The organism is Williamsia sp. z71 (assembly GCF_059553375.1).
In genome coordinates this window covers 1-57,671 of the sequence record NZ_JCANWX010000007.1, presented here as the reverse complement: position 1 = coordinate 57,671, position 57,671 = coordinate 1, and the positions used below count along the sequence as shown (strand labels likewise).

48 protein-coding genes and 1 tRNA gene (1 of these 49 running past the window's edge) are annotated in these 57,671 nt (G+C 65.1%); 36 read left to right on the top strand and 13 right to left on the bottom strand.

Annotated features, from left to right (window positions below):
• The 3 genes from AC51GR_RS17590 to AC51GR_RS17580 all read left to right on the top strand — a co-directional run.
• Positions 1–420 carry the 3' portion of a MarC family protein gene (locus AC51GR_RS17590; RefSeq protein WP_496325945.1) on the top strand. It extends 201 nt beyond the left edge of the window, so 420 of the gene's 621 nt are visible here — the last part of the coding sequence; its start codon lies beyond the left edge, outside the window; the stop codon is at positions 418–420.
• Positions 421–508: 88 nt separating this feature from the next.
• Positions 509–1,702: an NAD(P)-dependent malic enzyme gene (locus AC51GR_RS17585; RefSeq protein WP_496325944.1), complete on the top strand. Its 1,194-nt coding sequence runs from the start codon at positions 509–511 to the stop codon at positions 1,700–1,702.
• 8 nt (positions 1,703–1,710) lie between these two features.
• Positions 1,711–2,577: a glycine betaine ABC transporter substrate-binding protein gene (locus AC51GR_RS17580; protein ID WP_496325943.1), complete on the top strand. Its 867-nt coding sequence runs from the start codon at positions 1,711–1,713 to the stop codon at positions 2,575–2,577.
• A 7-nt stretch (positions 2,578–2,584) separates the two neighbouring features.
• On the opposite strand, the gene AC51GR_RS17575 is transcribed toward AC51GR_RS17580, so the two are convergent.
• From AC51GR_RS17575 to AC51GR_RS17565, 3 genes are read right to left on the bottom strand one after another with little or no spacing between them, the layout of a single operon-like run.
• Entirely contained in the window at positions 2,585–3,517 is a 933-nt protein-coding gene (locus tag AC51GR_RS17575) for an alpha/beta hydrolase (protein ID WP_496325942.1), read from the bottom strand.
• Positions 3,514–4,374, bottom strand: coding sequence for an SDR family NAD(P)-dependent oxidoreductase (locus AC51GR_RS17570; RefSeq protein ID WP_496325941.1), 861 nt, complete (start codon positions 4,372–4,374; stop codon positions 3,514–3,516). The genes AC51GR_RS17575 and AC51GR_RS17570 overlap by 4 nt, the downstream gene beginning before the upstream one ends.
• Positions 4,371–5,897 carry a flavin-containing monooxygenase gene (locus AC51GR_RS17565; RefSeq protein ID WP_496325940.1) on the bottom strand — a complete coding sequence of 509 codons (1,527 nt, stop codon included), beginning with the start codon at positions 5,895–5,897 and terminating at the stop codon, positions 4,371–4,373. Before AC51GR_RS17565 ends, AC51GR_RS17570 begins: the two co-directional genes overlap by 4 nt.
• 82 nt (positions 5,898–5,979) lie before the next feature.
• On the opposite strand from AC51GR_RS17565, the gene AC51GR_RS17560 reads away from it, so the two are divergent.
• Positions 5,980–6,594, top strand: a complete 615-nt coding sequence (locus tag AC51GR_RS17560; protein ID WP_496325939.1) for a TetR/AcrR family transcriptional regulator — start codon at positions 5,980–5,982, stop codon at positions 6,592–6,594.
• Positions 6,595–6,689: 95 nt separating this feature from the next.
• Here AC51GR_RS17560 and AC51GR_RS17555 read toward each other — a convergent pair whose 3' ends face one another.
• The 4 genes from AC51GR_RS17555 to AC51GR_RS17540 form a co-directional block, all read right to left on the bottom strand.
• The gene (locus AC51GR_RS17555; protein ID WP_496325938.1) at positions 6,690–10,505 is read right to left on the bottom strand and encodes a multifunctional oxoglutarate decarboxylase/oxoglutarate dehydrogenase thiamine pyrophosphate-binding subunit/dihydrolipoyllysine-residue succinyltransferase subunit; all 3,816 of its coding nucleotides are present in this window, start codon (positions 10,503–10,505) and stop codon (positions 6,690–6,692) included.
• Between the two features lie 104 nt (positions 10,506–10,609).
• On the bottom strand, positions 10,610–14,491 hold the full coding sequence (locus tag AC51GR_RS17550; RefSeq protein ID WP_496325937.1) for an ABC transporter ATP-binding protein: 3,882 nt from the start codon (positions 14,489–14,491) through the stop codon (positions 10,610–10,612).
• The gene (locus AC51GR_RS17545; protein WP_496325936.1) at positions 14,488–15,288 is read right to left on the bottom strand and encodes a hypothetical protein; all 801 of its coding nucleotides are present in this window, start codon (positions 15,286–15,288) and stop codon (positions 14,488–14,490) included. Before AC51GR_RS17545 ends, AC51GR_RS17550 begins: the two co-directional genes overlap by 4 nt.
• A gap of 4 nt (positions 15,289–15,292) precedes the next feature.
• Positions 15,293–16,375: a glutathione S-transferase family protein gene (locus AC51GR_RS17540; RefSeq protein ID WP_496325935.1), complete on the bottom strand. Its 1,083-nt coding sequence runs from the start codon at positions 16,373–16,375 to the stop codon at positions 15,293–15,295.
• 104 nt (positions 16,376–16,479) lie between these two features.
• On the opposite strand from AC51GR_RS17540, the gene AC51GR_RS17535 reads away from it, so the two are divergent.
• Genes AC51GR_RS17535 through AC51GR_RS17525 form a run of 3 tightly spaced genes read left to right on the top strand, consistent with a single transcriptional unit; the run spans position 16,480 to position 19,377 of the window.
• On the top strand, positions 16,480–17,157 hold the full coding sequence (locus AC51GR_RS17535; RefSeq protein ID WP_496325934.1) for a PadR family transcriptional regulator: 678 nt from the start codon (positions 16,480–16,482) through the stop codon (positions 17,155–17,157).
• A complete protein-coding gene (locus AC51GR_RS17530) occupies positions 17,150–18,700 on the top strand; it encodes a DHA2 family efflux MFS transporter permease subunit (protein ID WP_496325933.1) in 1,551 nt (516 codons plus the stop codon). Before AC51GR_RS17535 ends, AC51GR_RS17530 begins: the two co-directional genes overlap by 8 nt.
• Before the next feature lie 32 nt (positions 18,701–18,732).
• Entirely contained in the window at positions 18,733–19,377 is a 645-nt protein-coding gene (locus AC51GR_RS17525) for a TetR/AcrR family transcriptional regulator (RefSeq protein ID WP_496325932.1), read from the top strand.
• A gap of 1 nt (position 19,378) precedes the next feature.
• Here the strand turns inward: AC51GR_RS17525 and AC51GR_RS17520 are convergent, their stop codons facing one another.
• Positions 19,379–20,965: a molybdopterin-dependent oxidoreductase gene (locus AC51GR_RS17520; RefSeq protein WP_496325931.1), complete on the bottom strand. Its 1,587-nt coding sequence runs from the start codon at positions 20,963–20,965 to the stop codon at positions 19,379–19,381.
• A 146-nt stretch (positions 20,966–21,111) separates the two neighbouring features.
• Between AC51GR_RS17520 and AC51GR_RS17515 the strand changes: the two genes are divergently transcribed.
• The 7 genes from AC51GR_RS17515 to AC51GR_RS17485 all read left to right on the top strand — a co-directional run bounded on the left by AC51GR_RS17515 (position 21,112) and on the right by AC51GR_RS17485 (position 29,245).
• Positions 21,112–22,422 carry a DUF7937 domain-containing protein gene (locus tag AC51GR_RS17515; RefSeq protein WP_496325930.1) on the top strand — a complete coding sequence of 437 codons (1,311 nt, stop codon included), beginning with the start codon at positions 21,112–21,114 and terminating at the stop codon, positions 22,420–22,422.
• The gene (locus AC51GR_RS17510; protein WP_496325929.1) at positions 22,419–24,017 is read left to right on the top strand and encodes a hypothetical protein; all 1,599 of its coding nucleotides are present in this window, start codon (positions 22,419–22,421) and stop codon (positions 24,015–24,017) included. Before AC51GR_RS17515 ends, AC51GR_RS17510 begins: the two co-directional genes overlap by 4 nt.
• Positions 24,018–24,114: 97 nt before the next feature.
• Complete coding sequence (locus AC51GR_RS17505; RefSeq protein WP_496325928.1) at positions 24,115–25,326, top strand: metallophosphoesterase family protein; 1,212 nt, start codon at positions 24,115–24,117, stop codon at positions 25,324–25,326.
• A complete protein-coding gene (locus AC51GR_RS17500) occupies positions 25,323–27,938 on the top strand; it encodes an ATP-binding protein (RefSeq protein ID WP_496325927.1) in 2,616 nt (871 codons plus the stop codon). The genes AC51GR_RS17505 and AC51GR_RS17500 overlap by 4 nt, the downstream gene beginning before the upstream one ends.
• A 66-nt stretch (positions 27,939–28,004) precedes the next feature.
• Positions 28,005–28,077: transfer RNA gene (locus AC51GR_RS17495), tRNA-Arg, on the top strand.
• A gap of 246 nt (positions 28,078–28,323) precedes the next feature.
• The gene (locus tag AC51GR_RS17490; RefSeq protein WP_496325926.1) at positions 28,324–28,806 is read left to right on the top strand and encodes a MarR family winged helix-turn-helix transcriptional regulator; all 483 of its coding nucleotides are present in this window, start codon (positions 28,324–28,326) and stop codon (positions 28,804–28,806) included.
• A 28-nt stretch (positions 28,807–28,834) separates the two neighbouring features.
• Complete coding sequence (locus tag AC51GR_RS17485) at positions 28,835–29,245, top strand: DUF5313 family protein (RefSeq protein WP_496325925.1); 411 nt, start codon at positions 28,835–28,837, stop codon at positions 29,243–29,245.
• Positions 29,246–29,330: 85 nt separating this feature from the next.
• Here the strand turns inward: AC51GR_RS17485 and AC51GR_RS17480 are convergent, their stop codons facing one another.
• On the bottom strand, positions 29,331–30,104 hold the full coding sequence (locus tag AC51GR_RS17480) for a DUF305 domain-containing protein (RefSeq protein WP_496325924.1): 774 nt from the start codon (positions 30,102–30,104) through the stop codon (positions 29,331–29,333).
• On the bottom strand, positions 30,104–30,967 hold the full coding sequence (locus AC51GR_RS17475) for a thioredoxin-like domain-containing protein (protein ID WP_496325923.1): 864 nt from the start codon (positions 30,965–30,967) through the stop codon (positions 30,104–30,106). The genes AC51GR_RS17480 and AC51GR_RS17475 overlap by 1 nt, the downstream gene beginning before the upstream one ends.
• Positions 30,968–31,160: 193 nt before the next feature.
• Between AC51GR_RS17475 and argS the strand changes: the two genes are divergently transcribed.
• The 6 genes from argS (at position 31,161) to rho (ending at position 40,101) form a co-directional block, all read left to right on the top strand.
• Positions 31,161–32,813 carry an arginine--tRNA ligase gene (gene argS, locus AC51GR_RS17470; protein ID WP_496325922.1) on the top strand — a complete coding sequence of 551 codons (1,653 nt, stop codon included), beginning with the start codon at positions 31,161–31,163 and terminating at the stop codon, positions 32,811–32,813.
• Positions 32,810–34,234 carry a diaminopimelate decarboxylase gene (lysA, locus tag AC51GR_RS17465; RefSeq protein WP_496325921.1) on the top strand — a complete coding sequence of 475 codons (1,425 nt, stop codon included), beginning with the start codon at positions 32,810–32,812 and terminating at the stop codon, positions 34,232–34,234. The genes argS and lysA overlap by 4 nt, the downstream gene beginning before the upstream one ends.
• Positions 34,231–35,541, top strand: coding sequence for a homoserine dehydrogenase (locus AC51GR_RS17460; protein WP_496325920.1), 1,311 nt, complete (start codon positions 34,231–34,233; stop codon positions 35,539–35,541). Before lysA ends, AC51GR_RS17460 begins: the two co-directional genes overlap by 4 nt.
• Complete coding sequence (thrC, locus tag AC51GR_RS17455; protein ID WP_496325919.1) at positions 35,534–36,613, top strand: threonine synthase; 1,080 nt, start codon at positions 35,534–35,536, stop codon at positions 36,611–36,613. The genes AC51GR_RS17460 and thrC overlap by 8 nt, the downstream gene beginning before the upstream one ends.
• 54 nt (positions 36,614–36,667) lie before the next feature.
• Entirely contained in the window at positions 36,668–37,627 is a 960-nt protein-coding gene (gene thrB / locus AC51GR_RS17450) for a homoserine kinase (protein WP_496325918.1), read from the top strand.
• Positions 37,628–37,935: 308 nt separating this feature from the next.
• On the top strand, positions 37,936–40,101 hold the full coding sequence (gene rho / locus AC51GR_RS17445) for a transcription termination factor Rho (protein WP_496325917.1): 2,166 nt from the start codon (positions 37,936–37,938) through the stop codon (positions 40,099–40,101).
• 63 nt (positions 40,102–40,164) lie between these two features.
• On the opposite strand, the gene AC51GR_RS17440 is transcribed toward rho, so the two are convergent.
• On the bottom strand, positions 40,165–40,875 hold the full coding sequence (locus AC51GR_RS17440) for a thioredoxin-like domain-containing protein (RefSeq protein ID WP_496325916.1): 711 nt from the start codon (positions 40,873–40,875) through the stop codon (positions 40,165–40,167).
• Between the two features lie 91 nt (positions 40,876–40,966).
• Positions 40,967–41,695: a thioredoxin-like domain-containing protein gene (locus AC51GR_RS17435; RefSeq protein WP_496325915.1), complete on the bottom strand. Its 729-nt coding sequence runs from the start codon at positions 41,693–41,695 to the stop codon at positions 40,967–40,969.
• Positions 41,696–41,898: 203 nt separating this feature from the next.
• Between AC51GR_RS17435 and rpmE the strand changes: the two genes are divergently transcribed.
• From rpmE to AC51GR_RS17360, 15 genes are all read left to right on the top strand, one after another.
• Positions 41,899–42,135 (top strand): 50S ribosomal protein L31, encoded by a 237-nt coding sequence (gene rpmE, locus AC51GR_RS17430; protein WP_482138683.1) that lies wholly within the window; start codon positions 41,899–41,901, stop codon positions 42,133–42,135.
• 129 nt (positions 42,136–42,264) lie between these two features.
• Positions 42,265–43,341, top strand: coding sequence for a peptide chain release factor 1 (gene prfA / locus AC51GR_RS17425; protein WP_496325914.1), 1,077 nt, complete (start codon positions 42,265–42,267; stop codon positions 43,339–43,341).
• Entirely contained in the window at positions 43,338–44,186 is an 849-nt protein-coding gene (prmC, locus tag AC51GR_RS17420; protein WP_496325913.1) for a peptide chain release factor N(5)-glutamine methyltransferase, read from the top strand. The genes prfA and prmC overlap by 4 nt, the downstream gene beginning before the upstream one ends.
• A 32-nt stretch (positions 44,187–44,218) precedes the next feature.
• Complete coding sequence (locus AC51GR_RS17415; RefSeq protein ID WP_496325912.1) at positions 44,219–44,872, top strand: L-threonylcarbamoyladenylate synthase; 654 nt, start codon at positions 44,219–44,221, stop codon at positions 44,870–44,872.
• A gap of 33 nt (positions 44,873–44,905) precedes the next feature.
• Complete coding sequence (locus tag AC51GR_RS17410; protein WP_496325911.1) at positions 44,906–46,123, top strand: glycosyltransferase family 4 protein; 1,218 nt, start codon at positions 44,906–44,908, stop codon at positions 46,121–46,123.
• Between the two features lie 20 nt (positions 46,124–46,143).
• Positions 46,144–46,614: a Cg1360 family ATP-synthase-associated protein gene (locus tag AC51GR_RS17405; RefSeq protein WP_496325910.1), complete on the top strand. Its 471-nt coding sequence runs from the start codon at positions 46,144–46,146 to the stop codon at positions 46,612–46,614.
• 232 nt (positions 46,615–46,846) lie between these two features.
• On the top strand, positions 46,847–47,701 hold the full coding sequence (gene atpB, locus AC51GR_RS17400; RefSeq protein WP_496325909.1) for a F0F1 ATP synthase subunit A: 855 nt from the start codon (positions 46,847–46,849) through the stop codon (positions 47,699–47,701).
• A 93-nt stretch (positions 47,702–47,794) separates the two neighbouring features.
• Positions 47,795–48,031: an ATP synthase F0 subunit C gene (locus AC51GR_RS17395; protein WP_496325908.1), complete on the top strand. Its 237-nt coding sequence runs from the start codon at positions 47,795–47,797 to the stop codon at positions 48,029–48,031.
• Positions 48,032–48,035: 4 nt separating this feature from the next.
• On the top strand, positions 48,036–48,587 hold the full coding sequence (locus AC51GR_RS17390; RefSeq protein ID WP_496325907.1) for a F0F1 ATP synthase subunit B: 552 nt from the start codon (positions 48,036–48,038) through the stop codon (positions 48,585–48,587).
• 5 nt (positions 48,588–48,592) lie between these two features.
• A complete protein-coding gene (locus AC51GR_RS17385) occupies positions 48,593–49,417 on the top strand; it encodes a F0F1 ATP synthase subunit delta (protein ID WP_496325906.1) in 825 nt (274 codons plus the stop codon).
• Between the two features lie 72 nt (positions 49,418–49,489).
• Positions 49,490–51,118: a F0F1 ATP synthase subunit alpha gene (atpA, locus tag AC51GR_RS17380; RefSeq protein WP_496325905.1), complete on the top strand. Its 1,629-nt coding sequence runs from the start codon at positions 49,490–49,492 to the stop codon at positions 51,116–51,118.
• Between the two features lie 59 nt (positions 51,119–51,177).
• On the top strand, positions 51,178–52,095 hold the full coding sequence (locus AC51GR_RS17375) for a F0F1 ATP synthase subunit gamma (protein ID WP_496325904.1): 918 nt from the start codon (positions 51,178–51,180) through the stop codon (positions 52,093–52,095).
• Positions 52,096–52,182: 87 nt separating this feature from the next.
• The gene (atpD, locus tag AC51GR_RS17370) at positions 52,183–53,631 is read left to right on the top strand and encodes a F0F1 ATP synthase subunit beta (protein ID WP_496325903.1); all 1,449 of its coding nucleotides are present in this window, start codon (positions 52,183–52,185) and stop codon (positions 53,629–53,631) included.
• 9 nt (positions 53,632–53,640) lie between these two features.
• Positions 53,641–54,027: a F0F1 ATP synthase subunit epsilon gene (locus AC51GR_RS17365; RefSeq protein ID WP_496325902.1), complete on the top strand. Its 387-nt coding sequence runs from the start codon at positions 53,641–53,643 to the stop codon at positions 54,025–54,027.
• Positions 54,028–54,157: 130 nt separating this feature from the next.
• On the top strand, positions 54,158–54,589 hold the full coding sequence (locus AC51GR_RS17360) for a DUF2550 domain-containing protein (RefSeq protein WP_496325901.1): 432 nt from the start codon (positions 54,158–54,160) through the stop codon (positions 54,587–54,589).
• Positions 54,590–54,683: 94 nt separating this feature from the next.
• Here AC51GR_RS17360 and AC51GR_RS17355 read toward each other — a convergent pair whose 3' ends face one another.
• Positions 54,684–55,316: a cob(I)yrinic acid a,c-diamide adenosyltransferase gene (locus AC51GR_RS17355; RefSeq protein ID WP_496325900.1), complete on the bottom strand. Its 633-nt coding sequence runs from the start codon at positions 55,314–55,316 to the stop codon at positions 54,684–54,686.
• A gap of 365 nt (positions 55,317–55,681) precedes the next feature.
• On the opposite strand from AC51GR_RS17355, the gene murA reads away from it, so the two are divergent.
• A complete protein-coding gene (gene murA / locus AC51GR_RS17350; RefSeq protein ID WP_496325899.1) occupies positions 55,682–56,956 on the top strand; it encodes a UDP-N-acetylglucosamine 1-carboxyvinyltransferase in 1,275 nt (424 codons plus the stop codon).
• Positions 56,957–57,671: the final 715 nt, after the last annotated feature.

Below are 57,671 nucleotides of genomic sequence, written 5' to 3'. Positions count from 1 at the left end.
TACCTGCACATCGGAATCCCCGCGTTGCAGGGCGCCGGGGGACTGCTGTTGCTCCTGGTGGCGCTGCAGTTGCTGACCGGCCTGGGCAACGCCGGAAATCCGCAGTCGGTCTCCGACGATGTGAACGTGGCCCTGGTACCGCTGGGGACCCCGCTGCTCGCCGGCCCGGGCGCCATCGCGGCGGTCATCGTCAACGTGAGTCAGGCCGACGGTGAGACCGCGGCATACCTCGCCATCGGTGCGGCGATCATCACCGTCCACATCGTGCTGGTCGCGGCACTGCGCTTCTCGACGGTCCTGATCAAGCTGCTCGGTATCGGCGGGATCACCCTGATGGCCAAGATCGCGGGTCTGTTGCTCGCCGCGATCGCGGTCCAGTTGATCGCCGATTCCGTGCGCGGCTTCATCGTCGCAGGCTAGTGAGGCGAACCGGCCCAAATGTTGCCTGATGCTCACGATCCGGAGGTCCGCAGGTGTGAGCCCGGTCATCTGAAGTAGCGTTGTCGCCGTGACCGAGCCCCGGGGCGTCGAATCGCCCGTAAATGATGACAGTGCAGCAACAACGATCACCCGCGAGGAGATCTTTGCCGGCCATGAAGGCGGCAAATTGTCGACGAACATCACCGCGCCGCTCAACACCAAGCGGGCGTTGTCCATTGCGTATACGCCCGGCGTCGCCGAGGTGTCCCGTGCGATTGCGGCCGACCCCGAGCTGGCCCGCCGCTACACCTGGACCAATCGTCTGGTGGCGGTCGTCAGCGACGGCAGTGCAGTGCTCGGACTCGGTGACATCGGTCCGGCGGCGTCGTTGCCGGTGATGGAGGGCAAGTCTGCGCTGTTCAAGAACTTTGCCGGCCTCGACTCGATCCCGCTGGTCCTGAGCACGAAGGATCCCGATGAGATCGTCGAAACCCTGGTTCGGTTGCGGCATTCATTCGGTGCGGTGAACCTCGAGGACATCTCCGCGCCCCGCTGCTTCGAGATCGAGAAGCGGGTGATCGAGGCTCTCGACTGCCCGGTGATGCACGACGATCAGCACGGCACCGCGATTGTGGTGCTGGCCGCACTCAAGGCGGCGACCAACCTGCTGGGCAAGACCCGTGCCTCCCTCAAGGTCGTGATCTCCGGTGCCGGTGCGGCGGGGGTTGCCTGCACCAACATCCTGCTGGCCGTGGGCATCACCGACGTCACCGTGATCGACAGCAAGGGCATCGTGCACTCGGGACGCACCGACCTCAATGATGTGAAGGCAGAGCTGGCCTCACGTACCAATCCGGACCGGCGCACCGGAACGTTGTCGGATGCGTTGGTCGGTGCCGACGTCTTCGTGGGCGTCAGCGCGGGCAAGGTGCCCGAGGAGGCGTTGGCGACCATGAACTCCGATGCCATCATCTTTGCGTTGTCGAACCCGGACCCCGAGGTCCATCCCGAGATCGCCGCGAAGTATGCGGCGGTGGTGGCCACCGGTCGGAGCGACTTCCCCAACCAGATCAACAACGTGCTGGCTTTCCCCGGCGTGTTCCGGGGTGCGCTGGACGCCGGCGCCCGCCGGATCACCGAGGCGATGAAACTCGCTGCGGCCGACGCGATCGTCGAGGTGCTCGGTGACGATCTGTCGGCGCAGATGATCGTGCCGAGCCCGCTGGATCCACGGGTTGCGCCGGCCGTCGCCGCCGCAGTTGCCCGGGTCGTCGCTGAGTGAACGGCTTCATGACCCGCGGCGCTCGACGGATACTGCCGGCGTTGGTGCTGGCCGGTTCGCTGATCCTGGTGGGATGCTCAGAACCTGGTCCGGCGGCGCAGCCGCTGGTCACCGGATCGGCCCCGGACACGCCGAGTCGCGTGGTGACCGCCATCTACGCCGGTGCGTTGCGGAACGCGGGTGCTGACGTCTCCGACGACCATCCGGTGGGCGACTACGCGGAATTGCTGGCCGGGATGGACGAGCGTTCGGTCGATCTGATGCCGGCCTGGTCGGGGGAGTTGCTCGCCCAGCTCGATCCCGGCGCTGCCGGTCGCAGCACCGAGGACGTCTACAACGAGTTGAATCAGGCGTTACCGCAAGGTGTTTCGGTGGGTGACGCGACGTCGGTGCAGGACAAGACGCTCGTGTACATCTCGTCGGAACTGGCCACGGCCACCGACGTCGACGAACTGTCCGATTGCGCTGCGCTACCGGCCGGGTTGCCGCTGGTCACCGTTGTCGAGCCCGACCCGATCACCCTGAGCGAGTTGGGTAGTGCCGGTTGCGCATTCGCACCGCCGGTGGTGCTCGATGTCGACGAGGCGATCGCCGAGGTCGCGGCCGGCCGGGCCGCAGGCCTGTTCTCGGCGCTCGGTGTGGTCGGGGACGATTCCGGGCTGCAGGCCCTGGCCGATACCGACGACGCCTTGCGCGCGGCGGACCTGGTTCCGGTCTTCCGGACCGCCGCCCTGGACCGAGACCTGTTCCGGGCGATGAACAAGGTCGCCGGAGAGCTGACCACCGCCGACCTGACGACGATGTCGGAGCAGGTCGACGGGGGTGCAGATGTGTCGGCGGTGGCCGGTCGCTGGCTGGCCGAACACAGCAGTTGATCGACGGTTACGTTTCGACGCCCGCGCCGCTCCGGGTCAGGTGGCTGCCCAGGTAGTCGCCGAGTTCGTCGACGGCTGCCGCGGCGGCGGGCATCAGGGGTGCGGCCACGTGCGCAACGTGCCACAGCGGACCCAGGTCGCTCAGCGTGACCTCGACGCCGGCGGCCCCGAGGCGGGTGGCGAAGTCGGTGACCTGCTGCAGCAACATCTCGGGTCGGCCGACCTGGATCAGCGTCGGCGGTAGCCCGGTCAGGTCGCCGCGCCCGGGTGCGTACCTCGGATCGTCGGGATTGCCGTCACCGAGGTACATCTGCGCGCTCTGGTCGGCCCAGGCGGCATTGACCACGATGTCGGTGCCGTTGTCGCCCTGCCGGGCGGCGGGATCGACCCACGGTGAGATCAGTCCCAGCGCCGCCGGTCGCAGGCCGTGCTCGTCGATCAGCACTCGAGCGGTTGCCACGGTCAACCCGCCGCCTGCCGAGTCACCGGCGATGGCGATGGATTCGGGTCCGTATCCGCGCGCCACCAAATCGCGAAATGCCGCCACCGCGTCGTCGACGGCCGCCGGACACGGATGTTCCGGTGCCAGACGGTAATCGAGGACGTAGACCTCGGCCCGGGTGGCCGCCGCCAGACTGGTGGTCAAACCGCGATGGGACTTCGGTGAACCGGTGACGTAGGCACCGCCGTGCAGGTAGAGGATCGCCTGCGCATGCTGGGTCGGTCCGACGGTGATCCGTTCGGTGGGCAGGCCACCGAGCACGATCTTGCGGATCACCTGATCCGGCAACGGCGGAACCAGCCGCGCGCCGGCGTCGAGCAGTCGCCGCTGTACCGCCGGCGCCAAGCGCGCATTCAAGGCCAACCGGAAAGCGGGCTTGAGCAGGCGCTCGCTGGCCGGGATCGACAGGGTCAGTGCAGTTCTCGGTAGGGCGATCACAGTACTGCCGACGGATCGTGCGGCACCTTCTGCGGCTTCGGCGCAACACGGCCTGCGAACTTCGAGATCACCACTTCGTAGAGCGAACCACCGGCGCGGACCAGGACATCGACGACCTTGGCATCGGCGCCGACCAGCACCCGGGGGCGGTTCTTCTCGATTGCGGCGATGATGATCTCGGCGGCGCGCGGGGAGGTCGTCCGGGCCAGCTTCTTGTCGAAGAGCTCGGCGGCACCGCGCTGATCGTGGCCTTCGGACACCGTCGAGTTGCGTGCGATGGCGGTCTTGATGCCGCCGGGGTGCACGCAGGTGACCTGGACCGGATGTCCGGCGATCCGCATCTCCTGGTACAGCGATTCGGTGAACCCGCGCACCGCGAACTTGGCCGCGTTGTAAGCACTTTGGCCGGGCATGGCCAGGATCCCGAACAGTGACGACGTGTTGACGATGTGGCCGTCACCGGACGCGATGAGGTGGGGGAGGAAGGCCTTGGTCCCGTTGACCACACCCCAGAAATCGATGTCCATCACACGTTCGTACTGCTTGAACTCGGTGATCTCGACTTCACCGTGATGGGCGATCCCGGCGTTGTTGATGACCAGGTTGACCTTGCCGAAATGCGCCGCGACGGTGTCGGCGTACTCGAGGACGGCTTCCCGTTCGGCAACATTGAGCAGCTGTGAATGAACCTGCGCTCCTTGTGCTTTGAGGAGTCGTTCGGTCTCGTCGAGCCCGGTGGGGTTGACGTCACTGATCGCCACGAGCGCGCCCTTGGCTGCCAATTGCAGTGCCAGGTCGCGTCCCATGCCGGATCCGGCCCCGGTCACCACGGCAACCTTGCCCTTGAAATCCTTCATGATGTCACCGTTTCTGTTGCGGGGCGGGCGGATTCGGCCGCTGTGCGGGCGGGCACACCGGCAGGGGCACTCGAGGTGTCGTATGCGGCCAGGTCGAACTCCCGCGTGATGCGGCGGTAGTTGAACGTGAATCCCGGCCACAGCGTCGTGATATTGCCGAAGGCGTCCTTGTACCAGCTGGCGCAGCCGCCGGTTTCCCAGACGCTGGACTTCAGATTCTTCTGGATACCGACGTTGTAGTCGTGCTGCACATCGGATCGGACCTCGACGCGGGCGAGGTCATACTTGCGTTGCAGATTGAGGAAGTCCCCGAGGTAGTTCAGCTGGGATTCGATCATGTAGACCATCGAGGTGTGGCCCAGGCCGGTCGAGGGACCCACCATCAGGAACAGGTTCGGGAACCCGTGGACGGCGGTGCCCTTGTACGCGTTCATCCCGTTCGCATCCCAGACCTCGGTGAGGCTGGCGCCGTCCTTGCCGATCATGTGCTCGAAGGCGGGGGAGTCGGTGACATGGAAGCCGGTTGCGACGACGATCGCGTCGACGTCCCGGACGACCCCGTCGGCGGTGATGATCCCGGTGGCGGTGACCTCTTTGATGGGGTCGGTGACCAGGTCGACGTTCTCCTGGCCCAGTGCCGGGTAATAGGTGTTCGACAGCAGGATGCGCTTGCATCCGACCTTCCAGTTCGGGGTCACCGCGGCACGCAGTTTGCGGTCGGAGATGCCGCGCGCGATGTTCCGCTTGCCGATGATCTTGGCCGGGGCGAGCACGTTGGGAGCGTGCGTCAGGCCGAAGGAGACCAGCTCGTGTGCGGCGTAGATACCGCCGCGGACGGCCTTCTGTAACCCGGGGATGTTCTTGAACGCCCAGTTCTCGGCCGCCGAATACGGGCGATCCGCGCGCGGCAGTACCCATGGCGCTGTCCGTTGGTACACGTCGAGGCGGCCGACCTCCTTGGCCAGTTCCGGGATGATCTGGATGGCCGAGGCACCGGTGCCGATGACCGCAACCCGCTTGCCCGCGAGGTCGTAGTCGTGGTTCCACTGCGCGGAGTGGAAGACCTCACCGGTGAAGTCGGCGATGCCCTTGATGTCGGGAAGTTTGGGTTCGCAGAGGGGGCCGACGCCGGCGATCACGAACGTCGCGCGGTATTCACCGGCAGAGGTCGTGATGGCCCACTGGCCTGCGGCCTCGTCCCAGGCGATGTTGGTGACCTCGGTGTTCCAGCGCGTATTCGGTTCCAGGTCGTGCTGGTCTGCGACCGCGTTGATGTACCGGTGGATCTCGGGCTGCCGGGAGAACGAACGGCTCCACGTGGGGTTGAGGGCAAACGAGTACGAGTAGAGGTGTGAGGGCACATCGCAGGCGGCACCGGGGTAGGTGTTGTCGCGCCAGGTACCGCCGAAGTCACTTCCGCGATCGAGGATCACGAAGTCGTCGATACCCTGCTGCCGCAGCTTGATCGCGGCGCCGAGTCCGGAGAAGCCTGCGCCGATGATGGCGATCTTTACAACGTTCATGGGTACGAACTTACCCACTACTGACCGAGTGTCAATAGGGTCGGGACATCTTATTGACAGAAGGTCAGTAAGATCGGCTGTCATGACCACCGCCCGCCGTACGAGAATGAGCCCGCAGGCCCGTCGCGATCAGCTGATCGAACACGGGCTGCGGATGCTCGCCGACCGGGCGCTGGATCAGGTGTCGGTCGAGGAGGTGGCCGAGGCGGCAGGCGTCTCGCGCGCTCTGCTGTTCCACTATTTCGAGTCCAAACAGGACTTTCTGGTGGCGCTGACGACCACACAGAGCCAGCGGATGCTCGAACGCACCGAACCGGATCTGAGCCTGGAGGATCCCCTGGCGATCGCCCGGGCATCTCTCGCGGCGTTCATCGACTACGTGTCGGCGAATCGGTCGGCCTATCTGGCGATCCTGCAGGGCGTCGGCGCGTCGGATCCGGCGATGCGCAAGGTCGCCGACGACACCCGCGCGGTCATGGCCGAGCGGGTCCTGGGGTTGGCCGATCTACTCGATCTGCAGCGCACACCGGTCCTCGAACTGGCCGTCCACGGCTGGGTCACGTTCAGTGAACAGGTCACGGTCCGGTGGCTGCTCGACGACACCGGTGTCACCCGCGAGACCCTCATCGAACTGATCACGCAGGCCCTGCCGCTGCTGGCGATGACCGCCGGCACCTTGGCCACCGCGGACGACTAGCCCCGGACACCCCCCCAGATACCGAAAATGTGCCCTTTTGGCGACTAAAAGCCCAGGTGGGCGCCGCCAAAAGGGCACATTATCGGGGGGTTGGATCAGGCGAACGCGGTATCCACGATCTCCTGCTGCTCGACGGCATGGACCTTCGACGAGCCCGACGACGGTGCCGACATCGCACGACGCGACACCCGCCGCAAACCGCTGAAGTACTCAGGCAGCATCTCCGGCAGCGTGAGGCCGAAGTACGGCCAGGCACCCTGGTTCTTCGGCTCTTCCTGGACCCAGAACACTTCCTTCATGTTCGGGTACTGCTCGAGCGCGTTCTTCAGGCGCTTGTGCGGCACCGGGTAGAGCTGCTCGATACGGACGATCGCGATGTCGTCGCGGTTGTCCTTCGCCTTACGGGCGGCCAGCTCGTAGTAGAGCTTGCCCGACACCAGCAGGACCCGCTCGACCTTGCTGCGATCGCCGCCACCGTCGAAGGACGGATCGTCGATGACCGAGCGGAACTTGCCGTCCGTGAACTCGGAGATCGGGGAGACCGCGGCCTTGTTGCGCAGCATCGACTTAGGGGTGAAGACGACCAGTGGACGGCTGATCCCGTCGAGCACGTGGCGCCGCAGCAGGTGGAAGTAGCTGGCCGGCGTCGACGGCAGAGCGACCGTCATCGAACCCTCGGCGCACAACTGCAGGAACCGCTCGATGCGGCCCGAGGTGTGGTCGGGGCCCTGGCCCTCGTGACCGTGTGGGAGCAGCAGCACCACATCGGAGGTCTGGCCCCATTTGGCCTCGCCCGACGAGATGAACTCGTCGATGATCGACTGGGCTCCGTTGACGAAGTCACCGAACTGGGCTTCCCACAGCACGAGTGCGTCGGGATCGCCCACGGAGTAGCCGTACTCGAAACCGACGACCGCGTACTCGCTCAAGGACGAGTCGTAGACGAGGAACTGGCCGGGGTTGTCCGGGTTGGTCTCGGCAATCGTGCGCAACGGGGTGTACTCGTCGCCGGTCTCCCGGTCGATGAGCACCGAGTGCCGCTGGGTGAACGTGCCACGACGCGAGTCCTGGCCCGACAGCCGGACCGTGCGGCCCTCTTCGACGAGCGAGCCGAAGGCGAGCAACTCGCCGAACGCCCAGTCGACGTTGCCGTTACGCGACATGTCCTGGCGCTTCTTGAGCACCGGCTGGACCCGCTGGTGGACGGTGAAGCCCTCGGGCACGTTGGCGAAGGCGTCGCCGATCCGCTCGACGGTCTCTTTGCTGACCTTGGTCTCCAGTTTCACCGGGAGGGCCTGATCGGCTTCGACCGACGGGCTCGGTGCGGCCTGGTACTTCTCGAGTTCGCGGACCTCGTTGAAGACCCGCTCGAGCTGGCCCTGGTAGTCGCGCAGGGCGTCTTCGGCCTCTTTGAGCGAGATGTCACCGCGGCCGATGAGGGCTTCGGTGTAGCTCTTGCGGACGCTGCGCTTGGTGTCGATGACGTCGTACATGGCCGGCTGGGTCATCGAGGGATCGTCACCCTCGTTGTGACCGCGTCGGCGGTAGCAGACGAGGTCGATGATGACGTCCTTGTTGAACTTCTGCCGGTAGTCGACGGCCAGTTTGGCCACCCACACGCAGGCCTCGGGGTCATCGCCGTTGACGTGGAAGATCGGCGCACCGATCATCTTCGCCACATCGGTGCAGTACTCCGACGACCGCGACGATTCCGGTGCGGTGGTGAAGCCGACCTGGTTGTTGACCACGATGTGAACCGTGCCGCCGGTGCGGTATCCGGGCAGCATGGCCAGGTTGAGGGTCTCGGCGACCACACCCTGACCGGCGAACGCGGCATCGCCGTGCAGCATCAGCGGCAGGACGGTGAACTCTTCTTCGCCACCCTTGTTGTGCAGGTCCTGCTTGGCGCGGACCAGGCCCTCGAGAACCGGGTCGACCGCCTCGAGGTGCGAGGGGTTGGCGGTCAGCGAGACGAGGATCTCGTTGTCACCGAACATCTGGTAGTACTTGCCCTCGGCGCCGAGGTGGTACTTCACGTCGCCGCTGCCGTGTGCCTGCGACGGGTTCAGGTTGCCCTCGAACTCGGTGAAGATCTTCGAGTAGGGCTTGCCGACGATGTTGGCCAGCACGTTCAGGCGGCCGCGGTGCGGCATTCCGACGACGACCTCGTCGAGGCCGTACTCGGCGCTCTGGTCGATGACGCCGTCCATCATCGGGATGACGGCCTCGGCACCTTCCAGCGAGAAGCGCTTCTGCCCGACGTACTTGGTCTGCAGGAAGGTCTCGAAGGCCTCCGCGGCATTGAGCTTGGACAGAATGTACTTCTGCTCGGCCACCGGTGGCTTGACGTGCTTGATCTCGACCCGATCCTGCAGCCATTGCTGCTGTTCGGGTTCGAGGATGTGGGTGTACTCGACACCCACGTGGCGGCAGTACGAATCACGCAGGATCGACAAGATGTCGCGGAGCTTCATCTTGTTCTCGCCGTGGAATCCGCCGACCTTGAAGCTGCGATCGAGATCCCACAGTGTCAGCCCGTAGGTGATGATGTTCAGGTCGGGATGGGAGGCGCGCGCATCCGAATCGAGCATCAGTGGATCGATGTCGGCCATCAGGTGACCCCGATTGCGATATGCCGCAATCAGTTCCAGCACCCGTGCGTTCTTGTCGACTTCACCTTCGGAGATGTCGCGACGCCACCGGATCGGCTCGTACGGGATGTGCAGCGTCGTGAACATCTCGTCGAAGAAGTCATCCGAGAGCAACAGCTCGTGGATCTTCCGCAAGAAGTCGCCGGACTCGGCGCCCTGGATGATTCGGTGATCGTAGGTCGAGGTCAGGGTCATCAGCTTGCCGACACCCATCTCGGCGATGCGTTCGTCGCTGGCGCCCTGGAACTCGGCGGGGTACTCCATCGCGCCGGCGCCGATGATGGCGCCCTGGCCCTTCATCAGACGCGGGACCGAATGCACGGTGCCGATGGTGCCGGGGTTGGTGAGCGAGATCGTGACTCCGGCGAAATCGTCGCCGGCGAGTTTGCCTTCGCGGGCACGGCGGACGATGTCCTCATACGCGGCATGGAACTCGGCGAAGTTCATGTTCTCGCAGCGTTTGATGGCGGCGACCACCAACATGCGCGACCCACCCTTGCCGGGGAGGTCGATGGCCAGGCCGAGGTTGGTGTTCGCAGGTGTGACGATGTTCGGCTTGCCGTCGACCTCGGCGAAGTGCCGGTTCATGTTGGGGAACGACTTGATCGCCTGCACGATGGCGTAACCCAGGATGTGGGTGAACGAGATCTTGCCGCCGCGGGTGCGCGCCAGATGGTTGTTGATGACCGTCCGGTTGTCGATCATCAGCTTCGCCGGGATCGCACGCACACTGGTCGCGGTGGGGATCTGCAATGACGCAGACATGTTCTTGGCGACCGTGGCCGCTGCGCCGCGCATCACCTGAGAAGAATCCTCGGTGGCGGCCGGGGCAGCCGGCTTCTTTGCAGTGGGCTTCTTCGAGGCGGTGTTGTCTTTGGTGGGCGCCGGTGACTTCGCCTTGGCCGGGGCCTTGGGTGTCTCTGCCTTCGCCGGAGGGGCGGTGGTGGCCTTGGCCGAGGGTAGTGTGGTGGTGGCGTTGGATCCGTCGCGACTGGTCTCCGACTGACCCGCTGCGGCCTTGCTCGCGGGCGTGGGATCGACGGCCGGCTTGTTCGAACCCGAACCGTTGGCCGCGGCGGCGGGCGTCGTCTCGGCGGTGCCGCCGGTGGTTGTTTTTGCCCCGTTGGCCTCGGCGGCGTAGTTCTTCAAGAACTCATGCCAACTCGGATCAACCGAGGTCGGGTCTTTTTGGAAGCGCTGGTACATTTCCTCAACCAGCCACTCGTTCTGTCCGAAGTCTGAAATCGAACTGCTGCTCACGGCAGTATCTCGCCTCAATTCATTAATTGGTCGGCGTGCGTTTCCGACCTACGTGCGTTTGCGAAGTCCCAGATAACAAGGTTAGACCCCAGTGGACTACGAGGCTATGCCGGTTGGCTGCCTTCGTGGCGTGGGTCACTTGGTTCGGCCTCATCGGGTGTGATACCAGCAGTCCACAAAGCACGGTACCGACCATTCAACAACAGCAATTCCCGATGTGTTCCGAGTTCGACGATACGTCCGTCGGACACCACCGCTATGCGATCGGCGCGGGCCGCGGTGGCCAGTCGGTGCGCGACGATCACCGACGTCCGGGACCCGGTCAGGTGACGTCCGGCGGCCAGTACGCGGCGCTCGGTCGACTGGTCCAGGGTGGCGGTGGCCTCATCGAGCAGCAGCAGGTCCGGGTCGACGAGTTCGGCGCGGGCCAGGGCGATCAGTTGCCGCTGCCCCGAGGACAAGCCCTTGCCGCGTTCCCCGATCGGATGGTTCATCGCCCCGGGCAGGCCCGCGATCATCGACAGGGCGCCGACCGCCGACGCTGCCGCTGCGATCTCGTCATGGGTCGCATCCGGCCTGCCGTAGGCGATGTTTCCGGCCACGGTCCCGGTGAACAGGTGCGGTTCCTGGGGCACCACGCCGAGGCGGGACCGGTAGTAGCCGAGCCGGAAGTCGCGGATGTCGGTGCCGTCCATCCGGACCGAACCGGTGGTCGGGTCGTAGAAGCGGGCTAGCAGTTTGACGATGGTCGATTTGCCGGCACCGGTCTCACCGACCAGTGCCAGGGACGTCCCGGCGGGCAGATCGAGGTCGACCCGCGACAGGGCGTCCCGGGTCGCACCGGCGTACCGGAAGGTGACCTCGCGGAGCTCGGCATGGCCCTCGAAACCACCCGGCGGCGGTGAGATGGTCGTCCCCGGTCCGCCGTCACGTGACCCGTAGCTGTCCGGGCACTGCACACTGCTGCGGGTCGCCAGCAGGTCGGAGATGCGGCGGAGTCCGACCAGCGCCTGCTGGTAGCTGTCGAACACCTGGGACAGCTGTTGAACGGGACCGAAGAGCATTCCGAGATAGAGGACAAAAGCGACGAGCGTGCCGGCGCTGGTCTGGCCGCGGGCCACCTGATGGGCGCCGACCGCGATGATGCCGGCGGTGGCCAGATCTGCCATCAGTGTGATGAACGGGAAGTAGATCGAGATCGCCTGCTGGGAGACCATCCGGGCCCGGACGTAGGTCGCGGCGCGGGTGGTGAAGCGGGCCATCGCGAAACCTTCGTGGCGGTAGGCCTGCGTGGTGCGGACACCGCCCACGTTCTCTTGGAAGTCGGCGTTGACCTCGCTGATCAACTCCCGTGACCGGGTGTACGCACGCGAGCTGATCCGGCGGAAGACGATCGTCGCGATGATGATCGGCGGGAAGACCACCAACATGAGCAGACCCAGCGACAGATCGGTCAGGAGAACCGCCACCCCGACCCCGACGATGGTCAGGGTGCTGACAATCGCCGACGACAGCCCGGTCTGCAGGAACGTCGATAGTGCATCGACGTCGGTGGTCATCCGCGTCATGATGCGCCCGGACAGTTCCCGTTCGTAGTAGTCCAGCCCGAGACGTTGCAGGTGGGCGTAACTGCGGACGCGCAGGGCGTAGAGGACGCGCTCGCCACTTCGGGCGGTGATCACCGTCATCACCGCGGCGGCGAGGAATCCGATGGCCACGGCCACGAGTCCGAGGCCGGTGGCCAACCACAGGCGACCCGACTGATCGTCGGTCGCGCCGTCGATCCCGAACCGGGCGATGGTCGGAAACGCCAAACCGACGAGGGTGTCGATCGAGATGCAGACGACCACCGCGGCCAGCAGCCATCGAACGGGCCGCAACAGCTGACGCAGCGAGAAGTCGGGACGGTCCCGCCGGATGTCGCTGTCGTCCACGGGCGGCGATTCGTCGGCGGGCGGCAGGGCGGCCACGGATTCGAGGAGTTCAGGTGTCGCGGGCATGGCACCGAGTGCTCCCGCGATGCCGCCACCGCCACCGCGACCCCGGCCGCCGATCGCGTTGGTGACCGCCCGGGCCGGCTCGACCGCGTCGGGTGCGTCGGCCGGCCACAGCGCCGACGTGTCGAGCGCGGGGTGGTCGAGAAACGCTTCGTCGGGAGAATTGTCGTCGGCGAGTTCGCCGTCGAGAGCGTCGAGGTCGGTGGTCATCAGCGCGCGGAACTCGGGACAACGCTGTGTCAGTTCGGCCTCGGTTCCGATGTCGATGATCCGGCCGCGGTCGAGCACCGCCACCCGATCGGCCAGGGACAGCGTCGATCGGCGATGGGCCAGGAGCAGCATCGTGCGGGTGGAGGTGCGCAGGTGGGCAAAGATCTTCGCCTCGGTCTGGGCGTCGACCGCCGAGGTGGCGTCGTCCAGGATCAGGACGCGCGGGTCGGTGTACAGCGCTCGCGCCAGCGCGATCCGCTGTCGCTGACCGCCGGAGAGGGTCAGTCCGCGCTCACCGACGATGCTCCGGAAACCGTCCTCGAGTGCGCTGACGAAACCGGTGGCCTGGGCCTGGGCGGCGGCCTCGAGGACGCCGGCCGGGATGGGACCGTCCTGGTCGAACTTGCCGACGTGGGCGTTCGGGGCGATGTTCGCGGCGACGGTGTCGGAGTACAGAAAGGGTTCGTCGAACACCACGCCCACAGCGCCGCGCAGCTCCTGGGTCGCGATGGTGTCGATGTCGTGGGCGGTGCGGGCGCCCGGCGCGTCGGATGGTCCCGGCGTCGTCAGCTCCACCGAACCCGAGTCAGGGCGATAGAACCGGTCGGCGAGCATGGCCAGCGTCGATTTGCCGGAGCCCGGGGTCCCGACGACCGCGACCACCTCACCGGGCGCGATGGACAGATCCAGGTCATGCAGGACCGGTTGGGTGGCGCCGGGGTAGGTGAACGTGACGTCTCGGAGCTCGAGTCCGAGTGGACCGTCGGGCAACAGTCCCGTCGCCGCCAGACCTGGATCTGCCGGTTGGTCGATCACGCCGTACACGCGTTCGACGGCGGCGCGGGCGAGCTGTGCGGAGACGATCAGGGAGGTCAGGACACGGGCCAGCCCGGTCATCGTCGTGACGTAGGTGGCGAAGGCCAGGAAGGTGCCGATCGAGATGGACCCGATCATCGTCAGGTATCCGCCGAGCGCGATGATCGCGACCATGCCCAGTTGCGGCACCGCGGCCAGCACGGGTGCAAAACGAGCGTTGACCTTCGCGGCCCGCAGCCGAAGTGAATAGAGGCGCCTGCCATACCCGACGAGTTCGTCGACCGCGCGATCTTCCTGACCGAATCCCTTGACCACCCGGACTCCGGTGACGGTTTCTTCGACATGCTGTGCCAGATCCGCCGCGGCCTGCTGCGCCGACCACGTGGCCGCGAACATCCGTCTGCGGCTGTTGAACGCGATGACCGCCACCAGGGGGATGACCAACAGTGCGACCACGGTCAGCACCGGCGAGAGCCAGAACATCACGCCGATGGCGAGGACCACCTGGAGTGCGGCTCCGAGTGAGAGCGGCACCATCGCGAGCAGACCTTGGACGAGTTGCAGGTCGGTGATGGACCGCGAGACGACCTGACCGGTGCGGATCTGGTCCTGCGCGGCCCCGTCGGTCCGCAGCACCGACTCGAGGACCGAGAGCCGCAACGAGTTCTGCACGTTCAGCGAGAGTTTGCCCGCGGTCAGCCGACGACCGTACTGGCACCCGTATCGCACGAACGCCAGGACCACCATGACCAGCGCGATCGCACCGATGGTGTAGCCGTGGCCGGCGACGCCGGTGGCCTCGTCGATCGCCGCCTTCGTCAGCAGTGGGATGCAGAGGTCGATGACCACTGCCAGAGCGGTGACACCCAGGGTGATCGCCACCAGCCGCCGGTGGCGCAGGCATTCGCCGGCGAGCCGTCGGATCCAGCCGGGTCCGGCCGAAGCGGTGTGTGGTCGGGTCAACTAGCGCTCGGCCCATCGCCGGAGGTGGGGATCTGCGGGTTGTCCGCGGCATGTTGTGGATTGCCCACGGCGTAGAGGGGGACATTCGGGTCACGGACCGGCCAGTAGGGCGGCGGTGGTCCGAAGACCTGCCGTGAGTTGTTCACGATGATCCGGCCCAGTGCGCGGTTGCCCACGCCGCCGATGACCGCACCGAAACCGGCGGGGAGCAGTTTGCCCGCGGCCAGTGGCAGCTTCCGGAGCGCGTACTTCTTGAAGTAGGTGCGGAGCAGCTTCTGGTTGAGCGTGCGCAGGACCGGCGCGGGGATGAATCCACCGAACGCCCTGGCCAGGGTGCCGGATTTGGCGCCCAGTGAGTCCCGGACCACGGCAAGACCGGACTCGCCCAACGCCACGGTCAGGACGAGGGCCTTGCGGCGTTCCCGGTCGTGGAGCGGAACGCCGTGGACCTCGGCGATCGCCAGTGACAACAGCGCCGACGCCTCGATGAAGAAGGCGGTCTCGGCGCCCAGCGAGGCGAGCGACACCATCGTCCCGATGCCGGGGAACGCCGCCGCCGCACCGACCGCGCCACCGGAGCCGGTGACGGCGAGCAGGAACCGGCTCTCGAGGCGTTCGATGATCTGGGCGGGGGACTCCTGCGGATGCTCACGCCGAAGGCGCTGGATGTATTTGGTGACCGCGGGCGCCTGCAGATGCTGGGCGTGGTCGACGAGTGAGTCGATCATGCCTTCGGTTTTGCGGGTCGCGCCGATCGCATTGCCGTTGCCGATCGACGAAAGTTGCTTCTTTGCCACGTTTTCAAGCTCCTTGTCCGGCGGGTACACGTTCGGTGGGCAGCGGTGGCGGTGGTGGGGTCCCATCGCCGAAGGGGCGGCCACCGAGATGTTCGCGGTGATGGTCGCTGCGCCAGCCGGACAGGTCGGGACCGCGGGGCACGATCCGGCTGGGATTGATGTCGCTGTGGACGATGTAGTAGTGCGCTTTGATCTGGGTGAAGTCGATGGTGTCACCGAACCCGGGCGTCTGGAACAGGTCGCGGGCGTAGGCCCAGAGCACCGGCATCTCACTGAGCTTGGAACGGTTGCACTTGAAATGGCCGTGGTAGACCGAGTCGAAGCGGACGAGTGTGGTGAACAGCCGGATATCGGCCTCGGTGATGGTGTCGCCCACCAGGTAACGCTGCCCGCTCAGCCGTTCCGACAGGTCGTCGAGGCGGGCGAACAGCCGGTCGTAGGCCTGCTCGTAGCTGTCCTGGCTGCCCGCGAATCCGGCCCGGTACACCCCGTTGTTGACGTCGGTGAAGATCACGTCGGTCACCTCGTCGATCTCGGCGCGCAGGTTCTCCGGGTAGAGGTCCGGTGCACCCTCTCGATGGAAATCGACCCACTCGGTGGAGAAGTCGAGGGTCATCTGCCGGAATTCGTTGGTGACAACGGCCCCGGTGGGGATGTCGACGATCGCCGGCACGGTGATGCCGCGAGGATAGTCGGGGTAGCGGGTGAGATAGGCCTGCTTGAGGCGATGGATCTTCAGGACCGGGTCGATGCCTCCGGGGTCGAGATCGAATGTCCAGCTGTCGGCGTCGTGGGTGGGTCCGCACATGCCCATGGACAGGGCATGTTCGAGGCCGAGCAGGCGGCGCACGATCATCGCGCGGTTGGCCCACGGGCAGGCCCGGGCGACGACCAGGCGATAGCGACCGGCCTGGGCCGGAAACGTCTCACCGGCAGGACCGATTCCGTCCCGGGTGATCCGGTCGTCGATGTAGTTGGTGTCGCGCACGAACTCCTGGCCGACGGTCACGTAGCCGCCGGGCACATTCCCATCGGGCACGCTTCCGTCGGACGAACTTTCTTCGGAGGTCCTCGCCTGAGTGCTCATCGTTTTCCAGACTAGCCGTCCGGAAAAGGTCTGGGCATGAGCTCTTTCTCGCGGTATATTCCGCACGGAGTATTCGGCGCCGAATAACGGTCTGGGGTATCTGTATGGACGCTCGACCAGCAGTGGCAGCCGCGGCGTTGACACCGTTGGGCGTCATGGTCCTCGGGCTCCTCGTCGAACAACCGATGCACCCCTACGAGATGTTGCAGACGCTTCGAGCGCGCAAGGAAGATCGGTTCGCAAAACTGCGGCCGGGTTCGCTCTATCACACCGTTGGTTGGCTCTGCTGTCGAAACCTGTTGCAGGTCAGTGATGTTCATCGAGACGGGAACCGACCGGAGCGAACCGTCTACGCGGTGACAGGGGAGGGGCGCAAGGCGTTGGAGGGTGCGCTCGTATCCATGCTGCGCACTCCGGCCACGGAGTATCCCGCGCTCTATCTGGCTCTGGCAGAGGCCCACACCCTGGGTCGGCACGAGGTCGTGGCGCTGCTCGACGAACGTCTGACGATCATGCGCGCCGAGCTCGCGGACATCGCGGCAGCAATGTCCGAAGCTCTCGGACAGGGGCACCCGGAGATGTTCCTGCTCGACGTCGGGTGCCGACGGGCAGTCCTCGATGCTCAGATCAGCTGGCTGGAGCAGCTGCGTACGCGGCTCGCGACCGGGGAATTGATGTGGCTGCCGGAGTACTTGCAACTGCGAAACGCCGACCCCCGGCAGGGTCGTCAAGACAGCACCGGGCTGATCGCCCGGTCAGGGAACGAGGTAAGCAGTGAGTAGTCCCACCGCGGAGACCGACGCGCCGATCACCACCAGACCATGGCCGGCGCTGGGCGCGCTGTGCATCGGCTTCTTCATGATCCTGGTCGACATGACCATCGTTGCCGTTGCCCAGCCGGCCATCCAGCAGGCCCTGGACACCGACGTCAACGGCGTCATCTGGGTCTCGAGCGCCTATCTGCTCACCTACGCGGTGCCCATGCTCCTCGCCGGCCGACTCGGCGATCGCTTCGGACCCAAGCGGATCTACCAGCTCGGGCTGATTGTCTTCACGCTGGCGAGCATCCTGTGTGGCCTGGCGCAGTCGATCGAGATCTTGATCATCGCCCGCGGGCTCCAAGGCGTGGGAGCCGCGCTGATCACCCCGCAGACCATGGCCCTGATCACCCGGATGTTCCCGGCCGACAAACGCGGTGCGGCGATGGGCGTGTGGGGCACCGTCGCCGGAGTGGCGACGCTGGTCGGACCACTCGCAGGAGGAATCCTGGTCGATGGTCTGGGCTGGGAGTGGATCTTCTTCGTCAACGTGCCGGTCGGCGCGATCGGCTTGGTGTTGGCCTGGAAGCTGGTGCCCACGGTGCCGACCAACAAACGCAACTTCGATCTGATCGGTGTCGGACTCAGTGGTGTCGGTCTGGCCGCTCTGGTGTTCGCGATCCAGGACGGCGAAAAGTACGACTGGGCCGGGTGGATCTGTGCCCTGATCGTCGTCGGTCTGGTGCTGATCGCCCTGTTTGTCTACTGGCAGCACAAGATGGTCACACTGCGACCCGGATCCCAACCGCTGGTTCCGTTGAACCTCTTCCGTGATCGCAATTTCTCGCTGGCGAGTCTGGGCATCGCGACGATGGGCTTCGCGACCGCGGGCATGATGGTCCCGCTGATGTACTACTTACAGCTCGTCGGTGGCCTGTCCCCGACCGAATCGGCGGTGTTGACGATTCCGATGGCGGTCCTGACCGGTGTTCTGGCCCCGATCGTCGGTCGGCAGGTAGACCGGATCCACCCGCGGTACATCGTCACCACGGCGTTCCTCCTCAACGCGATCGCGATCGGCTGGATCGCCGTGATCGCGACCCCGACCACACCGATCTGGCAGTTGCTCCTACCGGTGAGCCTCATGGGTGTCGCGAGCTCCGGCATCTGGGCGCCGCTGGCGGCGACCGCCACCCGGAATCTGCCGATGAGCAGTGCCGGAGCAGGGTCTGGCGTCTACAACACCACGCGCCTGATCGGTTCGGTGCTCGGCAGTGCGGCTGTCGGAGCCCTGATCCAGACCCGTCTGGCAGCAGAGTTGCCGCAATTCGGTGGCAACTCGATGGACGATGTGACCGGGCGTCTGCCCGAACAGGTGCGCGATGGTTTCGCGACGGCGATGGGGCAGACGCTGCTGCTGCCCGCGGCCGCATTGCTTCTGGGTGTGGTTGCGGCGCTGTTCTTTGCCCGACCTCGGCATATGGGCGCATCAGGTGATCCGGATCCGACCCCGCCCACGCCGGGGGAGGCAAAGATGTCCGACATCCCCGCCGGCGGTGGCGTTTGACGGAGCTGCGCGGGCGGGATGTACTGGGCGACATGCACAGTGACGTCCCGGGCCCGCGCCGTCTGTCCGTAGAGGATCGTCGGGCACAGTTGGTGGAGAGTGCCCTGGCATTGGCCGATCGCGGTGGGATGAGCGCGGTGACCGTGCGCGGCGTCGCCGAAGAGGCCAAAGTTTCACTGGGCGTTGTGCATTACTGCTTCGACGACAAAGAGCAGCTCGTCGCGGCGATGATCGAGAAGGTGATCACCGAACAACTCGAGGCGCTGACCGGTTCGATCCCGACCGGCACCCTCGAGACCGGCCGAGATGCGTTGCACACCTGGGTCGAGGAGGCGCTCACCGGGGTGTGGCGCCGCGCCGCGGAATTCCCTGATCGCTGGTTACTGATGATCGAATCGATGCTGTTCTCGTTGCGGCAGCCGAGCGGTTCGGCCTCTGCCGGTCAGGCTCTGGTGCAACACCAGACCGCTGAGAAGTACGGGCGCGCTTACCTATCGGAGATCGGTGAGCGCTGTCAGATGAAGTGGGACATCGATGATCGAACCCTGGTTCGGTCTGCATTGCAGATGCTTTTCGGAACAGTGCAGTGGTGGCTGGTCGATCGCGACGATGCCGCTGCACGCAGGTCACTCTCGCTCGTGGCCGGCCTGATCGCCGACTCCGCCTCACCCAGGTAGCTCAGCCGGCCACCGACACCGCGATGGTGTGCAGGCCGGTGGCTCCATCCGGAACCGACGGCGCCTGCGCCTCGATCTGTGGCTGACCGTCACCGTCGATGGACCGGACGGTCAGTTCATGTGTGCCGGGTTGGGCGTCCCAGTCCCATTTCCACAACCGCCAGGCGTCGAGAAGATCCGGTGCCAGGACCTCGGCGTCGTTCCACGGGCCGTCATCGACGCGGACCTGGACCCCACGGATGCCGCGGCCCTGGGCCCAGGCAACGCCACCCACCGTCACCGGTCCGGTGGCCACCGAGGAGTTCGGCCGGGGTACGTCGATCCGAGAGCTGGTCTTGATCGGGCCCTTCTCCGCCCAGCCGAGTGTCGTCCAGTAGGCCCGGGCCCGATCGAACCGGGTGACCTCGAGCGACACCACCCATTTGGTGGCCGAGACGTACCCGTACAGACCCGGAACCACCATGCGCACCGGGTAACCGTGCTCGACGGGCAGCGGCTGTCCGTTCATGCCGACCGCGAGCATCGCGTCCCGGTTGTCGGTCAGCGCGGTCAGGGGTGTGCCGGCCGTCCATCCGTCCGCGCTGGTGGACAGGACCATGTCCGCGTCGTCCGCCGGTCCGGCGATGGCGAGCAGATCGCGGAGCCGGTAGCCGGTCCATCTGGCGTTGCCGACCAGATCTCCGCCCACACTGTTCGACACACACGTCAGCGTCACCACCGCGTCGAATGCCGTGTGGTCGCGGCGCAATTGACCGAGGTCGATGCGGATCTCGCGGTCGACCATCCCGTGGATCCGCAGCGACCATGAATCGCTCTTCACCTGGGGGACGGTCAGCGCGGTGTCGATGCGATAGAAGTCCTTGTTGGGGGTGATGAACGGGGTGACGTCATCGAGGTCCGGCGCGACGGTGGTCACCGTGTTCGCGGCGGACGGCAGATCGAAGGCGGCGCGATCGGCGCCGACGGAGCCGGTGGTGCGCCACAGCATCCACCCGCCGAGTCCGGTGACCGCGACGGCACCACCGACGGTGGAGGCCCCGACCAGGAACTGTCGTCGTTCGACCTCCGGTGCGACGCCGCGTGTTTCGTGCTCGTCGGTCGACTGATCCAAATGTGGCGTCACAGCTGTTGCGGCGCTTGGGGTGCCGGGTTGAATGCGACGCATGAGGATGTGCAGCGCGATCATCGCGACGGCAACGCCGAGCAAGGTGGGCAGCGCCCAGGTCCACGCCGCGGTCGGCCGGTCCAGCGCGGCAGCGATCCCGACGGCGCCGACCACGCCGAAGATCACCGGTCCGGCCGGCGGTCGCTTCAGTTCGGCTGGCCCGGCGAGGGCTGCGAGCAGTGCCATGATCGCCGCGATCGACATGAGGAGGACCGGTTTGTCGGCGGTGCCGAATGTGTCGATGGCCCATTCACGCATCGACGCAGGCGCGCCGTCGATGACTGCGGAGCCGACCGCGTGAAGCGGGGCCGCGCCGCGATCGACCAGGAGTGCGCAGAGGTAACCGACGCCGACACCGAGCGCGGCAGACAGGACTCCGCTGATCGTCGCGGCGAGCGCACGTTCACGCGGGGAGAAGGACATGGGATCAGTATCCCCTCGCCGGAGCCCGGTCGGCGGCCGGTGAGTTGCACCGGGGCCGGAAGAGCCGCTGACCGCGGACTCGCGTTTGTTGACGACTGTCGTACGATATGACCCTTGCTTCGGGGGGTTGTGGGGGAGGAACGCAGATGTTGCCAGAGGCGGTTCCCACCTGGGCCGATCGAATGCGTGACGTCGTCGCGGCGGTTGCGCTGCTGGTGTCGTTGGGTCTGGACTGGAACGCCGACTCGGTTGCGTTGCTTCGGGTGGACGCGGCGCTCATCACCGGGATCTCGTTGTTGTCACTGCTGTTGCCTGCGGCAAGTCGGCGGGGGCTGTTCGGGCCGACCTGGTCCCCGGCGCGGTTGCGGACGGCGAAACTGGTCGCCGGGGTGCCGTACCTGGTTCTGGTGACGGTGTATTTGTTCTGGGACGTCCTGAGCCGATGGCTCGAAGTGTCCTACGGCAGTACCGGTTTGGGTCCGGCGGTGTGGATCGGTCTGGCCGGGGCGGTGTTGGCGGCCCAACCGCGCCGGTCGGATCTGTTCGACCTGGCTCCCGGCGCCTCTTCGCGGGAGGGTCTGCAGGCGCGGTTGGTGTTGATCAGTCTCGGAGTGCTGTTCACCGTGTCGTCCGTTGCCGGCGCGTCGACCTCGGTCTTTCGCTTCTTCGACGGCATCGATGCGGTCGCCGGGCTCCGGGTCGGGGTGCTCAACCCATTGGTCGATGCACTTGCCGCCCTGGTCTGGCTGGTCATCATCGGCCGGCTGATCTGGGCCGCGGCGGTCGGCAGACCGGGTGCCGGATTGGCACTTTCGCTGCCGGCCTGGGCGGTTGCCGGATGGGCGATCATGGTCTCGTTGCCCGCCATGCCGTACCTGTCGGTGGACACCGTGCAGTTGTCCCACCTGGGTCTGGGCCTGCTCGGTGGGATCGGGGCCGCCGCACTGTCGCCGGCGTTGCCCACCCGTCCGTCGTGGACCCAGGCGCAGTACTACGGGCCGCCACTGGGTCTGGTGGCCGCGGTCTCCGCATTGTGGGTTGCGTTGTCGGTGGTTCGGCTCACGCTCTATTCCGCGTCGGCCGCGACACTCGGCGCGCTGTTGTTCTTCACGATCGCCCTGGCCGGGGCAGTGCTCACCCGAGATCGGTTGTCGGGCAGCCATGCCGACCAGCGCAAGACCCTGCTGCTGCTGACGGTGATCCTGTTCGCCTGCGGGCTCGCCGTCCTGCTCCTGATGAGCCTTCGGGTCGACTGGAATCAGCCCGCGCCGATGGCGTTGTGGCTCAACGCGGTTGTCGTACCGGTGTTCATCATCTGGCGAGAAGCCCTCGCGCCGGCGATGTTCGGACCGGCGGACACGCCGGACACGTCGGATGGGTTCGGTCCGTGGCACCGCCACGACAGCGGTGCGACCGGAAGGAAAACGGCAGCTTCGCCACCGCAGGGCCCGCGATGAACCCCGACGACCGCGTTGTGTCGGTGCAGCCCCGTACCGGACTGTTCAAGGCGCTGCTCGTGGTCGTGGTGGTGTCTGCGCTGGCGGTGTGCGGCTTCCTGATCAACCGGATACTGGTGTCCGGGGTTGATGGCGCCACCTCCGCGACCGAATCGGTCGAGGAGTTCCTCGATGCCCTGGAAGACAAGGACTGGACGAGGCTCGGTGTGCTGCTGCCACCGGACGAGACCTATCAGCTGGCCGGATTGCTCGAGGATTCGGTGGACGTTCAACGCAAGGCCGGTCTGTCGTCGGACACGGTGGCCGACCAACTCGACGGCGTCGAGATCGATGTGTCAGATCTGTCGGTGTCGTCGCAGGCCCTTGGCGGCGACCTCGCGAAGGTCTCGATCGATCGCGCCGAGATCGTGGTGACGATCGACGCCGGGACGGTGCAATCGGTCGCCGACCAGATCCCTGCCCTCGACACCGGCGAACGCGGCGCCATCGAGGTCACCATCTCGATCGACGGTCCATCCGTCGGCTATTCGCTGACCACCGGCACCGACCGGGATTCCGGCAGGGACACAATGCTGCTCCGGGGCGACGAACAGTCCCCGTTCCTGATGTCGGTGCGACGGGACGGGAGTTGGTATGTCAGTCCGGCATTCACCGCAGCCCAGTACATCGCAGAGGAATCAGGGTGGGAAACAGTCGATCCCGGCCAATCGCAGATCACCTACGACTCACCGCGGGCCGCAGCCGACGGGTTTGTCGACGGATTGATCAGGACCATCGAGACGTCCGACATCAACCATGTCGCCGACGCGATGGGTGGTGTGGAATCCCGCCTGCTCAAGGCCTACGCCGCGGGTATCAACGGCGAACTCGGTCCGGACGCCGACTTGGGGTTCGCTGACGAGATCGCGGTGCAGATCGAGGACATCGCGTACAGCGTGAGCCCCGGTGAGGACGGGCAGGCGCGCGTGAGGGTCGACCGGATCCGCGCGACGGCCCGTGACGGGGACGCCGTTGCGGACATCGTGTTCGACGGGGACTGTCTGAGCACCGATTCGGCCGCGGACAGCGAGGAGGTCTGCGTCTCCGGGGGTGGTGGCTTCGCCGCCGGGCTCTATTCGGCACTGGGTCACCTGGTGGCGGTGCCGGCCGACGGTGGCTGGAAGATCAGCCCGGTCGCGACCGGCTTCGACTGGATCGGGATCATCCAGGAGCAGATTGCCGGACTCGACGGCGATCTGCTCGCAGCGCTCACCCGGATGGATTTCTCCGGGATCGTCGATCGGGAGCCGGTCGCCGACCTCGGGCCCGACGACGAGGTCGTCGTCGAGGTGGAACCGGTCAGCGACGCGATCAGGGCCGGGATCGCGGTTATCGAACCCGCGCCCGCGGGCGACCTGGTGGAATTCTCCTGTTCGGCGCAGGCGGTGCCGGGTTTCTGCGAGATCGTGGTGGTCGACGCCGACGGTGGGATACAGGGCCGGGAGAGTCTCTACGACGACGGCGGCTCAGAGTACGGATACGAGGTGACCGCAGGCACCCGCGTCATCGTGGTGGCGGTCGCCGGAATGGTGACGGTGGACAGCGAGCGGGGCTGATCGGTCGGTGACCCACCGCGGCAGGTCCAACGCTCTGTCGTAGCGCCCTCGTAGGATCGTCGCAGTTGCCGACGAAACCCCGAGAGAGGAGTCACCTGTGAGTGTCGCGCTTCCACTGTTCGAGCCCGCCACCGAGGTGACGTTCATCCACACTGCCGACTGGCAGTTGGGCATGACCCGGCATTTCCTCAAAGGCGATGCGCAGGCGCGGTACACAGCTGCCCGTCAAGAGGCGATCGGCCGGATCGGTCAGTTGGCATCGCAGCATCATGCCGAGTTCGTCCTGGTGTGCGGCGATGTGTTCGAGGACCGGCAGGTCTCCTCCCGGGTGATCCGCCAAAGCCTCGACGAACTGTCGCAGGTGCCGGTTCCGGTGTATCTGCTGCCGGGCAACCACGACCCGATGGACGCATCGAGTATCTACAGCTCCCGGGTGTTCACCGAACACCTGCCGACGAACGTGCACGTTCTGGGCACCCCCGGTCCGGTGCAGGTGCGGCCGGGCATCCGGATCATCGCGGCGCCGTGGACCACCAAGGTGCCCTTGTCGGATCTGCTGGCCAGGCAAATTGACGGTCTGTCGCCCGGTGAGGACATCCGAATCGTCGCCGGCCACGGTCGCGTCGACTACCTCGCACCCGATTCCGACGATCCCACGCTGATCGGTGTCGGCGATCTGGAACGGGCGATCGACGAGGGACTGGTCGATTACGTGGCACTGGGGGATCGGCACTCGGCCACCGAAGTCGGTCGAACCGGGCGCATCTGGTACTCCGGTGCCCAAGAGGTCACCAACTACGACCACAAGGAGTCCGATCCGGGGCAGGCGCTGGTGGTGACGCTCACCCGCGGCGCCGGTCTGCCCGGGCAGGATCCCGACGCCGGCCCGCAATCGGTGACCGTGACGCCGCATGCGGTGGGCCAGTGGTCATTCCGGACCATCGAGCACGACGTGAACGGCGCCGACGACATCGTCGAGCTGCGCCACCGGCTGGACGCCATCGACAACAAGACGCGCACCGTGGTCCAGCTCGCGCTGTGTGGTGCGGTGACCATCACGCAGCGGGCAGAGCTCGACGAGATGCTCGATCAGTTCGCGGACCGGTTTGCCGCCCAGACGTTCTGGGCCTTGAAACACGATCTGGTGATCCGGCCCGGACCGGATGATTTCGACCAGCTGGCCCTGAGCGGTTTCATCGGCGATGCGGTGGCCGAGTTGTCGAGCGTCGCCGTCGGCCCCGATTCGGAGGCGGCCACTGCACAGGAGGCACTGGCCCTTCTGTTCCGGTTGGCAGGGGATCGCCGGTGAAGCTGCATCGGCTGCGGCTCAGCAATTTTCGGGGGATCGTCGAGCGAGAGATCCATTTTGCTCCTGTGGGCGTGACGGTTGTCGAGGGCGCCAACGAGGCCGGCAAGTCGTCGATGATCGAGGCGCTGGACCTGCTGCTGGAGACCCGTTCCGACAGCAAGAGCACCCGGGTGCGGGCGGTGGCGCCGGCCGGTGTTGATGCCGGCAGCCTGGTGGAGGCCGATATCAGCTGTGGCCCTTACCGATTCACGTATACCAAACAGTTCAACCGGGCGGCTCGCACCGAACTGGTGATCCACGAACCGGCGCCGGAACAACTCAGCGGGCGCACCGCTCATGACCGGGTCTCCGAAATCCTTGACGGTGCGGTCGACATGGGATTGTTCAAGGCGCTGCGCCTGATGCAGTCTGCCGACCCGTGCGTCGGTGATCTCGGTGGGAGTTCGGCGTTGTCGCGGGCTCTCGACGCCGCCGGCGGTGCAGTCCAATGTGACGTCGAGGGTGCCGAGGGTAATGCGGTCCTGATGGATCGGGTCCGGACCGAATACGAACGATATTTCACCGCGTCGCAGGGTCGGCCGTCCCGCGAATTGGCCGCGGCAGCCGCCGATTTGGATGCCGCAAAGGCCCGTCATGCCGAAATGGTCGCGGTCATGGCCGAGATTGCAGGCGATTCGTCCAGACTGGATTCGCTGACCGACTCGCGCCGGGAGGTTGCCAACGCCGTGGAATTGGCCACGGTCGAGTTGGCGGCTTTGAGTTCGGAACGGGAGCAGGCCGCCGGTCTGCAGGGCCGCCACCACGATGCGCGGCAGGCGGTGCGGTTGATCGGCCAAGAACTCGCGTTGCTCGACCGCGACGTGGCGGCCCGCGCCGAGATCGACCGGCAGATCGCCGACCGCGACAGCGGTATCGAGGGCTCTGATCGGGCGCTCGAAGAACTGCGCGAAAGACTCGACGACTGTGTCCGCGAGGTCGAGGCGGTCGATCAGCGTCTCGAGGCCGCCCGCCGCAACGACGTGGAGGCAACCGAGCAGGTGGCGGCGGCACGTGCGAGCGCGCGCCTCGACAGCGCGCGGGCCCGCCACCGCGAACTCGTCGGCGTTCTCGAACGTGTCGACCGGGTACATGCCGAATTGGCGCGTTGCCGCCGCGAGGTGGCGTCGGTTGCCTACGGCAGCAAGGAGATACCGGTTGCGGAGGCGCTTTTGAACGACGTGGTGGTTGCTCGCGCGCAGGCCGAGGCCGCAGCCGCGACGATGTCGATCACCCGACTGGGCGACGGGGTCGTCGATGTCACGAGGAAGTCGGATGCCGACGGACCGGCCGCCGGCGATGCCGAGTTCGCCGTCACCGGTGAGACCGTCGTCGAAGTGGCGGGTGTGGTTCGGGTGGTGGTCTCGCCCGGCGCCGAGTCGGCGACGCTCGCGCACCGCGTGACTCAGGCGCAGCGGGCGCTGGCCGGCTTTTTGTCCGAGCGTGGTGTCGAGGACGTCGCGGAGCTTCGAGCGCTTGTGCGTCGGCGTGAGCGGGCACAGAGCGCGCTCGAGGCTCAGCAGGCGCAGCTCGCCGGGATCCTCGGTGATCACGACGAGGTTGCCCTGCGTGCCGAATGTTCCGAACTCGGTGAGCGTCTGGGTGGGACCGATGCCCGGTCCGAGGACGCCCTCGATGTGGCAGAGGTCGAGCAGGCATCGAATCTGGCGGCCGCCGCCGTGGCCCGACTGTCCGAGACTGCGACCGGGTTACGCAGCCGCCGAAGCGGTCTCGATGCCGAGATGCGCAGGCTGGGGGACAACGCCGCAGAACTTCGCAGGCAACGTGACGAACTGCAGGCGCAACGCGCCGAGTTGACCGAGTCTGCCGACGACGCCGACCTGGCGCGCCGCCGCGGCTACCTACTCGGCCAGCTGGCCGAGGCCGAGCGGGCGCTGGTCCAGATCGACGCGCAGATCGCCGACGCCGATCTGGAGACCCTGGAGATGCGGTACGCGAACCAGGCTGCGGTGGTCGAGCAGGGACAACCCAAACTCAAGTCGCTCAGCGATGAGATCAACGAGCTCCGAGCGCGCATCGACATTCGGCGTGACGACGGCAAGCTCGATCAACTACACCGGGCCGCAACCGAATTGGAGAGTGCGCAAGCGGAATATTCTAGGGTCCAGACGCGGGCGGATGCTGTTGCGCTGTTGATGAAGACACTGGAACGTCACCGGGACAACACCCGGCGGCGATACGTCGCACCCTTTTCCGATCAGATCCTGCGTCTCGGGAAAGTCGTGTTCGGCCCGACATTGCAGATCGGTGTGGACGAGGAGCTGCGCATCACCACCCGAACCCTCGACGGCGTGACAGTCGACCACGAGTCGTTGTCCGGGGGAGCCAAGGAACAACTCGGCATCATCAGTCGGCTGGCCTGCGCAGTGCTGGTCGACCCGGTCGACGGTGTGCCGGTGATCATCGATGACGCACTCGGGTACACCGACCCGGGCCGATTGGCGGGCATGGCCACCGTTCTCGGGCATGCCGGCCGGCAGACCCAGGTGATCGTCCTGACCTGTACCCCGGCCCGCTATTCCGGTGTCGGGGGAGCGCAGCTGGTGGCCGTCTGAGACCAACTCGTCCTGGCGTTTTGGGTTGGCCGAGTCTGATGCGCTACGCTGATCCTCGCCCGATGAGCCCCCGTAGCTCAGGGGATAGAGCGTCCGCCTCCGGAGCGGAAGGCCGCAGGTTCGAATCCTGCCGGGGGCACTTTTCTTCTTTCTGGCGTGACCGTTTTTTCTTTCCGCGTCACGTCGATTCCCGGCCGAGATCCCGTTCGCCGAACTCGCTGAGCACGCGGACTCCGCGGTTCACCGTCGAGACGTCTTCAATGCTGTTGTGGTTCACCTAAAGTCGCAGATGGTCCGTCAGGCCATCGTTCGGGACTTGTGCAGCAGATCCTTCGTGCGCATATAGTTAGTGCAATAACTATGTCGGCACGAGCAAAGAGGTGTGATGTCTGACGAACTGCTGATCGAGGGCGACCCGTTGGCCCTCGAACGTCAGGTCTGCTTTGCACTGGCCGTGGCCAACCGGACGGTCCTGGGTGTCTACCGGCCGCTGCTCGAACCACTGGGACTGACCCACCCGCAATACCTGGTGATGCTGGCGCTCTGGGAGCGGGCGCCGATGTCGGTACGTGAGATCGCCGAAGCCCTGCGGCTCGATTCGCCGACCCTCTCGCCACTGCTCAAGCGGTTGGAGACAGCCGGATTGATCACCCGCACCCGCAGCGTCACCGACGAACGGCAACTGGTTGTCGAACTCACCGAGACCGGCCGCGAACTCCGGACCCAAGCGGAGAAGATCCCGTTCGCAGTCGTCCGGACGCTCGGTGTCGACCTGGACGTCCTCGAAGAGCTGCACCGGGTCCTGGGCACTGTAAACCAGGCGGCGGAAGCGGCCATCGCCACCGGCACGATCACCCTGGAACCTTAGGGTTCCAATGCATTTCAGGAGCAACAAGATGACGCAGCGCAGACGGCCGAACCCGTGGCAGTGGATCGCTTACAGCTGGGGGCGCAAGCTGCCCGACGAGTTGCAGGATTGGGTCCGGCACGACCTGACGGGTCGCTGGCGGGTTCCACGGCACCTCCTACGCGGAATGATCCCGTTCCTGCCCGTCTTTGCGCTGTTCCTGCTCTTCCCGGGACCGATCTATCTGCGACTGGCGATGATCCTGCTGGGACTCATCCTGGCGTTGTTCTACTGCAGTGCCTACATGCAGATGAACCGGGAGCACCGGCTCGAACTCCACGGTCTGCCCTCTGACCTCGAGAGCCCCGAACGGGTCCGCAAGCATGACGCCAACCGGGCTGCCTACGAGAAGATCCACGGCCGCAGCGTCCCGGTGCAGCAGCGGCGCAATCTGCGCTGAGGCGCCCCCCGCGAGCAACACAAAGCCCCTGTCCGGCTTCGGACAGGGGCTTTGTCGTGCGGGGCTGATCGGACGCTTGTCGCGGTCAGTTCATCGGAAGTGGTGCCGCGCCCCGACTCTCGAGCATCTTTGTCATCGTCTCCGACTCGGCACTCTGGACGTTGATCATCTGCTGGGCCAGTTCGCGGACGTAGTCCTCGCTGACATGGTCGGGATCCACCGCGTACTCCATCATCCCGATACCGCCCTGATGGTGGCGCAACATCAGTTGCAGGAAGTAGATGTCGAGCTCGCTGCCCTGTAGGGATCGCAGCTTGTTCATCTCCTCGGTGGTGGCCATCCCCGGCATCAACGCACCGGACATCGCCATGTCCATGCCGGACTCCGTGGAACCCTCCTCGGTGGACCCGCCGTGTCCGTGGCCGGCCCCGCCATCGGTCATCCAGGCCATGCGATCGTCGGAATTGTCGAGGGGGTAATCCCAGCGGGTCAGCCACGACTGCATCTGACCGATCTGATTGACCTGCGTCGTCAGGATGTCGTAGGCCAGGCTGCGGACCTGCGGATCACTGCCGCCGTACACCTCCAGCGTGGCCATCTCGACGCCCTGCTGGTGATGCGCACTCATGTCCTGCGCGAAACCGACCGCGGCGGAATCCCCCGCGGGCCGGTTGCCGTCGCCATCATCGCCGTCGAACGTGGTGCGGAGCAACAGCCCCACCACCACTCCGACGAGCAGTACTGCGACGGCACCGAGGACGAGCACCGCGGTCTGCTGACTCCGATGACCGCGCGGCGTATCCCGATCGGTGGCGTTCCGATCGGTGTCGTCGCGGGGGCCCTCGTCCGGTGCCGTCATCAGCCTGCCGGGTTCGGCGCGGTCGGAACCATGCCGCCTTCATCGGTGGCCTGCGTGGTGCCGGCGCCGTCCATCTGGATCGCGTCGGCCGGAAGCGGACCGACATCGGCGGGCGGCGGGTTGCTCGGATCGAAGGATCCGGGGATCGCCGCACACTGCGCGCCGACCTCGGGATACGCGGTCGCGTCCGGGTAGTCGGGGTAGACCCCGGTGTTGCTGTTCTGGCGCAGCGCCTCGATGAACTGGTTGACGCGCGGGTCGCCGGCGGAGTCCAGCTTGAGCTGGTGGCCCCAGGACTGCAGCGAGATCGGCCGGTCCAGCGTCGGGTACGGCGAGAGCAGCATGTAGGACTCACCCTCGACCTTCGACTTCAGGATGTCGAGGTCGCCGGGGGCGATGGTCTCGGGGTTGTAGGCGATCCAGACCGCACCGTGCTCGAGCGAGTGGACCGCGTTCTCGGTCCGCAACTCGTTGGGGTAGACGATGCCGGTACACGTCGCCCACACGGCGTCATGCGGCCCGCCGAACGGCGGCGACTGGTCGTAGGCGACCCGCTGGGTCGGTTCGACGTGCTGACCGGCCGGGTAGTAGATCTTGGTGACGCCTTCGATCTTGTCCGAAGGATCCGGATTCGAGGAGGACGGCGTGTACTGCGCGACCTCCTGCTTGTCCTCGTACTTGGGGATCAGATAGATGGCGAGTCCGGCGACGATGAGCAGGACCACCAGTACTCCACCGACGGTGCCCCACGGGACCTGACGGCCACCGCCGGCCTTGACCACCGGTATCTGACCAGCCTTTTTCTTCTTCCCGGAGCCCGCGGGCCTCTTCGGGATGTTGCCTTTGTTCTTGGCGTCAGCCATGGATCTCTTTCGGTGCAATTCTATGGAGAGCGGACGTCGCACTGCCGACTTGGTCACCGGCGATATGAGAGTCTACGTGGGCGTCTTCACCGGGCCGAGTGTTGACAAGAACCCACCGACCGCTCCGGCAGTGACCGGTGTCAAGCCAATGCGATTGTCGTTGGACGTCGGTCGGCCAATAGGATGGTGCATCGTGACCCCCGCCGACCTCGCGGTACTCCTGCATGCCGCCACCTCCACAGTGCTCACCGACCACGGACTCGACGTGTCCGCGTTGCCGGAGTCTGTTGTCGTGGAACGCCCACGAAATCCTGAGCATGGCGATTACGCCACCAACATCGCGCTCCAACTCGGCAAGAAGGTCGGAGCCAATCCCCGTGAGCTGGCCGGATGGCTCGCGACCGAGCTCATCTCCCGCGACGGTATCGCCACCGCCGACATCGCCGGACCCGGCTTCGTCAACATCCGCCTGGCCGCCGATGCGCAGAACGCGGTCGTCGCCGACGTCCTGACGGCCGGTGACGCCTACGGCACCAGCGAGCACTACGACGGCCTGAAGGTGAACCTCGAGTTCGTCTCGGCCAACCCCACCGGCCCCATCCATCTCGGTGGCACCCGCTGGGCCGCGGTCGGTGACGCACTCGGCCGGGTTCTGTCGGCCGCCGGTGCCGCGGTGACCCGCGAGTACTACTTCAATGACCACGGCGCCCAGATCGATCGTTTCGCGCGATCGCTGCAGGCCGCAGCACTGGGTGAACCGACCCCCGAAGACGGCTACTCGGGTGCGTACATCAACGACATCGCGGCACAGATCGTCGCCGAGGTACCCGATGTGCTCGATCGCCCGGACGCCGAACGTCTCGAGACGTTCCGCTCGCGCGGCGTGGACCTGATGTTCGGGCAGATCAAGAAGAATCTTCATGAGTTCGGCACCGACTTCGACGTCTACACCCATGAGAACAAGATGTTCGAGTCCGGCCAGGTCGACAAGGCGATCGCCGAGCTCAAGGCCAACGGCAACCTGTACGAGAACGACGGTGCGTGGTGGCTCCGTTCCACCGCCTTCGGTGACGACAAGGACCGGGTGGTCATCAAGAGTGACGGTGAAGCCGCGTACATCGCCGGCGACATCGCCTACTTCAAGGACAAGCGCGATCGTGGCTTCGACCTCTGCATCTACATGCTGGGCGCCGATCACCACGGCTACGTGGTGCGACTGAAGGCCGCTGCAGCCGCGCTCGGTGACGATCCGGACCGCTTGGAGGTCCTGATCGGCCAGATGGTCAACCTGGTCAAGGACGGGCAGCCGGTCCGGATGAGCAAACGCGCCGGAACCGTGATCACCCTCGACGATCTGGTCGAGGCGGTCGGTGTCGACGCCGCCCGCTATTCGCTGATCCGGTCCTCGGTGGACGTCAACATCGACATCGACCTGGACCTGCTCGTCAGCCAGTCGAACGAGAACCCGGTCTACTACGTGCAATACGCACACGCCCGGCTCTGCGCCATCGCCCGCAACGCGGCGGCGTTGGGTCTGGTCGCCGCCACTGATCATCTCGAGTTGCTGGTCGATCCGGCCGAAGGCGATCTGATCCGAACCCTCGGCGACTTCCCGGCAGTGGTCGACACGGCTGCGCAACTGCGTGAACCGCACCGCATCTGCCGCTACCTCGAGGCGCTGGCCAGTACCTACCACAAGTTCTACGATCGGTGCCGCGTGCTGCCCCAGGGCGACGAGGAACCGGCCGACATCCACGCCGCCCGGTTGGCGCTGTGCGGCGCCACCGAGCAGGTCATCGCCAACGGTCTGGCGATGGTCGGCGTCAGCGCACCGGAGAGAATGTGAGCGCCAACCCGGTAGGCCCGCTTCACGCGGAGCTCCTCGCCGAACCCCGGCTTGCCGAACGTCCCAACAGCCCGGCCGATCTGGCGCAGTTGCCGGCCAACGTCTACCCCCAGGGGACTGATCGCGACAGCAACGACGTCGCCCGGATCGGCGGCATCCCGGTGACCGAACTGGCGCAGACGTATGGAACGCCACTGTTCGTCATCGACGAGGACGACTTCCGGGCCCGTTGCGCCGCGATGGCCAAGGCGTTCGGTGCCCCGCAGCACGTGCACTACGCGTCCAAGGCGTTTTTGTCGTCGGAGATCGCGCGGTGGGTCAATTCCGAGGGGCTCTCGCTGGACGTCTGCTCGGCGGGGGAGCTGACCGTTGCCCTGCGCGCGGGATTCCCGGCTGACCGGATTGCGCTGCACGGCAACAACAAGTCGGTTACGGAACTCGAGTTGGCCGCCTCCTCCGGTGTGGAGCACGTGGTGCTGGACTCGATGATCGAGATCGAGCGCCTCGATGAGATCGCCGGCCGCCTCGGCGTGGTCCAGGACGTCCTCATCCGGCTCACGGTCGGTGTCGAGGCCCATACCCACGAGTTCATCTCCACCGCGCACGAGGACCAGAAGTTCGGCTTCTCCCTGGCCGGTGGCATGGCCATCGACGCGGTTCGCCGCGTCTTCGCGACCGAACACCTGCGTCTGGTCGGACTGCACAGCCACATCGGATCGCAGATCTTCGATGTCGACGGATTCGAACTGGCCGCTCGCCGGGTGCTGTCACTGGTGCGCGATGTCGTCGCCGAATTCGGGGTCGAGAAGGCCGCCCAGCTCTCGATCCTGGATCTCGGTGGTGGACTGGGTATCTCGTACCTGCCGTCCGACGATCCGCCGCCTGTCGAAGAAGTTGCCGACAAGCTCGCGGGCATCGTCGAAACCGAATCGGCGGCCATGGGGCTGCCGACGCCGACCATCGTGGTCGAGCCGGGTCGCGCGATCGCCGGACCGGCCGGTGTCACGCTGTACACGGTCGGCACCGTCAAAGACGTCCAGATCTCACCGGGTGGGGCCCATCGCCGCTACGTGTCCGTCGACGGCGGGATGAGCGACAACATCCGGGCCGCGCTGTACCAGGCGGAATACGATGTGCGCCTTGCCTCCCGGATCTCGACCGCCGACGCCGTGGTCAGCCGCGTGGTCGGAAAGCACTGCGAGAGCGGTGACATCATCGTCAAGGACTGTTGGCTGCCCGGCGACGTCGGACCCGGAGATGTTCTCATGGTGGGTGCGACCGGTGCGTACTGCTACACGATGTCGAGCCGCTACAACATGGTGACCCGGCCGGCCGTGGTCGCAGTGCAGGGCGGTGCATCGCGGGTGATGCTGCGGCGCGAGACCATTGAAGATTTGTTGAGCTTGGAGGTGAACGAATGACGGAGAACGGCACGCGCGCCATTGGTGTTGCGGTACTGGGAATGGGCAACGTCGGTACCGAGGTGGTGCGCATCCTCACCGAGAACGCCGCAGATCTGACGGCCCGCGTCGGTGCACCGCTGGAAATTCGTGGTGTGGCGGTCCGCGACCTGGCCAGGTCTCGCGGTATCGACCCGGCGCTGCTCACCGACAAGCCCGAAGAACTGGTCGCACGCGACGACGTCGACATCGTGGTGGAGCTGATGGGCGGTATCGACCCGCCCCGCATGCTCATCCGGGAGGCATTGCAGAGCGGCAAGTCCGTGGTGACCGCGAACAAGGCGCTGCTGGCCGACTACACCGGCGAGCTCGCGACGGCCGCGGCGGCGGCAAAGGTCGACCTCTACTTCGAGGCGGCCGTGGCCGGCGCGATCCCGGTGATCCGTCCGCTGATGCAGTCGCTCGCCGGTGACACGGTGACGAAGGTGGCCGGAATCGTCAACGGCACCACCAACTTCATCCTCTCGTCGATGGATGCCGACGGCAGCGACTACAACGAGACCCTCGCCGAGGCGGGCCGACTCGGATATGCCGAAGCCGATCCGACGGCCGACGTCGAAGGTTACGACGCTGCGGCGAAGGCGGCGATCCTTGCCTCGATCGCGTTCCATTCGCGGGTGACCGCGCTGAACGTCTATCGCGAGGGCATCTCGAGCATCACCGCGGACGACCTCGCTTCGGCGCACGCTCTCGACTGCACGGTGAAATTGCTCTCGATCTGTGAACGGATCGTCGATGAAGATGGAACGCAACGGATTTCGGCGCGTGTCTACCCCGCGCTGGTTCCGTTGGAGCATCCACTCGCCGCGGTGAACGGCGCCTTCAACGCAGTGGTCGTCGAGGCGGAGAACGCCGGCCGGTTGATGTTCTACGGCCAGGGCGCAGGCGGTGCCCCGACCGCATCGGCAGTATTGGGAGATCTGGTCATGGCCGCACGGAACAAAGTTCACGGTGGGCGCGGCCCACTGGAATCGACCTACGCGTCTTTGCCGATCGCCCCGATGGGTGATGTGCGTACCCGCTACTACGTGTCGATGCGGGTTGCCGACAAGCCCGGCGTTCTGGCAACGGTTGCCGGAGAGTTCTCCTCGCGCAACATCAGCATCTCCACGGTGCGCCAGGAAGGTGCCGGCGCGGATGCCCGCCTGGTTGTGGTGACCCATCGTGCCCCGGACGCGGCGTTGTCGGAAACCGTTGCGGCGCTGGAGAAGCTGGATGCGGTGTTGAGTGTTTCGAGTGTTTTGCGACTGGAGGGTACCAATGAGTGAGTCAGCTGCTGTGCACCGTGCATGGCCGGGTCTGATCGAGGCCTACCGGGATCGGCTCCCGGTCGGTGACGACTGGAAGGTTGTCACCCTCCTCGAAGGCGGCACCCCGCTGATCAGTGCCCCGCATCTGTCCGAGATCACCGGCTGCGAGGTGTATCTCAAGGTCGAGGGCCTCAACCCGACCGGTTCCTTCAAGGACCGCGGAATGACGATGGCCGTCAGCAACGCCGTCAACAACGGCAAGACCGCAGTCCTGTGCGCGTCGACGGGCAACACCTCGGCTTCGGCCGCGGCGTACGCGACCCGGGCCGGGATCACCTGTGCGGTGCTGATCCCCGAGGGCAAGATCGCGATGGGCAAACTCGCCCAGGCGGTCATGCACGGCGCGAAAATCATTCAGGTGCAAGGCAATTTCGACGACTGTCTCGAGCTCGCCCGTAAGGCGACCGCAGAGTTCTCGCAGATCGAGTTGGTCAACTCGGTCAACCCCGCGCGGATCGAGGGTCAGAAGACCGCGGCGTTCGAGATCATGGATGTGCTCGGCCGGGCCCCGGATGTGCACGCACTGCCGGTCGGCAACGCCGGGAACATCACCGCGTACTGGAAGGGCTACACCGAATACCACCGCGATGGTGTTGTCGGTTCGACGCCGCGGATGCTCGGTGTCCAGGCTGCCGGTGCTGCGCCGCTGGTGACCGGTGCCCCGGTGAAGGATCCCGAAACCATCGCCACCGCAATCCGCATCGGCTCTCCGGCCAGCTGGAACCAGGCCGTGGCGGCCAAGGACGAGTCCGGCGGCCAGTTCCTCGCCGCCACCGACGAAAAGCTCCTCGAGGCATACCGGCTGATCGCCGGCCGTGAGGGTGTCTTCGTGGAGCCGGCGTCGGCCGCGAGCGTGGCCGGTCTGCTGGCCGCACGCGCCGACGGCTGGATCTCCGCAGGTGAATTGGTGGTCTGCACCGTCACCGGCAACGGTCTGAAGGACCCTGATACCGCGTTGGCGGGCATTCCGCCCGTCGAGGCGATCCCGGTCGACCCGGTGGCGGTCGCTGCCGCACTCGGGCTGAACTGATGATCAGCCGGCCGCCCGCCGCACCGAACGTGCTCGCGAGTTGACGGGCGCGAAATGAACCCTGTTCTGCCTGTGGGGCTGCAGGCGAGCGCTCGCGTGCCTGCATCGAGTGCCAATCTCGGCCCCGGCTTCGATTCGCTGGGTATCGCGCTGGGTATCTACGACGACGTCTCGGTGACCGTCTCCGGCCCCGGCCTGCGGATCAGCGTGAGCGGCGAAGGTGCCCAGGGGGTGCCCCTGGACGAACGCCACCTGGTCGTTCGTGCGATCAACCGTGGTCTCGAGGCGGCCGGTGTCACGGCGCCGGGTCTGGATGTCGAGTGCCGCAACAGCATTCCGCACTCGCGTGGGCTGGGTTCATCGGCATCGGCAGTTGTCGGGGGACTGGCCGCAGCGGCCGGACTGGTGCGTGCGGCGGGGGTCGGCACCCCGTTGTCGACCGATGCACTCGTGCAGCTGGCCTCGGAGTTCGAAGGACACCCGGACAACGCCTCGGCCAGTGTTCTCGGCGCGGCCGTCGTGTCGTGGTCGGAGGGCGAGTGCGGTGAGGCCGCTGCGGCGCTGGAGACCGACGCGCCGCGTGCGGTGCGCTACTTCGCCCGAAAGCTCGATGTCCATCCGTCCATCCGGGCGTTTGTGATGATTCCGCAGGTCGAGTCGTCCACGGCCGTCACGCGCGGGCTCCTGCCCGACGCGGTCGCGCGGGTGGACGCAGTCTTCAATGTCAGTCGTGCCGCACTGACCGTGGTGGCGCTGACCACCGACCCGGACCTGCTGCTCGCCGCCACGGAGGACCGGCTGCACCAGGACTACCGCGCCCCGGTGATGCCTGCCACCGCGGAGATGGTTCGTTGGCTACGAGAGCGGAGTGTTCCCGCCACGGTCTCCGGCGCCGGCCCGACCGTGCTGGCGCTTACCACGTCGCCCATGCCCGCCGGATCGTCCGAGAAGGCGGCTGAACTGGGATTTGTGATCGACGAGGTAGAGATCGCGCCGGGAGTAGTCGTACACTGAGAAGCGGCCGGGTCAGCTGGCTCATCTGCTGTCAGGGAACACGCCGTCATCGATGGGTGTTGCTCATACTGTTGATCGTGGTTAGCATGTACCCGTCCAGCCGCGAAAGTTTCACCACGCGTGCTTCTCACAAGAAATGTGAAATTCTACGGTCAGAGCCCGCGGGCGTCCTTCCGTGAAATCGAAGCGCGGCATACGACACAAAAGCCTAAAAGACCGCTCCAAATAGCGGCACCTCTCACCTGGTCTGCGGGTGCGAGAAACACTGCCCCCGCGAATCTACCGGCGGGGGAAGGAAAGGATATCCGTTGACGGATACGGACCTCATCACTGCACAGGGTGCGGAAAACACACTTGACCTCGGCGGAGTCGATGCTCCGAAGGCCGAACGTCGTCGTGGCACCGGCCTGTCGGGGATGGTTCTCACCGAGTTGCGCGGCCTCGCCGGCGAGCTCGGCATCAAAGGCACGTCAGGTATGCGCAAGAGCGACCTGATCGCGGCCATCAAGGAGCGCCAGAGTGGCTCCACCGCTGCTGCTGCTGTGCCTGCGAAGACCAGGGCAGCGGCCGCCAAGGCGCCCGCCGAGAAGACGTCGGCCAAGACCGAGTCCGCCGCACCGGCCGAGGCCGTGCAGGAGACCAAGAAGGCTCCGGCCACCAAGGTCGATGCCGAGGCGGCCCCGGTGGAGACGGCTCGCCGTGAGCGGCGCCGTGGCGCCTCGACCGACAGCGCGGAATCGGCGTCGAAGGACAGCGGTTCCGACGCTCCGGCGCAGGTCAGCGCCGAATCGGTTGAGGACAACGAGTCCGGCGATGGTTCCGATGGCCGCCGTCAACGTCGTCGTGGACGCGACGGTCAAGATCGTACGGCCACGAACCGGGACGGTCAGAGCGGTGCTCGCGACAACCAGGGCGGGCGCGACAACCAGTCCCGCGACAACCAGTCCCGTGACAACCAGTCCGGCGGACAGAACCGCGACAGCGGGCAGAACCGGGACAACCGGGGCGGCGATACGCGCAACGCAGACCGCGACAACCGCGGCGAAAACAACCGTGGTGGCGACAACCGCGGCGAAAACAACCGTGGCGAAAACAACCGTGGTGGCGACAACCGCGGTGGCGACACCCGGACCGCCGATCGCGACAACCGGAACGCCGGCAACCAGAACAGCGGTCCGCGCAACAACAATCGCGACAACGGTCCCGACGACGACGGAGACGGTGACGGCCGCGGACGGCGCGGACGCCGCTTCCGCGAGCGTCGTCGTGGACGCGATCGGACCGACGGTCCCGGTGGCGGCGGCGAGCCGCAGGTTTCCGACGACGATGTGTTGCAGCCGGTGGCGGGCATTCTCGACGTCCTCGACAACTACGCATTCGTGCGGACCTCCGGATACCTGGCCGGGCAGAACGACGTCTACGTGTCGATGAACCTGATCCGCAAGAACGGACTGCGTCGCGGTGACGCGATCACCGGTGCGGTAAAGGTCGCCCGTGACGGCGACCAGTCGAATCAGCGGCAGAAGTTCAACCCGCTGGTCCGGATCGACTCGGTGAACGGTGCCGACGTCGAAACCGCCAAGCGGCGACCGGAATTCAACAAGCTGACCCCGCTGTACCCGAACCAGCGACTGCGTCTGGAGACCACCAGCGATCGGATCTCTACCCGCGTCATCGACCTGGTCATGCCCATCGGCAAGGGCCAGCGTGCGCTGATCGTCTCGCCTCCCAAGGCGGGTAAGACCACGATCCTGCAGAACATCGCCAACGCGATCTCGATCAACAACCCCGAGTGCTACCTGATGGTGGTCCTCGTCGACGAGCGGCCTGAAGAGGTCACCGACATGCAGCGTTCGGTCAAGGGTGAGGTCATCGCCTCCACCTTCGACCGGCCGCCGTCAGATCACACCTCGGTCGCCGAGCTCGCGATCGAGCGGGCCAAGCGTCTTGTCGAAGACGGTAAAGATGTTGTCGTCCTGCTGGATTCGATCACCCGACTGGGACGCGCGTATAACAACGCCTCCCCGGCGTCGGGTCGAATCCTCTCCGGTGGTGTCGATTCCACGGCGCTGTACCCGCCGAAGCGTTTCCTGGGTGCGGCCCGCAACATCGAGAACGGTGGTTCCCTGACGATCATCGCCTCGGCACTGGTCGAGACCGGTTCCACCGGTGACACCGTGATCTTCGAGGAGTTCAAGGGCACCGGCAACGCTGAGCTCAAACTCGATCGCAAGATCTCGGAGCGTCGGGTGTTCCCGGCCGTCGACGTCAACCTGTCCAGTACCCGTAAGGACGAGTTGCTGCTCTCGCCCGAGGAGTTCTCCATCGTGCACAAGCTGCGCCGGGTGCTCTCCGGATTGGATTCGCAACAGGCCATCGACCTGCTGGTCAGCCAGTTGAAGAAGACCAAGAACAACATGGAGTTCCTCATGCAGGTGCAGAAGACCGCAGCGGGGAACATGAAGGACGACTGAACCCGTCCCCAGACCTGACGACAAACCCACCTCTTCCGGTCCGGAAGAGGTGGGTTTTTTGTTTCAGCTCTCGGGGACGGTGCCCGGTCCCGGATCGAACGGTGGGGGATCGGCGGGGTCGAATCGTCCCGGTACCGTCGCGCACGTGGCACCGGGTTCGGGATAGCCGGTCGCCGAGGGGCTTTCGTCGTACACACCGGGCTGCGTGTTCTGCCGGGTGGCGGTGATGAACTGGTCGATCCGCTCGTCGTCGACATCGCTGACCTTGAGCTGGTGACCCCAGGACTGCAGCGATATCGGCTGGTCGAGACCGGGATACGGGGACATCAGCAGATAATTCAGGCCATCGACGCGCTGCTCGAGTTCGGCGATGTCGTCGGCGTCGAGGTCGTCGGGGTTGTAGGTGACCCAGACGGCGCCGTGCTCGAGGGAGTGGACGGCATTCTCGGTGCGGATGGCAACGGGATAGACCACACCGGTGCAGGTTGCCCACACCGAGTCGTGGCGCCCGCCCAGTGGTGGGGTGTACGTGTACTTCACCTTTTGGCTGTCGGTCACGTGCTCGGCGGCGGGGTAGTAGACCTTGAGGACACCGTCGATCTGATCGGTCGGATCAGGATTGGAACCGGTCGGTTCGAAATCCCGGGTCGAACTGCCTGCCGATTCGCCACCGGTGGTTGCTGCCAGGGGTTCGCCGTTCTGCGACGAACTGCATGCGCTCAGGCCGATGACCAGTAGCAATCCGGTCGCGGCGAGCTGTACCGCTGGTTTCACGTTCACACCTGTCTGATCGATTTGTGATCGGCGTCGATGCCGGGCCACCGGGCCACCATCCTGTCAGAACCCGCCGACGGGGTCAGAACCGTCAGGTCTGGGGTTTGGTTTCGGGAATCGTGCCCGGTCCGGGTTCGAACGGTGGGGGATCGGCGGGATCAAAGGCATCCGGTACCGCGGTACAGCTGGTTCCCGGGGTCGGATGTGCGGCCGCGGTCGGATCCTCCGGGTATACGTTCGACTGCGCGTTCTGCTTGGTCGCGGTGATGAACTGGTCGATCCGGGGGTCATCCGCGCTCTCGACCTTGAGCTGATGTCCCCAGGACTGCACGGAGATCGGCTGATCCAGACCCGGATACGGCGACATGAGCGTGTATTCCACCCCCGCGACGCGCTCGGCCAGCCTGTCGACGGTCTCAGCGTCCACATCGGGGTTGTACGTGATCCAGACGGCGCCGTGTTCGAGCGAGTGGACGGCGGTTTCACTGCGGATCGCCATCGGGTAGACCACGCCGGTACATCCGGCCCAGGCCCAGTCGTGGGTTCCACCGAAAGGTGGTGCATGTGTGTATCGCACCTTTTCCTCACGCTCGACATGGGCCGGCGGCGGGTAGTAGACCTTCAGCACGCCGTCGATCTGATCGGTGGGATCGGGATTGAGTCCGCTCGGCACGAAGTCCAGGAGCGAGAGACTGTCCGAGGCCGACGGTGATGCGCCCTCCGAACTTCCCTCGGCACTGTCCGATTGTGTGGAACTGCAGGCCGTCAACCCGATGGCCAGTGCAAATGCAGTTGCTGCGAATCGTCTCGCGTGTGTCACCGTGATACCTGTCCGGCCGGAATGAACCCGGGCGCGTCGTTGTTGTTGAGGTTATCGTGCCGCCAGAGCGGACAGACCTTCAACTGGTACCAGCGATTCGCAGGTCGGGAGGCTGTTCTGGCATACTGAGCGGTCGAGTCCGGTTCCGGTTCACACCTGCGATCCGCGTAGGTGACCCGGCGACCATGAAAGGGACCCCAGAAATGAAGCAGGGAATTCACCCCGAGTACGTCGAGACCACTGTGGTCTGCGGCTGCGGGAACACTTTCCAGACCCACTCCACCCAGGTGTCGGGTCGGATCAACGTCGAGGTCTGCTCGCAGTGCCACCCGTTCTACACGGGCAAGCAGAAGATCCTCGATACCGGTGGCCGTGTTGCGCGCTTCGAGAAGCGCTACGGCAAGCGGGCCGCTGCAAAGAAAGACGCAGCAGACAACTAGCTTGTACAACCGGCGTCTGACTCTGCCCTGCGGCAGGTCAGGCGCCGGTTTCTTTTTTCTTCAACAGCCCACTTCCGGTCACCCGCTCTCCATTCGGGTGTCGTAGCCACACCGTCAAGGAATCAGGTCATGAGCATTTCCGATCCGTCCGCGATCGACGACATCCTTGCCGAGCACGCCGGCTTGCAGAGCCAGATGTCCGACCCGTCGTTACACGACGATCCGACGGCCGCGCGGCGGGTGGGCAAGCGGTTCGCCGAACTCGCGCCGATCATGGCGACCTACACAAAGCTCCAGGCCGCACAGGACGATCTGGAAGCAGCGCGCGAACTCGCGGCCGACGACAGCGCTTTCGCCGCCGAGATCCCCGAACTCGAGCAGACCGTCGCAGCCCTCGATCAAACGCTGACCGACCTGCTCTCCCCACGCGACCCGCACGACGGCGACGACGTGGTGCTGGAGGTCAAGTCCGGCGCCGGTGGCGAGGAGTCGGCGCTGTTCGCCTCCGATCTCGCGCGGATGTACCTCAAATACTGTGAGCGCCAGGGCTGGAAGGCCCAGATCCTCGGTGTCACCGAGTCCGACCTGGGCGGGTACAAGGAGGCCACCATCTCGATCAAGTCGAAGGGTGACGGTCCGGACGGTGTCTGGTCCCGGTTGAAGTTCGAAGGCGGCGTGCATCGGGTTCAGCGCGTCCCGGTCACCGAATCGCAGGGTCGCATCCACACCTCGGCCGCCGGTGTCCTGATCTACCCCGAACCCGATGAGGTCGAGCGGGTCCAGATCGATGAGTCCGATCTGCGGGTCGACGTCTACCGCAGCTCCGGCAAGGGCGGGCAGGGCGTCAACACCACCGACTCCGCGGTCCGGCTCACGCACCTGCCGACCGGGATCGTCGTGACCTGCCAGAACGAACGTTCACAGCTCCAGAACAAGGCCAGGGCCATGCAGGTCCTCGCGGCCCGGTTGCAGGCCGCTGCCGAAGAGGCCGCCAACGCCGAGGCCTCGCAGGGGCGGGCCGCCCAGATCCGCACCGTCGACCGCTCGGAGCGCATCCGCACCTACAACTATCCCGAAAACCGGGTCACCGACCACCGGATCGGCTACAAAGCGCAGAACCTCGACGCTGTGCTCGCCGGTGACATGGACGGGCTTCTCGACGCGCTGGCCGCCGCGGATCGTCAGGCCCGCCTCGAGGCGGAGTGAACGCCAGGGCTCTTCGCCGGGCGGCCGTCGCACAGCTGACCGCGGCCGGTGTACCGAGCGCGCAGGTCGACGCCGGTTTGCTGTTGGCGTTTGTGCTGGACCGCTCGGTCGGAGAACTGATCGCCGTCGACGACCTGTCCGATGCCGAGGCCACCCGCTATCGCGAACTCGTCGATCGGCGTGCGCAACGTGAACCGCTGCAGCACATCATCGGTCACGTCGCGTTCGGGCCGATCGAGATCGAGGTCGGCCCGGGGGTCTTCATCCCGCGGATGGAAACCGAACTGCTCTACGCGTGGGCGGTGACCCAGATCGAGGACATCGCCCGCCCCGTGGTCGTTGATCTGTGCAGCGGCAGCGGCGCGCTCGCACTGGCCGTGGCGGCGACCCATCCCGGTGCGCGGGTCCATGCGGTCGAGATCGACGACAACGCCCATGAATGGCTGTCCCACAACCTGTCCCGGATGCCCGTGGAGGTTCGCGAACGGGTCACGGTCCACCAGGGTGATGCCGCCGACCCGGACATCTTGCCGGGGATCGTTGCCGACCTGGTGGTCTCGAACCCGCCGTACATCCCGGAGGGTGCAGACCTGCCGGCCGAGGTGGCCGACCACGATCCCGCGTTGGCGTTGTTCGGTGGAGCCGACGGCATGTCGGTGATCACACCGATGATCTCGGTTGTCGCGCGGATTCTGCGACCGGGTTGCGCCGTGGGGATCGAGCACGACGACAGCACCGGTGACCTGGTGATGGCGGCGCTCGGGGACAGCGGGCACTTCGACGCGATCACCCAGAAACCCGATCTCGTCGGCCGTGCGCGATTCGTCACCGCCATGCGTCGCTGATCGGAGACCGTCAACGTGCAAGGATGGACGCCGTGAGCACTACGTTCGATTGCAGCAATCCCGGATCCCGGTCCGCCGGCCTGCGCGCCGCGGTCGGCGCCGTCAAAGGCGGACGCCTGATCGTCATGCCCACCGACACCCTCTACGGAATCGGTTGTGACGCTTTCGATTCCGAGTCCGTGAACAGCCTGCTGGCCGCCAAAGGCCGCGGTCGTGACATGCCGGTGCCGGTCCTGGTCGGCTCCTGGTCGACGATCGACGGACTGGTCCTGTCGGTGTCACCGACCGCCCGCGAACTGACCCGCGCCTTCTGGCCCGGAGGTCTGAGTCTGGTTGTGCACCAGGCGCCGTCGCTGGCCTGGGATCTCGGTGACACCCGCGGCACCGTGATGCTGCGGATGCCGCTGCATCCGGTGGCGATCGAGGTGCTGCGTGAGGTGGGTCCGATGGCGGTGTCCAGTGCCAACGTCTCCGGGCAGCCGCCGGCCACCACCGTCGAGCAGGCGCGCGAGCAACTGGGGGAGTCCGTGGCGGTCTACCTCGATGGTGGGCCCGCCGCGAAAGCGGTGCCGTCGACGATCGTCGACCTCACCGATGTCACACCCAAGATCTTGCGAGAAGGCGCGATCAGCGCCGAAGAAATCGCCGAGGTCCTCGGCACCGAGGTCGAGAGTCTTCGGGTCTGACCCGCATGTGGACCCCCGGTAGCGTCCGTATCCGTGGCCTATTCGACAACGTTGAATGAGGGCAGTGGTGTGTTGATTGCCGCCCAGTCCGGTCTCACCAGTAGCGGCGCGGGTGTGCCGCTGCGTGAATTGATGCTGGTCGGACTGTGCGCCGCACTCATCACGTACCTCATCACGGGCGTGGTGCGGGTTGTCGCGACCCGGACCGGTGCGGTCGCGGTTCCGCGTAACCGTGACGTCCACGCGGTGCCCACACCCCGACTCGGCGGTGTCGGCATGTACCTGGGTGTGCTCGCCGGGATGGTCCTGGCCGGCGAACTGCCCGCGTTGACGCGAGGTTTCGACTACACCGACGACATGAATGCCGTCGTCGTGGCGGGCGGGGTGATCGTCCTGGTCGGGATCATCGATGACCGGTGGGGGATCGACGCGCTCACCAAGTTCGTCGGCCAGCTCACCGCTGCAGGCGTGCTGGTGATCATGGGGCTGAGCTGGACGGTCGTGAACGTGCCGTTCGGTGACATCGGGACCGTTGTCCTCGACCCGCTGCAGTCGGGGCTGCTCACCATCGCGGTCACGGTGGCGACGGTGAACGCGATGAACTTCGTCGACGGGCTGGACGGACTGGCGGCGGGCCTGGCGCTGATCGCGGCGCTGGCCATCTGCGTCTTCTCCCTGGGCCTTCTGCACGATCAGGGCGGTGATGTCAGCTACTACCCACCGGCCCTCATCGCCGTGATCCTCGCCGGCGCCTGCCTCGGCTTTCTCCCACACAACTTCCAGCCGGCGCGCATCTTCATGGGCGACTCCGGTTCGATGCTCATCGGCCTGATGCTGGCCGCGGCGTCGACCAGTGCGTCGGGCCGGATCGCCATCAACGCCTACGGCCCGGCCGATGTCTTCACCCTGCTCTCGCCGATCATCCTGGTGGCCGCGGTCATGTTCATCCCGATGCTCGACATGCTGCTTGCGGTCATCCGGCGAACGCGTGCCGGTGTCGGGTTCTACACACCGGACAAGATGCACCTGCATCACCGGCTTCTCGAACTCGGTCACTCCCATCGCCGCGTCGTGCTGGTGATCTACCTGTGGGTCGGTGTCCTCGCCTTCAGTGCTGCTGCCAGCACGCTGTTCTCGGCGTCTGTGGTGCTCCCGGTCCTCGGTGGCGGGCTGATCATCGCGATGCTCGCAACGATCGTTCCCCGCCTACGGAACCGGCACCGGGCGGGTGTGAGTACCGGCGCTTCCTGAACGACCCTTACCCTGGAAGGGTGAACGAAGCTTCTGAACCAGCACTGACCACCCCAAATGATGCAAGACCGATCACCCCGTTGCAGAAGGCGATCCGCTACGGCGCGCTCGGACTTGTTGTACTGACCGTGATCAGCGCGGGCGCCTGGGCGCTCATAGACGGCACCGAGGGCCTCTGGGGAGCGTTGGTGGGTGCGGCGTTCGGCGGCGGATTCATCCTGTTCACGGTCGTCGTCGTGGTGCTGACGGCCAATGCGTCCCCGACGACCGGCGGTGCGATCCTGATGGGCACGTGGCTGCTCAAACTGTTGTTGGCCATGCTCGCCCTCGCGGCGCTGAGCAACGTTGATTCGCTCAATCATGTCGCCCTCGGGGTCACCGCACTCATCGCGATGGTGATCGTCCTGGCGTGCGAAACCTACGCGGTCATGACCACCAAAATCCCGTACGTCGATGTCGCCCCGGAGGGTGACATTGACGACGAGGATTGAATCCGGACATACTACACAGGGTAGTATTGGTGTCCGGCGGATACCCGAACTATGAGGGTCACCTACCGTATTGCTATCGTTGGCCCGCAGAAGAGAACCGGACTTGACCAGCCCGGTACTCAGACTGCCGTGCGACGCGAGAAGGCGCAGGAATGCGACTTTCGCCCAGGGGAGTTCCCCGGGCCGTGTACGGCATGAAATCTGAGAAGAACTTTTTGCTAGATCTGAACTTATGTCCGGTCGAACTGCAGGCACGCTGCCTGTGGCCAGAGCACGGGAGAGAGTGCTGAGCGTCTTGAACCTCGCGGCAGACGATGGGGGATACCACCCACCCTCGCTGTCCGACTTTTACCCTGATGCAGTCCTTTTTGAAGGAACGATCTTCGAACTCGATCGTCTGATGCTGATCCGGCTCTTGATGGCCGGCGTCTGCGTCGTCTTCTTCTTGCTGGCCTTCCGGAGCCCGAAACTGGTTCCTCGCGGCTTGCAGAACGTCGGCGAGATGGCGTTGGACTTCGTCCGTATCCAGATCGCAGAGAGTGTCCTCGGGAAAGAGAACGGGAAGCGTTTCCTCCCGATCTTGGTGACGATCTTCTTCACGGTGTTGTTCCTGAACTTCTCCGGCGTGATCCCGGTGCTGAACATCTCGTCCAACGGTTTGATCGGTATGCCGATCGTGTTGGCCGCGCTGGCGTACATCGTCTTCAACTACGTCGGCATCAAGAAGTACGGCTTCCTCGGCTACGTGAAGTCGAGCATCGTGGTCCCGGACGTGCCGCCCGCGCTGCACATCCTCCTGATCCCGATCGAGTTCCTCTCGACCTTCATTCTGCGGCCGTTCACGCTGACGGTTCGTCTGATGGCCAACATGCTTGCCGGTCATATCCTGTTGGTACTGTTCTTCAGCGCCACCCAGTACTTCTTCTTCACCACGGAAGCCTGGACCTGGATCTTCGGCTTGCCGGCATTGCTCGGCGGCATCGCTTTCACTTTCTTCGAACTCCTGGTGATCGTGTTGCAGGCATACATCTTCGCCTTGCTGACTGCCGTCTACATCGACCTGGCTGATCACGCCGCGGAACACTGACCGAAGCGTTACCCCCCAATACATCTCGACCAACAAACTGGCCGCTGCGGCTAAACCTCGCCCAGCGGATCAAGAAGAAAGGGATCCAACACCATGAGCAACCTCGCGCAAGTAACCGGTGAGATCAGCGAACTCAACTTCGGCGCCATCGGATACGGTCTGGCTGCCATCGGCCCCGGTATCGGTATCGGCATCGTCGTCGGCAAGACCATCGAGGGCACCGCGCGTCAGCCGGAGCTCGCCGGCCAGTTGCGTACCACCATGTTCCTCGGTATCGCATTCACCGAAGCGCTGGCCTTGATCGGCTTGGTTGCCGGCTTCATCTTCTGATCCGATGAGTGCCAACTCCTTGATTCTCGCCGCCGAAGAGGAATCGCATAATCCTCTTCTGCCTGCGACCTACGACATCACCTGGTCCATCGTGGCCCTGGTGATTGTGGGACTCGTCTTCTGGAAGCTAGTTCTTCCACGGGCTCAGAAGGTTCTCGAAGAGCGCACCGACGGCATCGTCGGTGGACTCAAGCGGGCCTCTGATGCACAACTCGAAGCCGACGCCCTGCTCAAGCAGCGTGAAGAGCAGCTGCTCGAAACCCGTGCAGTCGCCGCGCAGATTCGCGAGGACGCACGGCTACGCGGACAAGAGATCATCGCCGAGCTCCGGGCTCAAGGCGAAGCGGAAAGCGCGCGCATCGTTGCCGCAGGCCGCTCGCAGCTGAAGGCCGAACGCGATCAGATCGTCACCGAACTCCGGTCGGACCTCGGTCGGACCGCTGTTGACCTGGCCGAGAAGATCGTCGGCGAGCACCTGGAAGAAAGCGCCAAGCGCGGACAGACCGTTGACCGGTTCCTGGCCGAGCTCGACGCGACTTCTGCGCAGAGGAAGTGAAGGCGATGTACGCAGCCAGCCGCGACGCTTTGAGCGGTACCCGGGCAATCCTGGCCGAGACGATTTCAGCAGCCGGTGGCGACGCCGCCACGACTGCGCAGCAGATCGGTTCCGACCTGTTCGCAGTTGTCGGGTTCCTCGACAGCGAGCGATCGTTGCGTACCGCGTTCGGCGACATCTCCGCACCGGTGGATGTCCGGCAGGGTCTGGCACGCCAATTGTTCGGCAGCCAGATCGGTGCCGGCACTCTGGCCGTGGTGGTCGAGGCGGTCGGCCGTGACTGGTCGAGCACCTCGGACCTGCTGGACGGGCTTGAACTCCTCGGCCGCGAGGCCTACCTCAAGTCGGCGGCCGAAGCGGGAACACTCGACGCAGTCGAGGAAGAACTGTTCTTGCTCGGCCGTACGGTCGCCGCTCACCCCGAACTCGAGATTGTCCTCAAGGACAAGTCTCGATCGGCCAAGGCGCGCCAGGAACTGCTGGCGTCGCTGACCTCCGGCAAGGTGTCAGCGGTCACCGAGGCACTCGCCATCCAGTCGATCGCCCGGTTGTCCGATCAGAAACCGGCTGACGCACTGGATGCGTTGTCGAACCTGGCCGCCGGACAGCGTGATCGTCTGGTTGCGAAGGTGCGGGCATCCGTCGAGTTGACGAGCTCGCAGGTGGACGCTCTGACGTCCACACTCGCGCGCATCTACAACCAGCCGATCATCACCCATGTTGTCGTCGATCAGGACCTGCTCTCGGGCTTGGTCGTCAAGATCGGTGACGAAGTGATCGATGGTTCAGGCGCCGGCCGACTGGCCACGATCCGCAAGTCGCTGGGCTGAGCTTCGCCGCAGACGACGCACCACACCGATTCCACAAAACTCACGACCACGCAGGAAGAGCAGGGCAAGAATATGGCGGAGTTGACGATCACCTCCGATGAGATCCGAAGTGCGATTGAAACCTACACCTCGAATTTCTCAACGGAAGTTGCACGTGACGAGGTCGGGTATGTCACTGATACCAGCGACGGAATCGCACACATCAGCGGACTGCCGTCCGCGATGTCGAACGAACTCCTCGAGTTCCCCGGCGGCGTCCTCGGCGTCGCACTGAACCTCGACGAATCCGAGATCGGCGCAGTCATCCTCGGTGACTACAACACTCTCGAAGAAGGCCAGGAAGTCCGCCGCACCGGAGACGTTTTGTCCGTCCCCGTCGGCGACAACTTCCTCGGCCGCGTCGTGGACCCCCTCGGCAAGCCGATCGACGGCCGCGGCGAGATCGTGTCCTCGGAGAACCGCGTCCTCGAACTCCAGGCGGCTTCGGTGCTCGAGCGCCAGCCCGTCGAGGAGTCGCTGGCCACCGGTATCAAGGCCATCGACGCCATGACCGCAATCGGTCGCGGACAGCGTCAGCTGATCATCGGTGACCGCAAGACCGGCAAGACCGCGGTCTGCATCGACGCGATCCTGAACCAGAAGGCGAACTGGGAAACCGGCGACCCCAACAAGCAGGTTCGCTGCATCTATGTGGCAATCGGCCAGAAGGGTTCGACCATCGCGGGCGTCAAGACCGCTCTCGAAGAGTCGGGCGCGATGGCTTACACCACGATCGTCGCTGCACCGGCCTCGGATTCCGCCGGTTTCAAGTGGCTCGCACCGTACACCGGTTCGGCCATCGGCCAGCACTGGATGTACGAGGGCAAGCACGTCCTCATCGTGTTCGACGATCTGTCGAAGCAGGCCGAGGCCTACCGCGCCATTTCGCTGCTGCTGCGTCGTCCGCCGGGCCGCGAGGCATACCCCGGTGACGTCTTCTACTTGCACTCGCGTCTGCTGGAGCGTTGCGCCAAGCTCTCCGAGGCCATGGGTGGCGGTTCGATGACCGGTCTGCCGATCATCGAGACCAAGGCCAACGACGTCTCGGCGTTCATCCCGACCAACGTCATCTCGATCACCGACGGTCAGGTCTTCCTCGAGTCCGACCTCTTCAACAAGGGTGTTCGTCCGGCGATCAACGTCGGTACGTCCGTCTCCCGTGTTGGTGGCGCCGCTCAGACCAAGGGCCTGAAGAAGGTTTCGGGTTCGCTGCGTCTGGAGCTCGCCCAGTTCCGTGAGCTGGAAGCCTTCTCGGCTTTCGCCTCCGACCTGGATGATGCCTCGAAGGCTCAGCTCGACCGTGGTGCCCGCTGGGTGGAGTTGCTCAAGCAGGACCAGTTCTCTCCGGTATCGGTCGAGGACCAGATCGTCTCGATCTACCTCGCCGGTGAAGGACACTTCGACACGGTCCCCATCGAGGATGTCCGCCGGTACGAGGCGGAGCTGATCGACGAGCTGCATCGCACTGCTTCCGGTGTCTACGAGACCATCGCCGGCGGCAAGGCGCTGACTGACGAGGCTGCTCATGCTCTCGTGGCCGCCGCTGACAAGTACAAGGAAAATTTCTTGGCCAGCGAGAAGTCTGACACCGTGAACGAAGCAGCTGCTTCGGCTCTGGCCGCAGACAAGGTCGAGGACGAGACCGTCAAAGTACGCAAGTAATAGGGAATCGTTTGATGATTGGTAAACGTTTGACGGGCCGGGAAGGGCTGTGACAGTAGATGGCTAGCATTCGCGAGCTACGTTCGCGCATCCGGTCTGTGCAATCGACCAAGAAGATCACGAAGGCACAGGAGCTGATCGCGACTTCGCGCATCACCAAGGCTCAGGCTCGTGTGGCGGCCTCGAAGCCGTACTCGGAGGAGATCACTGCGGTCCTCTCCGAGTTGGCTTCGAGCGCCACCTCGTTGACACATCCGTTGCTGACGGAGCGTCCCGAGCCGAAACGTGCTGCGGTGTTGATCGTTACGAGCGACCGTGGCATGGCGGGCGGCTACAACTCGAATGTGCTGCGCGAGGCTCGCCAGCTCATCGAGTTGCTGACCGAGGAGGGCAAGGACGTCGTCCTTTTTGTCACCGGACAAAAGGGCACGACGTACTTCAACTTCCGGAAGATGCCCGTGCAGGGAAGCTGGACCGGCTTCTCTCAGCAGCCGGCATACAGCGACGCGTGGAACGCCTCCGAGCAGCTGATCGACCTGTTCATGGCGGGTTCGGGCACCATGGTCGATTCGCCTGACGGCAGCCAGGTCGAGGGCGTCGATGAGTTCCACATCGTGTACACGCGCTTCGTCAGCATGCTGACGCAGACACCGGTCGTTCGCCGCGTCGCACCCCTGGTGGTGTCCGTGGACGAGACCGGTGAGAGCACGGGAGCTTCTCGGAACTACGAGTTCGAGCCCGGTCCGGAGGCGCTGCTCTCAGCCTTGCTGCCCAAGTACGTGGCGACCCGCGTGTTCTCGGCGCTGCTCGACTCGGCCGCCTCGGAGTCGGCAGCCCGCCGTACCGCCATGAAGGCGGCCACGGACAACGCCGAAGAGTTGGTCACCAACTTGTCGCGTGAGGCGAACCAGCTCCGACAGGCACAGATCACCCAAGAGATCAGCGAGATCGTCGGCGGTGTTGATGCCCTTTCGTAAACGGACTCGACACATTTTCGGCAACCGGCCGGTGGGGTCGCCGTCCGCGAAACATGCCAATGCCATCGTCACAGAGGAAGAGACATCATGACCACAACTGAAACCCAAACTTCCCGGAAGGGTTCCGCTGGGCTGACCGGCCGCGTCGTGCGTGTCATCGGTCCGGTCGTCGACGTGGAGTTCCCGCGCGGCGCCATTCCGCCACTGTTCAACGCACTTCACGCCGAAATCGCGCTGAAGTCGGTTGCCAAGAAACTGACGCTCGAGGTTGCCCAGCACCTCGGCGACAACTTGGTCCGAACCATCTCGATGCAGCCGACCGACGGTCTGACCCGCGGCACCGAGGTGACCGACACCGACAAGCCGATCTCGGTTCCCGTCGGTGACGTCGTCAAGGGCCACGTGTTCAACGCACTCGGCGATTGCCTCGACGCACCGGGCACCGGTCGCGACGGCGAGCAGTGGGGCATCCACCGGAAGCCCCCGGCGTTCGATCAGCTCGAGGGCAAGACCGAGATCCTCGAGACCGGCATCAAGGTCATCGACCTGCTGACCCCGTACGTCAAGGGCGGCAAGATCGGTCTGTTCGGTGGTGCCGGTGTCGGCAAGACCGTTCTGATCCAGGAGATGATCACCCGTATCGCTCGCGAGTTCTCGGGCACCTCGGTGTTCGCAGGCGTGGGTGAGCGTACCCGTGAGGGCACCGACCTCCACCTCGAGATGGAGGAGATGGGCGTTCTGCAGGACACCGCGTTGGTGTTCGGTCAGATGGATGAGCCGCCGGGCACGCGTATGCGGGTCGCTCTGTCCGCGCTGACGATGGCGGAGTACTTCCGTGACGTCAAGCGTCAGGACGTGCTGCTGTTCATCGACAACATCTTCCGTTTCACCCAGGCCGGTTCCGAGGTCTCCACGCTGCTCGGCCGGATGCCGTCTGCCGTTGGTTACCAGCCGACCCTGGCTGACGAGATGGGCGAGCTGCAGGAGCGCATCACCTCGACGCGCGGTAACTCGATCACCTCGCTGCAGGCCATCTACGTGCCCGCCGACGACTACACCGACCCGGCGCCGGCGACCACGTTCGCCCACCTGGATGCCACCACGGAGCTCTCGCGCCCGATTTCGCAGCTCGGTATCTACCCGGCTGTGGACCCGCTGACGTCGACCTCACGCATCCTGGAGGCCTCGATCGTCGGTGACGAGCACTTCCGCGTCGCCAACGAGGTCAAGCGGATCCTGCAGAAGTACAAGGAACTGCAGGACATCATCGCGATTCTCGGTATGGACGAGCTCTCCGAGGAGGACAAGATCACCGTGCAGCGTGCACGGCGGATCCAGAAGTTCCTCGGCCAGAACTTCATCGTTGCCGAGAAGTTCACCGGCCAGAAGGGTTCTGTGGTGCCGCTCGCCGACACCATCGAAGCTTTCGACAAGGTCTCCAAGGGCGAATACGATCATCTTCCCGAGCAGGCGTTCAACAGCTGTGGCGGACTCGACGACGTCGAGGCCGCTGCCAAGAAGATCACCGGAAAGTGACATCACCCGATGCCTGACACGCCATTTCACGTCGAGTTGGTCGCGGTTGAATCGCGTCTGTACTCCGGCGAAGCAACGTTTGTAGTGGCTCAGACCACCGAGGGCGCTGTGGGTCTGCTGGCTCATCACGAGCCCACGCTGGGTCAGCTGGCACCGGGCGGATATGTCGCGATCGATGAGGTCGGTGGCAAGCGCCGCGTGGCAGCTGTGCAGGGTGGTTTCATCTCGGTGACCGGTGAGGTCGTCACGATTCTCGCAGAGTCGGCCGAGTGGGCCGGGGACGTCGACGAGGCAGCCGAGCGTTCGGTTCTCTCGTCCGCCGAGAAGGGCAGCGCCGAGTACCTGCGGGCCGAATCGCGTCTGCGCGCGGTGGAAGTACTGCAGCAAGTCAAATAAATTGTCGATCGGATGGCATCCTGTAGAGCAGGGCCGTTCGAATGGCTAATTGTTCCACGGTCCCCGCAAACTTCAGACAAGTTTGCGGGGATCGTTGTATTTCTGGCGGGGGTAAAAGGAGGTGTCGTCTGTGGACTGGAATCTGGCTGCCCTCGCGGTGATCGTGCTTGTCCTTGTGTTTGTGCTTTACATGCTCTACCGGATCAACGAATTGCGAGGTTCGGGTACGTCGGCTCTATTGCGTGAACTGCCCGCTGACGATGGCCGGGGCTGGCGGCACGGGGTGGTCCGATACGACGACAACGCCTTGGAGTACTTCCGCCTACGCCGGGTGCTGCCCGGGCCGCAGCGCCTCGTTCTGCGCCAGTCCGTGACTGTCAGTGGCCGTAGGTCACCGACCGCCACCGAAGCCGATGTCCTCGACAACGACATGGTGATCCTCGAACTGGCCGACCACGATGGAGACTTCGAACTCGCTCTCGACAGCGGCGGGGTCACCGCATTCCAGTCGTGGCTCGAATCCCGCCCGTCGCAGCGTGCGGAACGTCGTCGCCGTGACTGAGTATCGGCCGAACCACCACCGTTGACGTGCTCGATCAGAATCTACAAAGAAAGGCCCAGACCGAGACGGTCTGGGCCTTTCTTTGTGTATCCGATCAGTCTTCTGAGCCCGCACCCTGATCGGTGCCGGGCTCGCTGCCCTCAGGTCGGGCACGTTTGCGCTGCTCACCTGGCTGCCACAGGATGTCGCCGCCGGGATTGGCGACCCTGGACAGAATGAAGAGCAGGTCTGACAGGCGGTTCAGGTACTGCGCCGGCAGTGCACTGGTGGAGTCCGGGAAAGCTTCGATGGCCGCCCATGCCGTCCGTTCGGCGCGCCGGGTGACCGTCCGTGCCACATGCAGGTATGCGCTGAGCGGGCTACCGCCGGGCAGGATGAACGAATTGAGCGGCGCGAGCTGGTCGGTGTAGTGATCGCACCAGACCTCGAGGTCGTCGATGTAGCTCTGCAGGATGCGCAGCGGTGGATACTTCGGATCCGCGACCACCGGAGTCGACAGATCCGCACCCGCATCGAACAGATCGTTCTGTACGCGCTGCAGGATCTCGGCGACGTCTGCGGTGGGGTTCCCCATCGCCAGCGCTACACCGATCGCGGCATTGGCCTCATCGCAGTCGGCGTAGGCGAGCACGCGGGGATCGTTTTTGGAAACGCGTGAAAAGTCGCTGAGTCCAGTGGTTCCCGCGTCGCCGGTACGGGTGTAGATACGGGTCAGGTGAACAGCCATGAGAGCAAAGCTACCCGGTATCCTCGCAGTGGTACTGGCCGGTCAGGGCCGCGACACTTCAACCGGGGGACACCATTGGCGTCACAGCCCTTCACCATCGAGCGATCGATCACGATCGCCGCCCCCGCCGAGTCGATCTTCGGACCTACGGCCGGCCGGCCGGCGCGGGGACCGTCGTGAAGTGGCCGACGAGCGGTGAAAACGCCGGGCCGGCAAAGTCATTCGCGAAAGTCATTCCCACCGACAAGTTCATCGGTGGCGATTTCGAAAAGGGGCTCGCCTCCCTGAAGCTCGTGGTCGAGAATCGATGAACGCTATGACGGGCCGTCGGTGGCGGCCACGTTCGGGTCGCCTAGGCTACGTCCGTGGTTGATGATCGTTTTCTGGTGACCGGGGGCGCACGACTGACCGGTGAGGTCGAAGTCGTGGGCGCCAAGAACAGCGTTCTGAAGTTGATGGCTGCGGCGTTACTCGCCGAGGGCAAGACAACCATCACCAATTGCCCGCAGATCCTGGACGTGCCGTTGATGGCCGACGTCTTGCGCGGGCTCGGTGCCACCGTCACCCATGACGGCGACACCGTGGTGATCGACACCCCGGCCGAACTGAAGTTCCACGCCGATTTCGACGCGGTGAAGCAGTTCCGCGCGTCGGTCTGTGTGCTCGGTCCACTGGTGGCGCGTTGCCGACGGGCTGTGGTCGCGCTACCAGGTGGTGATGCGATCGGATCTCGTCCACTCGACATGCACCAGGCCGGGCTGCGTCTGCTCGGTGCACACAGCGTGATCGAACACGGATGTGTGGTCGCTGAGGCGGACAAGCTGATCGGGGCACCGATCAGCCTGGAGTTCCCATCCGTCGGTGCCACCGAGAACATCCTGATGGCGGCGGTACTGGCCGAAGGCGTGACCACCATCGACAATGCCGCCCGCGAGCCGGAGATCGTCGATCTGTGCGTGATGTTGCAGCAGATGGGCGCGAAGATCAGCGGTGAAGGCACGTCCACCCTGACGGTCGAGGGCGTCGAACAATTGAAACCGGTCACCCATCGGGTGATCGGTGATCGGATTGTCGCATCCACCTGGGCCATCGCCGCCGTCATGACGCGGGGTGACATCACCGTCCGCGGGGTTGATCCCCGACATCTGCAACTGGTGCTGTCCAAGCTCGTCGGTGCGGGTGCGTCGGTGACCCAGTTTCCCGACGGTTTCCGAGTCGTCCAGGTGGGTAGGCCGATGGCGGTCAATTACTCGACGCTCCCGTTTCCCGGGTTCCCGACCGACCTACAGCCGATGGCCATCGGCTTGGCCGCGATCAGTGACGGCATGTCGGTGATCACCGAGAACGTCTTCGAGGCCCGTTTCCGATTCGTCGAAGAGATGGTGCGGTTGGGTGCGGATGCTCGGACAGATGGTCATCACGCGGTGATTCGTGGGATCGAACAGCTGTCGAGTGCACCGGTGTGGAGTTCGGACATCCGCGCCGGCGCCGGATTGGTGCTGGCCGGTCTTGTCGCCGACGGGGTGACCGAGGTGCACGATGTGTCGCATATCGATCGCGGATATCCCGATTTCGTGGAGATCATGCGCAGCCTTGGTGGCGAGATCGTGCGTGTGACAGCGGATTCGAAGCAGGACTGACCGGTTGTCAACGCAACGCGCCTGGATTGTCCCGGTGGTGGTGATCACAAGGACATTTCTGTCGGGACGTTGCCGTCTGGTTACGGATCAAACATCTTCCAGAATCCGGTGACCTGCATGAATGCGTCTCGAAGCCGCTGCGCACCAGGCGATTTGACGCCGACCGACTTGTTCCCGTAACTTTCTTCAAGTCAGCGAGTGAGGCGCCGGAGAGCGAGAAGCCGGGAGCCGAGAACACCGACAGGGAAGTCTTCTCCTGAAGGAACAACGCGGACCGCCCATAGTGTGAATGTGCTCCGCCTGTTGGTGGAGGGTTCCAGCGCGGGTGGTGACGGACTGCGAGAGCAGCGAGTTGCATACCGGATGTGAGTCCGGTAAGCTTGAAAAGTTGCCTCCGAGACGGAGACAACGAGGAAGTTACAATAAAATATCCCGCCGGGACGACACGCTTGTTGAAGGTGTGTGCAGATCGGATGTGGGTGTGTTCTTTGAGAACTCGATAGTGTGTCGATGGATTGTTAGTGCCAATTTAGGTGCTGTATGTCTGTCACGGTGACGAAATCCCAGTCTGGGGTTTGGTCGGGTTGACGGATGTGTGGTGCCGGCATTAGTTAGATAATTTTTTGATCCCATCGCAGGTTTTGAGTCCTGTGGTGGTGTCAGTTTTTGTTTGGTTGGGATTATGAAATCTCTTCAGGACATATTTTTTTGAAAC

Bases quoted from the DNA above. Each gene is read 5' to 3' on its own strand.
- AC51GR_RS17580 (WP_496325943.1), top strand. From the start codon at position 1,711: ATGACCCGCGGCGCTCGACGGATACTGCCGGCGTTGGTGCTGGCCGGT.
- AC51GR_RS17570 (WP_496325941.1), bottom strand. From the start codon at position 4,374: ATGAAGGATTTCAAGGGCAAGGTTGCCGTGGTGACCGGGGCCGGATCC.
- AC51GR_RS17565 (WP_496325940.1), bottom strand. From the start codon at position 5,897: ATGAACGTTGTAAAGATCGCCATCATCGGCGCAGGCTTCTCCGGACTC.
- AC51GR_RS17560 (WP_496325939.1), top strand. From the start codon at position 5,980: ATGACCACCGCCCGCCGTACGAGAATGAGCCCGCAGGCCCGTCGCGAT.
- AC51GR_RS17540 (WP_496325935.1), bottom strand. From the start codon at position 16,375: ATGAGCACTCAGGCGAGGACCTCCGAAGAAAGTTCGTCCGACGGAAGC.
- AC51GR_RS17535 (WP_496325934.1), top strand. From the start codon at position 16,480: ATGGACGCTCGACCAGCAGTGGCAGCCGCGGCGTTGACACCGTTGGGC.
- AC51GR_RS17525 (WP_496325932.1), top strand. From the start codon at position 18,733: ATGCACAGTGACGTCCCGGGCCCGCGCCGTCTGTCCGTAGAGGATCGT.
- AC51GR_RS17520 (WP_496325931.1), bottom strand. From the start codon at position 20,965: ATGTCCTTCTCCCCGCGTGAACGTGCGCTCGCCGCGACGATCAGCGGA.
- AC51GR_RS17515 (WP_496325930.1), top strand. From the start codon at position 21,112: ATGTTGCCAGAGGCGGTTCCCACCTGGGCCGATCGAATGCGTGACGTC.
- AC51GR_RS17510 (WP_496325929.1), top strand. From the start codon at position 22,419: ATGAACCCCGACGACCGCGTTGTGTCGGTGCAGCCCCGTACCGGACTG.
- AC51GR_RS17490 (WP_496325926.1), top strand. From the start codon at position 28,324: ATGTCTGACGAACTGCTGATCGAGGGCGACCCGTTGGCCCTCGAACGT.
- AC51GR_RS17485 (WP_496325925.1), top strand. From the start codon at position 28,835: ATGACGCAGCGCAGACGGCCGAACCCGTGGCAGTGGATCGCTTACAGC.
- AC51GR_RS17480 (WP_496325924.1), bottom strand. From the start codon at position 30,104: ATGACGGCACCGGACGAGGGCCCCCGCGACGACACCGATCGGAACGCC.
- AC51GR_RS17475 (WP_496325923.1), bottom strand. From the start codon at position 30,967: ATGGCTGACGCCAAGAACAAAGGCAACATCCCGAAGAGGCCCGCGGGC.
- AC51GR_RS17460 (WP_496325920.1), top strand. From the start codon at position 34,231: ATGACGGAGAACGGCACGCGCGCCATTGGTGTTGCGGTACTGGGAATG.
- thrC (WP_496325919.1), top strand. From the start codon at position 35,534: ATGAGTGAGTCAGCTGCTGTGCACCGTGCATGGCCGGGTCTGATCGAG.
- thrB (WP_496325918.1), top strand. From the start codon at position 36,668: ATGAACCCTGTTCTGCCTGTGGGGCTGCAGGCGAGCGCTCGCGTGCCT.
- rpmE (WP_482138683.1), top strand. From the start codon at position 41,899: ATGAAGCAGGGAATTCACCCCGAGTACGTCGAGACCACTGTGGTCTGC.
- prfA (WP_496325914.1), top strand. From the start codon at position 42,265: ATGAGCATTTCCGATCCGTCCGCGATCGACGACATCCTTGCCGAGCAC.
- atpB (WP_496325909.1), top strand. From the start codon at position 46,847: ATGTCCGGTCGAACTGCAGGCACGCTGCCTGTGGCCAGAGCACGGGAG.
- AC51GR_RS17395 (WP_496325908.1), top strand. From the start codon at position 47,795: ATGAGCAACCTCGCGCAAGTAACCGGTGAGATCAGCGAACTCAACTTC.
- AC51GR_RS17390 (WP_496325907.1), top strand. From the start codon at position 48,036: ATGAGTGCCAACTCCTTGATTCTCGCCGCCGAAGAGGAATCGCATAAT.
- AC51GR_RS17385 (WP_496325906.1), top strand. From the start codon at position 48,593: ATGTACGCAGCCAGCCGCGACGCTTTGAGCGGTACCCGGGCAATCCTG.
- atpA (WP_496325905.1), top strand. From the start codon at position 49,490: ATGGCGGAGTTGACGATCACCTCCGATGAGATCCGAAGTGCGATTGAA.
- AC51GR_RS17375 (WP_496325904.1), top strand. From the start codon at position 51,178: ATGGCTAGCATTCGCGAGCTACGTTCGCGCATCCGGTCTGTGCAATCG.
- atpD (WP_496325903.1), top strand. From the start codon at position 52,183: ATGACCACAACTGAAACCCAAACTTCCCGGAAGGGTTCCGCTGGGCTG.
- AC51GR_RS17365 (WP_496325902.1), top strand. From the start codon at position 53,641: ATGCCTGACACGCCATTTCACGTCGAGTTGGTCGCGGTTGAATCGCGT.
- AC51GR_RS17355 (WP_496325900.1), bottom strand. From the start codon at position 55,316: ATGGCTGTTCACCTGACCCGTATCTACACCCGTACCGGCGACGCGGGA.